The following is a 56,643-nucleotide window of genomic DNA, read 5'->3' as shown; positions in this document are numbered from 1 at the left end:
CACACGCGGGCAGTCCTTGAACGATGAACATCCACCGCCAGCCCGCCAGTCCCACGACACCGTCCATATGGAGCAGTCCCGCGGACAGCGGACCACCGACGAGCGACGACAGCGGCGTGGAGACGGTGAACCATGCGAGCACGCGAGTGCGATAGCTAGCCGGAAACCAGACCGCGAGAAAAAAGATCACACCCGGAAAGAAGCCGGCCTCACCGATACCGAGCAGCAGCCGGATCACGTAGAAGCTCTTTGGCCCCACGGCGAGCGCGGTTGCCGCTGCGAAAAAGCCCCACGTGATCATGATGCGGGCAAGCCAGCGTCGCGCGCCGAAGCGGTATAGCGCCAGGTTGCTCGGAACCTCGAACACACAGTACCCGGCGAACATGATGCCCGCACCCCAGCCGAATTGGGTGGCGCTCAAGCCTAGATCGTGATTCATCGTCAACGCCGCGAAACCGACGCTGGTGCGATCAAGATAATTGAAGAAATACGCAAGCGCGAGTAGCGGAATGAACCGCCACGCGGCTTTTCTAACCGCAGACTGCTCGACGGTGGAACCCACCACGCTGTCTGTCGTGGTGTTCGATGAAATGGATGTCATGTCTCGTCTCCAGACGAATCAAGGCGCGCAGAAGGCTCAGTGGCCTCTGCGGCTCGGTGATTCTTTGTGGGTGTTGCAACGTCAGGCGCTGGCGAGTTCGTTCGCCGATGGGTTCGACGCATCGCCAGGCTGAGCGTCCTGACACTTGACGATCCCGGCCTCGGTCAACTGCCTGAGATCCTCCGGCGTGTATCCGAGACCCGTCAGCAGCGCCTGGGTATCCTGACCCAGCGAAGGCGGCGCCGCACGCAGGTGCAGGCGCTCACCGCCAAGCGTCAAGGGCAGCAGCGCAGTCCGCGTCGCAATAGCCTGCCCTGCGCCGCTTGCGTCGGGCGGCAAAGTCACCTCGGCGAGTCCGCCGGTAGCGAGCAGGTGCGGATCATCGAACAGATCCTGCGGTTTCGTGATCGGCGCATACGGCAGTCCGCAGCGCTCGAAGATTGCGCTGATCTCGGCAGCCGAGAACGCTTCCATATGTTTTCGAAGCTGCGGCAACAACCATTCACGGGCCTGCACACGCTGATTGTTGGAAGCGATCCGCTCATCAGCCTTGAGTTCTGCAAGCCCGAAAGCGTCGCAAAACAGGTGCCATTGCGTATCCGAGACAACCGCGAGGAAGATCTGCTCGCCGTTTTTGACCGAGAACACGTCATAGACCGCCCATGCTGAAATGCGGCTCGGCATCGGTGCCGCGGCCTTACCGGTCACCGCGTACTGCATCATGTGCTGGGCGACGAGAAATACATTGTTCTCGAACAGCGCGCTCTGTACTTCCTGACCACGCCCCGTGCGTACGCGTTGAGCCAGCGCTGCCATCGCACCGATCGCGCCGAACATTCCACCCATGATGTCGTTGACACTCGTCCCTGCTCGCAACGGTCTGCCGTCGGGTCCGGTCATATAAGCGAGGCCGCCCATCATCTGCACGACCTCGTCGAGCGCGGTGCGATGATCGTACGGGCCGGGCAGAAAGCCCTTATGCGACACGTAGACAAGACGCGGATTGAGCCTGGACAGCGCGGCGTAACCGAGGCCGAGCTTATCCATCGTGCCGCTCTTGAAATTTTCGCTGAAAACGTCTGCACCACCAAGAAGCTTGTGCACGATTTCGACGCCGCGCGGATCTTTTACGTCGACCGCGATACTCTTCTTGTTGCGGTTGAACGTGCTGAAGAAGCCCGCGCCGGAACCGCGCAAAACACGTGTGCTGTCGCCGGATATAGGCTCGACCTTGATCACTTCCGCGCCCAGGTCCGCCAGCACCATGCCGCATGTCGGCCCCATCACCATGTGCGTCATCTCGACGACGCGTACGCCGCCATACGGCAGATTCTGGTTTGCTTGCACGTCGCTCATTGCGCTACTCCAATCAGGCAGCCTTCCGGTTGCGGCGCGCTGGGCGCGCGGCCATCCGCATACGCGAATCCCTTTGGAAGACCCGCGTCCTGCACGTGTCCATATAACGCTTCGCCAGGCAGTGCCTCCGCGAGAATGGCGCGCGCGGCAATGAGCCTGTCGATGTCCACACCGGTGTCGTAGCCCATCGCTTCGAGCAGAAACGCCAGATCCTCGGTCACGATGTTGCCGGTCGCGCCTGGCGCATAAGGACAGCCGCCCAGGCCGGCCTGACTCGAATCAATTGTCGTCACACCGACCTCGAGCGCGGCGACGACGTTCGCTAAACCCTGTCCGCGCGTGTTATGGAAATGTGCGCCGCCAGCCTTCCCGCCGAATTCCGATTGCAACCGACGGAACAGCCGGCGAACCTGTGCCGGATTCGCATAGCCGCTGGTATCGGAGAGGCCAATTTCGTCGACGCCGCTCTCGGCCATTGCCTGGCACATGCGCATCGTTTGATCGTCGCTCACGGTGCCCGCAATCGTGCAGCCGAAGGCAACGGAAACGCCTGCCTCGATTTGCACCCCCGGAAACTGTTCGTTGCGAAGCGCGACGATATTGCGGACTTCTTCGATCATCTGCTCGGTGGTTTTCCGGATATTGGCCAGCGAATGTTCGTTGGTCACCGAAACGGGAAGCGTCACCTTATGCACACCCGCTTCGAAGGCGCTCTGGCTTCCACGAAGATTTGGTGCGAGAACCGCGACGTGCAGATCCGGGATTGAGAGGGCATGCACCACGACTTCGCGGATGTCAGCCATCTGCGGCAGCAACTTCGCCGGCACGAACGATCCCACTTCGATTTCCTTGATTCCCGCGGCCGCGAGTGAGGAAATCCATCGCAGCTTCGCAGCAGTGGGCATGACGCTCTTGATGCTTTGTAGACCGTCGCGCGGCCCGACCTCGCTGATCAGCACCTTCGGACTTGAAGTGCTCATATTCGGCTCCTTAGTTCTGTCAGGCAGACCAATGTTTCGTTAGAAAGAACTATAGGCGCATCCGAACACCCGCGAAAGCGGGGTAAACCCACGGAAATAGAACTTGAGTTCTGTCAGATAGAACGATACGATGCCACTTATGATCAAGACGACCAAACACGCCGTGACCGCTGATGCCCTTTCAACGCCTGAGCCATCCGACACTGCCAATGACAGTTCCAGCGGCGTAGCTGTGCTCGACCGTGCGTTCGCCATCCTCAACGCGTTCGGGCCGACCGACGACCAGTTGACGCTTACCGAACTCTCGCGGCGCACGGGGTTGTACAAAAGCACGGCCTTGCGCCTGCTGGGCGCGCTGGAGCATGGAGGCTTCATCCGAAAAATGAGTGACGGGCAGTACGGCGTCGGCCACCAGCCACTACGGCTCGCCGCGCTCTATCAGCGATCCTTCCAGGTCGGTCCCGTGATCGAGCCGTTGCTTCAGCAATTGAGCCGCGACCTGGGGGAAACGGCGTCGTTCTATGTGCGGCAGGGCGATCATCGACTGGTGCTCTATCGTGTCGAGCCGACGAGGAGCGTGCGTGTGTCAATTCGCGTCGGCGAAGAGTTTCCGATCGACAAAGGTGCCTCCGGCAAGGTGCTGCTCGCTTTCACTGAGGCACAGGATCCTCGCTGGAGCGAAGTGCGGGACGCTCTTTGGGCGGCGTCTTTTGGTGAACGCGATCCCGAAACCGCTTCGACGTCCGTCCCCGTGTTCGACTCGACTGGCGAGTTGGTGGGTGCGCTCACGCTGTCGGGACCGAAAGAGAGATTTGGTACTCCTTCGACCATCGACGCGGCCGTTGCGGCCTTACTTGACAGTGCAAAACGCGCGACCGTTGCGCTCGGCGGCAAGGGTGGTCGATACGATGCCAGCATCGCGGAATTTGCTAATAGAAGCTGAAGTGGGGACGCTCACGGCGGTCGCTCGTGAATGGTCGACCGCTCGCATTGAATTGCCGAACTGCCATGTCAAGCCCGGCGCGATTTCGGGGACGATGGTACTGGTACTGCGACCCGCGCCCACAAGTGCTCGTCCAGATTCCCGGCCGACCGGTCAGGCCTAGTGGCACGAAACGGGACGCTACCTGCGCGCTCGTTCGCCGCCAGGCGGCGGAGTAACTGTTTGCGGCCTCGGGTCGAAAGGCCGCGAACGCTACCAAAGCTGACGGTCAGGCAGGCAGAGCTAAGGTCTGTTTCTGGCCGGCGGACTAAACCGCTCGCGCGGTAGCCCGATCCAGGCCGCCCTGTACGAACGCGCGGTCAAGGACCTGGCTGCGGCGCTCGATGGTACCGAGGGCATTGAACGCAAGAGGACCGTATTAAGCTACCTGATGCGGTTCAAGCAGATCTGCAACCATCCGTCCCAGTGGCTTGGCGACGCGGCGTGGCAGCCGGAAGCCAGCGGCAAATTTGCGCGGCTGCGCGAACTGGTCGACGTGATCGCAGCGAAACAGGAAAAGGTGAAGGCTCTCACACTTGCGGGATTGAGGGCGTGAGTCGGGGCAGGCCGCCCAGCATTGAGTGCGCCTAGCGGTCGTCGCGAATCGCGACACTGCAGCCTGGGTGCAACACCACGTCGAGACGCACGATGGCGACAATCGTACATAGCGCCACGAGACGGGCTGCGATTGCGCCTCATCGCAACCCCTTCGTCACGCTAGCGTGGAGCCTGATTGTTATATGCATTCGTTAGTGCAACGTGAATGCTGAACATCCCGTTCGTGAGGCGGGAATCGCCTGGCCGTTTCGGGAGCAAAGCCAGCAATCCCTTCATCGCATACAGCATGATTAGCGTGCCGGCGAGGTCGCCCACAAACATGCTGAACAGGCTTTCGGAGAAATGCTCCGTCGCACCGGTCAACGCAAACCAGAGGTGATGTAACAGCGGATTCGCGACCGAATACGCGACGGCGAGCACAAGAAGCCGGGTCGGCGTGAGATTCGTCAACGATGCGCGCAAGCCGTAATACTCTCTCGCGAACCTGTAGACCAGATACGGAGCCGCTGACCCAAGTATCGCGCCAGCGATCGCTCTCACAGGGTCATGCGGGAACCAGTAAAGAAAATCCGTTAACAGACCAGCAAGCAGCAAGCCAAGGAAACCGTCGGCACCAACCAGTAGCGTGCTCAAAAGCCGTATGCCGGAAGGAAGGAATATCCAGTTGATGCCCCGTACAAACGACGTATGCGCAAACACCTCCTGATTGATCCAGAGTGACGCCACAAACGCTATCAGGGTTGCCGCGATCGACCAGAAATGTATACGTAAGCTCAACATTACGATGAACTCCCTTTCCCTTCGGACTATGACTGGCCAATCATAGCGCCCGCGTGTGGTTCTGCGAAATGCATCTTCAACAGTCTATGCGCAAACTGAAGGTTAGTGCCCGGGTCGCTATGCTGACCGCTGCGAATCTCGCGACGCGTGAAGTCATCGCAACCAGAGACAACATCAGGGGAGTTGCGCGAGAGGAGGGGCATCATCGCGGATGGCATGGTTATCATCATGCCGGTGATTACGCAGTCCGCAGGGTTCTATCATGATGGTATTCGCGGCCACAGCATGCTGCGTGTCGTTGGAGGAAACAGGTACGCCGCGTGCTGTCATGCATGCGTAATGGCTTCGAATCTGGGGCACAAATGGAAATCGATACCATAGGATGGTTCCCATTGGACGACTATGCGCCGGCCCGTGAGGGCTGGTACGAAGTCAGGCTCACGACCGGAGATACGGCATTCTCCCGCTTTATCGACGGACATTGGACGGAGCAACCCGTGGTTCCGTTCACGCACTGGCGTGGTCTGAGTGCGGATCCGGGGGACTCGGCCGACAGCGAGCACATGGACGCGCAGGCTGCCGCCGCACAGGGCGTACGAGCGGTGTGGAACGCGTTTTTCCCCGTAGTGGGGGATACGCATCCACTCAAGAAATAGCTGCTGTCACTTGCCCATGCAGCAGAGCCGTCATTTGGGCGAAATCGATGCATGGCGCACGAACAGCCTGAATTTCCAGAGAATGATCCGATCTGGGCAGAAGCAGGGTGCTCGAAGCAAGCATCCGCGCGAGGAGACGCGCGCAGGGAAAGAAGAATCCTCAAGATCTTCCTCTATGGTGCGACGAACTGATCTTACCCCCGGGGGGGGTGAAGGGGAACCTTGAGCGTCATTCGTTGTAGACGCACCTTCTACTCGCATTACGAATTGCGTCGTTCACGTTGCCGAAACTCAGAAGGTGTCAGGGAGAATCGCCGCCGGAAGATCTTTGCGAGACGATCCCCGTTTGTCCAGCCGCAACTTTTCGCGATTCTGTCGATTGAGAAATCGGTCTCTGCCAGCATGCGCGAGGTCAGATCAAGTCGTGCCTGCAGCAGGTACTCGGAAGGCGTGACGCCTATCTCCTGCTTGAAGCATCGAAGGAAATTGCGCTCGCTCATAGCCGAGATGTTGACCGCGTCGCTTACAGATATCGGCCGATTGCAGTTCTCCTTAAGCCAGCGAGCGGATGCACGGACCTTCTCAATTGCAGTGTCAGCTCGCGCGTCAGCTATTAGAGGGGTAAGCGTTGCAAAACCATTTCCAGAGAGCTTGCGCGAGATGTCTCTCACTGCTTCCGGACCGAGATCCCATCCGATAAGCGCAAGAGCCGTCTTGGTCGGTTCATAGCGATTTCCCCGGCTGGTCGGAATTTTTGTGGGAGACGCATCAGAATCGAGTTGAAGCAGACCGCTGTGGTACGAGTCGGGACGGAGCTGCATCATGTCGGTCAGATCCGCCGCCTTTCCAATTCCGGAAACGATTTTCGTTGTCGGAATGGTGACCCGAAGCCATTGTCGAACACGCTCGTCGCGCGTCACTTCGGTCAAGTCGCTGCCGTCCGCGATAAACAGTGCATCAAAGCCCACACTTTTCGTCGTGTCGCATTCCTGTGTCCACACGTTGACAGAGGACGAGCACTCAACATCGCCACCCTGTGCGGAATATAGCTTGACGTCATAGAGTAATCCGCCATTGCATTGTTGCTTCGCGATTTCATTGGCGAGCTGAAAGATCTCAGGAACGACTCCGATCGAGAGTAGGGAAAAGCCTCTGTAGAGCAGCACGCCGATGCTTCTCGTGGCTCCGGATTTCGGCCCTCTCGCGCCAGAAACGACATTTCCCCTCTCAGCACCCCCGGCACCGATGTCGCCCATCTTCATCCCTCTACTGTTATCAGGTGCTTGAAATTGATATAACCTGTGACGATGACTTAATTTTCATCGCGATGCATCATACATGGGCTATTAAATTCGACGGATGCTTGGCCGATCAGACCAATATATTGGCGGTTTAAACCACATGCATTGCAACGGGTGCTATCTCGCTGGAATATCTACTGTCTGCACAACAGTGTGCCATGCGATGTGCATGACGAAACTGCATAGTTTTGGCGGAAACGGATAACGTATTGGCTGGTATGAATCACGTGCCTCGGTGGATTTCATGGCATAGTCAGAGAAGAATCGGAAAAGTTGGAATCGTAGAAGACCATCAGGAACACACAGAGAAAAAGGATGTCCTTTCGCCTTGGGAATACTGGCCTTCGTGACGTTAAAGTATTCGAGCCCCAGATTGAAGCCCGATCAACAGGCGCGTTCTTTAGAAGCTTTGATCAGGACTGGTTCAATGCGAACGTCTCCTACGGGTATCTTTTCACTCATGATGAGCAGGCTGTTTGCCCCCATAATGCGTTGATCGGACTGACCTACCAGGTTCAAAATCCGCGCGGCGTTGTTTTGAGAGTGCTCTCCGGCGAAATATACGCCGTGGCTCTCGATCTGCGTCGGACGTCAGTTGCTTTTGGGCGATGGACGGGCGAGTCCCTGTCAGCATCAAACTGTCGCCAGCTCTGGATACCGCCAGGATTCGCGCATGGGTACATCGTTCGATCAGACGTCGCGGAGGTGCTTTCAAAGGCATCCTCGGCGCGTCTGGCTGATTCGGAGCGCACGATTTGCTGGGATGACGCAGATCTCAACATCGATTGGCGTATTGCGGGATTGCCTGTCACAGACAGGAGGCAGCGCAATTGTGTTGACTTTAATGTTGCGGAGTACTTATAGCACAATGAGTCCGCAGCGCGTGACGACCGATCGGTACAAAGGCGTGTTTAAGATGCCAATTCCTGGACGGTGCGTTCCCGTTGGAAAGCGATCGTTAAGCGATCACTCATGACTACAAGCTCTACGATATGAGCCATTCAATCGATATCGCGAAAATAGCCAACCATGACTCGCGATCGGGTGCAGGCGCGTGTCCTGAAGCCGCACGCGACGCGCAGTTCGATAAATTCAGCGCTGTAGAGGTCTCTTGCGCGGCACTCTTTGAGCGTTGGTGTACGGAGCGTAATGTGATTCCACTTGCGTATCTGATGCACGTATGGCCGATCGCTAGACCAACAGACCTGGAGATTCGACAGGTCGGCGACTCGATGGCGGAACTCTTGCGCGGACACGCAAACGTTCTCGACGTCGAGGACAAGATGCTGATTAATATTACACTCTTGTCGGTTCAAGCTGTGTTAGATATTTAACGTCGGTCAGGTATTAGAGGCACGCATGGCAGGAGGCTTTGACTAGGCGCTATCACGCGTCTCTGGGCGGCATACCATACCAAATCTCGGACCCGATTGAAGCGTGTACGTAAGAAATGATGTTTGATCAACCCCTTTCCCCGAAAGTTGCTCGATACCGGGGAGACCGAACGCAATGGAAACTTCCGGCAAAAACTCTTCCTTCAGCTTCCGTATTCCCGAAAATGAATTCGACGGTTCAGTCTATGTGGCTCACTATTCGAGAGATCTCTACGTCTTGCTCTCTCGCATGGACTCGGAAGCGATGGTAGTCGCCTTCGAGATACCGAGAGTCAAACTGGCGAGGAGTCGTCGGTTGTCAAGTGAAGCACTTGTGAGAACCGCGATCGGACAGGGAATTAGGGGTGGGGTGTTTGAGTCGGCCGGTAGCTCATGGCGGGAGTTCGACCTGGACTCGCCAACATGGACTGGTGATCTCCTGGCAAGCGACCTTCCATAGCCGTCACGGCACTTCTAGACGAACGCGCCGTGCTGCACGGAATCACATCATTTGACTGCTCGAAGCACGCATCGCGTAGCACGGACCGCTGCTCAGCGCATGCAAGGGAGCGAGAGACGCTCCTACGGAGAGCGGCTTGTTCACGTGGACGTCCGCTCCGCATTCCGGACCTGAGTTAATTACACCGCACGCGGTCTGAGCCGAAGTGAGCAAGACGATAGGCCCGACGAATTCGCGTCGGGCGAGATATCGCAGTGTTTCATATCGTTTGCGGTCCGGTTCACTCCAATCAAGCAGGAAGAGGTCAATTGAAACGTCTTCAAGCAAGCGCCGCAGCCCTTCATCACTCCTCGTCCCGAAACATAGGTGCCCAACGGAAGAAAGTATTTGAAGGGTATGGTCAAGTTCGCCAATATCTGGCTCGAGGATTGCAATTATCATGGCAGACGTTGATAGTCGGTGCGACTTGTGGATTGTCGAAAGGGGGCATCTTGATGCGGCCCGCTGTACCGGCATAGTGCAGGATTGACCAGTCGCATCGGATCCATGGCGCCCAGGCAGCTTTCACCCGCAAGCACACGGAAACGCTCCGTCAGGCGCCCCCAATGGGACTCACAAAACGAGGGTCCCGATTTCAACCACAACGCATAGATAAGCGAAAATCCTCGAAACCGGTACGTCAATATCTACCTGATTTCCGCCACTCTCCTGGCATTCGCGAGTGTCTTCATTTCCGCAAACGACGGGGGAATCTCCCGTTTCGCGTTGCACGGCACAGACCGGCGCCGAACCGGCATTTATGCTGGCGGGCCCCATCTGCCGCAGTATTCCGGCAAAAGGGATGCTACCCAACCGTATGACCGCGTCTGGTCCGATACTCCGTCGGTGTCGTGGAGAGATGTTTGCGGAACAGTTTCGCGAGCCGTCCGCCAGTGCCAAGCCCGCATCGTCGCGCAATCTTGTCGACGGGTAGGTCGGTTTCGACCAGCAAGCGACAACTCATATTGATCCGCATATGGAGCAGGTAGTCCGAGGGAGTGATGCCCATTTCGATCTTGAAGCGACGCAAAAAATTGCGCTCGCTCATTGCGGCGACCTGTGCCGCGTCTTCTATCGTCACCTGGCGATCACCATTGGCTTCCAACCAATGTACGGATGCCTGGATGCGCAGGCTCACCCGGCCTGAGACATTCGTGCGGATCGCCGCGGTAGGACCGGTCCGCGGGTAACGCGGCATGACCTGGCTTGCCACCTCGCGTGCAAGATCGCTTCCGAGGTCCAGTTCGATCAGCAAGAGTGCCTCTCGCAGGGGGGCAGCGTTCGTGTCCGCGAACTCGTTTTCGATAAGACAGTCCCGAGCGTTTGTTCGGATCACGCAATCTAACGCGCTGCCAGCCCACTGGATTCCTGCCGCTTCCAGCAGCGCTCTGCCTTCCCCGATCGGAACGACAGCCTCGCAGCGCGAGCATTCAAGGCGCAGCCAACGTAACACGCGCTCATCGCGCAGCACGTGACGCAGCGCAACTCCGCCGGCAATGAACAGCGCGTGAAATTTTCCGGCATGATGCCGATCCTCAACTCTGTCCGTCCAGACAGACACGGAGGCTGAACTTTCGACACGCCCGCCGGTAATGGATAGCAGGGAAACATCGTATTCGGCATGTCCATTGCCGGCATAGTTCGCGTGTGCCAGCGCATTGGCTGACTGAAACAACTCAAGCACGGACGCCAGTCCGGAAAGCGAAAAGCCGCTACAGAGGAATGCTCCAATCTTCCTGGCTGTGCCCGGTTCGGGCGAGGCACAAAACTCCACGACGCGACTTCGTTGACCGCCACCTCCGCACTCCATCAGTACCCCGCTTTTCAATGGTCGTATTGGCTTACGTTGAGTCGAATACCCAAGCCAATGGAAAAAGAAGAAGAATCACCACACGTTCGTGAAGTGTCTGGCGGCATTCGCCGCATGCTGAACGCACTGCGCAGATTCAGAAATTATTTATGTATCTATTTTGAACTGAGATCGGATCATAAGCAATAAATATGCTATTCGCCACTATTGCTCGATATCTTTCGGGAAATGTGGCCCACCCAACAGTCAAGGTGTTGAAATACCTTATTGCGAGTGAAGCGCGAAAAGTATCCAGAATCGCAAATATCGCGGCAACTCATTCCGGCCGCATGCGAGTGCGCTCGCTGTGGTCATCTGTTACCGGCACGACCACTTACACTTGCCGATGCGGTGGCAAGGCAGTTACAGGCTCTCTGGCATAGCGCTGAAAGCCACCTGTATGAGCTCATCAAGGGAAGTGTCCACCCGGGGGCGAAGCCACGCACACGCTCGGCACGTCCGTGAGCGCATGACGGGCTTCGGGCAGACTACGGAAGATCAGCAACGCTGGCTGGGCAAACGGGAACGGCCTTACATCATCGTTGAGGGGGCGGGTGTCTCTGCGGGAGCGCGTTCCTACCATCGGCGCTCACATGACGTGAGTGCCTGCGGCGAAAACCGATGGGAAGCTGTCGTTGCTCAAGGTGTGCAGGCACGTGAGTGAGTCCACGCCGCGTACCGGTTTTTCGAGCACTAGGCTTGCACCACACTGCATGCCGGAGTTGATCACGGAATCAGGAGTATGCGGTGCAACGCACAACACGACGGGTACACCGGGCGCGCACTGCGAGAGGTGGGTAAGCGTCTCGTAGCGCACACCGTCGGGATCCGTCCAGTCGATAAGAAACAGATCGACCGACACATCGTCAAGCACCCGCCGCACGCCGTCATCGCTCCCCACTCCGAAACACAAATGCCCGGAGGCAGAAAGCATTTCGAGGGTTCTGTCTAACTCTTCGACATCGGATTCAAGGATTGCGATTTTCATAGGTCATTGGCACCCACAGGTGAAACGTAAGGCGGTGTTTCATCAACCGCCACACGGACCCGCTTGATGATGCCCTTCCGGAAGGACCGCGCGCAATTGAATACCAGGGAGTCTACGCGATCTCGACCGTAAAAAGTGTCAGAATTAATAATTCCTGGGAATTGTCCTGGGGCACTCCCGAAAACCCTAAATTTTTATCTCCGGATGCCGATAGCACACCGATGCCCGTTTGTCGTAACAAGCAGGGTTCGCTATTTCTCATAATCTGGGAATGTCCGGCACCGAGCATCGCGGACAATCGAGCACGCGGGAACCTATTGCCCCTGCACCGATATTCCATGGGGCGCTCCTCTCCGTATTGAAGAAGACTCATCTCAGGTTTGCCGCGTTGTTGGAGAGGGGCGGTTTATCTGATGTCGCATCGGCATCCTTACGAATGTGGGCTGCCGGCTGCTGCTTCGCCGATTGTTCAATCTCGCGCGGCGTCAGCCGCTCGCCTCGAGTTGGGCGCGTTGACAGAGGCCGTCATTCGGTGGCATTGCAAGGCAAAGTGCGGCCGGATTGGATCGGGTAGCACAGAAAGGACCGCATGCGCTGCGGCTTGCTCCGCAACTGCCGTTCGCGCCCGAGCATGGGTTGTGGACTGATTTCGTTCCGATTACACGCGCTCGAAGCATTAACGAGCACTTGCTCCACGCCGGAACACTCCGGACTGTTCGCCTTCGCTGCCCGGATAACTGCGAAAACCTTCCGTGGCGCTCCTGCGCAGCGTTGGATTCGAATGCTGACGTCCGCTGCAGGAAGCTTTGACACAGCCTTCTCGCGGCGCTCTTGCCGCAGCATGTCCAGCCTCACTGCCATTTCGTCCGCGGCGCCACCACACGTGCTGCTCGCCGTGCAGCGCCACGAACGCCTCTTCCAGGCGCTGCATGCTGCCTTGGCTCGCGCCGGGCAACCCCGGCGCACTGCGCGATGCCGGCACTGAGTTTCGTGTGCCAGCGGCGGGCCGTATCGCAGGCCATGGCTACCTCGCGCTCAAGCCGCAGTTGCTTGATGTCGCGCAAACCGACTTGAGCCAACGATACAAGTGCACCGCGTAGTCGATGATTCGTCTCTGGGGACACGTGGCCGTGATAGCGCGCCCTGTCTTTCTTATTCTCGCCAGCCCCGGACAATGTGATAAAGCCACGATCGCTGGCCGCACATTAATTTGGAAATATGCTAATAGCATATCGCGGACTGCCCGGCTAAAAGGATAGCAGCATTGCATAAAATGCAGAAAGCATGTGTGTGACGATCGAAATTAAATGGAAGGGCATCAGTTAGCATTCGACAGGTAAAAAATACTGAAAATCTCCTCAAGGCCAACGCGAAGTAATCGCTAACACACTGTATTTAAATGCTTTTGCGTGATCTCGAAAACTTTGGCTTTCTTGTCGATTAGTTCTAGTCCGACAAGACGTGTAACTATTTCGCCACCGATGGCGGGAAATGACTGTAAGTTAGGTACGATAGTGCCTTCGAGGAATTCGGCTAAATGAAAGCCGAAAATAGGTCTAATATCGGGGTGTGCGATGGTGAATTTCGTTAGTCACAGTATTGCTCGCGGTGGCCACTCAGGCGAAGTTCCAGTTCCGGGGTTGAGAAAGAGGATAATTTTTCTTCTCTTCTCAGGATTCCGCCTCTCCGAGGTTGCGACGGTCCTTGAGGTATTCCATGCAGCCAATCGCAACTCCTTATCCCACGATGCGAGGAGCGTCCATCCGCTCTACGACGTTCATCTAACGTCCCTCGAGGGCGGGCGACTCGAGAGCTCATCGGCGGTGTCTGTCTGGACCGAAAGTCTCGAACAAACGGATGAGGGTGATCCAATTGATGCCCTGTTCATCGCCGGACCCGGAAACAGTGCGCTGTCCGGCAACGAGACGACGTTGGAACGCATCCGGATTGTCAGCAGCCAGGCCGCCAACCTGATCCCCATGTCAGACTCGAAGGTGCTGCTGACAATCGCCGGGGTTTCAGCTCAGTCGGGCCAGTGGGCCGCCGGCAGAAACGCCGACGACGGTATCGCGCGCAGGCCCGCTCACGCCTATATCGAGCCATTCAACGGGCCAGTCCAGCGTGCGCTACAACTCATCAGGCAAGACCTTGGGGCGACTATTCCGAGGGCGATTACCGATATCACGGTGCCCGGTCGTCAAGAAATCGGATTGATGTCAGCAGCGCGTGAGCGCGCGTCAAACAGTGCGAGCGAACGCATACTCGAGTCTGCCCGATGGATCGAAGAAAACGGCGAAAGATCAGTCTCGATTGCAGAGGTCGCGCAAATCGCAGCGATGAGCGAGCGCAACTTTCTGCGCCGGTTCAAGATCGAAATCGGCATAACCCCTTCCGAGTACCTCATGTACTCCAGATTGGAGCTCTGCTGCCAGCTGCTGGTCGAAACCGACTTGCCGGTTGAAAAGATTGCCCGCCGCTGCGGATTGAGTGGTGGTGGCTCTCTCTCAAAGCTTTTCCGAAAGCACTTTTCACTGACGCCAACTGAATACCGAGAGAAAAAGAAACTGGCGTGACGCAGCGACTCGCTTTGCGGGCGGTGTTGGTATGCGTCGCTTTTTTTGACGGTTCGCTGCAGCTTGTTGAATTTCCGGCTCGTCTCCGAGACCGATGCGCGCCGGGAGTCCGGTGAGGATTTTCGCACAGGAAAAGGTGCGGTCGATCGTCGTTCAACCTCCTGATCGCTTCCGGTCATGCTCCATATCCGAATGCTCCACACGGTACTCGGTTGGCGTGAGTTGAAGATGTTCGCGAAAGAGTTTCGATAGTCTGCCCCCGCCGTTTATCCCGCTGCGTCGCGCAATCTTTTCGACCGGAAGACGGGTCTGCGCAAGAAGCCGACATGCCATGTCGAGGCGGACTTTCAGTAGATACTCCGAAGGCTTCATTCCTACCTCCTGCTTAAACCGCCGCAGGAAATTACGACTGCTCATAGCGGCGATTTGCGCTACCTCGTCCAGCGAGATATCCCGATTGCCATTCGCACAGATCCAATGTGCTGCATCCTGAATCGGTTGACTGAGTGTCGCTGCGATGCCGCGTCGGATGTCATCCGTCAAACCCGGGCTGAACTGTGGATCTATGGACTTCGCAATTTGCGTGGCAATAACATCGCCGTGTTCGCCTTTGATGACCGCGAGCGCAGCCGAAATCGCACTGTCGGCGGAAATCACCTGAGTCTGGCGATTCTTGCAGGGATGACTGTTCAGGCTTGCAAGCGCGATATCGTGTGTCAATCTTCCCATCTGTGCGAGGGCAACGCTGCTCTCGCCAATCGCGACGAGCAGATCGCAGTTCTCCTGCACGCGATGCAACCACCTCGAAAATTGATTGTCTCGCAGTAAGTCGCGGATTCCACTACCACCGGAAAGCATAATCGCGCGGAACGAGTCCGCGGCAACGAGGCTCTCAACGCTATCCGTCCAGACACATACCGAAGACGAACTGGTTATCCTGCCGCCCGCCGAAGAGAGGGGTCGTACGTCGTACCGGACAGCGTGTGTCTCATGCCTCATCATGGCCGCGTTCAAGGCACGGAAAGCTTCGACAATGATAGCCATATCGGCCAGTGCAAATCGATCGCATAAGACAAGACCGATTTGCCTTTGCTCCCCACCTTGGTATTTGCCCGGCTGCAACGTCCCGGAATTCCCGATCAAAGGCCCCATCTTCATCCCATTTTATTGAAAATCTTTATGACCGATCCGACCTTCGGCCTCACGACCGGATCATCCTACTTAGCGAAAATTATCGAAACGCGACTGTGGCGAGATCAGTCGCAGTTTTGTCTGTTTTCGACAATTCAATCGCTATCGTCCCGTGGTCTAACATACCGACCGATAGCTTCGACTATAACTGCGCAAGTCGAACGTGCAAGTGGCTGTAGCGATGCGGTCGCTGAGCGATATCCGACGTTTCAATCAGGAGAATGGCGGAATTGAAGAACGTTTTGGCGATGTGGGGGAAGTATTCCCGATGATATAGTCGCGCAGCATACAGAGACCATAAACTGGCCGGCTGTCCGACCTTTTCCTCTTCATAGACTGGATCGAGCCGGGAACGTATCGGAAGAGACCTTCTGCCAAACCCAAAGTCAGTCCAGGTGGACGGATTTTTATAGAGTCGTACATTCATAGGGTTGCAAGATGAAATACAAGATCGCTGCCGCAGCAGTTCTATCTGCTACTTTGACGACGGCAGCCCAGGCGCAAAGTAGCGTCACCCTGTATGGCCTAATCGACGCCGGCTTCACATATGTACGGGGCGGCGCCAATACGTGGCAGGTGAAGAGTGGAACGGTCAATGGCAGTCGCTGGGGGTTGCGTGGTTCGGAGGACCTTGGCGGTGGCCTGAAGGCAATCTTCACTCTGGAGAACGGCTTTAGTATCGCGAATGGTACTGCCGGGCAATCCGGGCGCATGTTCGGAAGACAAGCGTTTGTCGGTCTCGCGAGTGATCAGTATGGGGCAGTGACGATTGGCCGGCAGTACGATAGCGAGGTTGACTACCTCGCGCCTCTCTCAATCACAGGTAGCCAATACGGCGGCACGATCGCCGCGCATCCATTCGATAACGACAATCTGAACAACTCAGTCAGAGTCAATAATACGGTCAAATACACCAGCCTCAACTACGCAGGATTCAAATTTGGCGCTACCTATTCATTCTCGAACAGCACGCAGTTCGCGAACAATCGGGCCTATAGCTTTGGCGCGTCCTACGCGTGGAGTGGCCTTACCGTAGCCGCCGGCTACCTCCAGTTGAACAACGACATTACCTCGACCGTGTTCGGGAATAGCGGGCCGAGTTCCAGCGCAAGCGGCGCACAGACCGGTGAGTGGACCTTCCTTGCTGGTCGGCAACGTACCTTCGGTGGTGGGTTGAGCTACGCATTTGGTCCAGTTGTCGCCGGCTTGGTCTATACGCAAACCAACCTGTCAGATGCGCTCGGCGGCGGAATCTCCTCGGGCCAATCCGGTGCGTCCGGCGGCATAGCTTTCCGCGCTAATAGTGCGCGCTTCCAGAATTTTGAAGGTAACGTGCGTTACGCGTTGTCGCCGGCTATTAGCTTCGCCGGGGCGTACACCTATACGCGTACTGACCTTGGCGGTGGCGTGAATCCGATCTACAACACCGTATCAGCACAGGCAGACTATGCGCTGTCCAAACGCACCGATGTTTATCTGCAAGGAAACCTCCAGCACGTCAGCCGGAATTCCGGCCACGTGTCGGCATATCTGAACGGGCTGAGCGCGGACTCGAACACACAGAAGCAAGGCACGGTCACGATCGGCATGCGCCATCGGTTCTAGACCTCGCAGTTTCTTCGAAAGATCAAGGCGCCTCCCGGCGCCTTTTTTTGTGTCACTCTGCTTCTCACCTGTCCGTCCTCTTTTGTTCGCCCTGAGTGATTTGCTACCGGAAATGGGAAGTCGCGTCTTTGGATGAAAAGATAACGTAGTATCGCGAACCAAATTTATATGAATAGAATATATGCTGATATCGCAGATCAAGATTTACAGATGCGCATCAGACGGCCAATTCATTGGCGCGTTCAGACAGGGTTATTGCGCCATTCGAGAAAGAAGTTATGATGCGACGCAACGACGATGATTCACCCACGGATAATTTTGATCCGAAAGATGAGCTGTCGGATCGATTAAGATTGACGATCGCAAAGTGCGCACTTGCCGGTCTCAGTGTTCAAGGAATTTCTCACCTGGTCTCGAAGGTGTGCGGATTTATTGTGATCGGACCAGCACCTTCGAGCCGCGTGGCGGCGCGTGTTGTCGATAGCTCGCTTCAAATTGCATTTGGTGGTGCGAATAAGTGCAAGGCACCCAGGAAAGGCTTAACCGGTCTGGGAAGCGCTCCGATGCGTCAGTGATCGACAGGGGATCCATATGAGTACGCGGGTGAGCAGCGTGGCGGCTATCAAAGACTCCGCACTGATGTCTGTATCAGGCGGCGATGGAAGCAATGCGATGCGAGCGACCACAACCGACATCTTTTTGAATTATCGAAATCGTCCAGCGAGAAAGGCACAGCGGGAGGCACGAATTGAAGGACTGATGCGGGTATCCGCTAGAAATCTCGAATTGGCCTGTGGAAATCGAGTGTCAACAGCGGAAGCGGCACAGCGCGCGGCCAAGAGTGAGCGGACCTTCCTGAGGCGTTTCAAGCAAACATTAGGGGTGTCTCCACGGGAATTCTTGCGACGTGCTCGTCTTGAGAGGGCGCGCTCGCTGCTCGCACAAACGGACCTGTCAATAGAGAAAATTGCGCGTCAGGCGGGATTTGTCGGGCGAAATTGCATGGCGAACCTGTTTCGCCGTCACCTTGCGACCACTCCGACTGAATATCGCGCTGGGGTGCGCAGCACAACAGGCGGCTTGTTCAACTGCCCAACGCAAGCAGGTGCGGTAGAAACGACCCACGTACAACTTAAGTCTGAAGTGTGACCAGGTGGGGTGCCACACCTGACGCAGCAATCATGTGATGTACCTCCTTCCATGTCGTGTATGAATTGATCTGGTGATCTACGGATCGCTAGCGCTCGCTTGCGTTAGATTAGGATACCGAAATTATGAACTCGATATTCAGAAGAGCCGTAGATGTCGGATTGATCGTTCTCGGATCAGTTGTCCCGCTTTTCAACGGTACGCTGGAAGGACCTGAACACCACGTATTTGATGGCTCGCTTGTTGCGTTCGCTGCGGCGCTGGCGTTATCCGTATTTCCAGCTTGCGGCATCTACGACTCTGGCTCGAGATATTCGCCGCTCAACCTGTTCAGCCGAACGGTTCTCGCGTGGATCGTTGTTCAGGGAGCGACAACGTTGTTGCTGTATGTCTTGCACAAGGCGCAAATCCTGTCGAGTCTGTGGTTTGCATACTGGACGGTTACGAGCGGCATCGGGCTTCTCATTTTCCGCGCGCTTACGCTCGCGATCTATGGAAAGATCGAGCGCGTCGCACGCCGCCGCCCCGCTGTGGCAGATGGTAGGGATCCTGCTCATAAGAGACAGGGCACGGTTGGGGCGGTCGTAAACCGGGTGATAAAGCGTGGTGTGGACATCCTTGGTGCCGCGGCACTGCTGATTCTGCTTTCCCCCGCGCTGCTCGGACTCGCGTGGTTGGTCAGGCGTGACGGGGGAAGTGCAATATTCGGTCATGTGCGGGTTGGCAGAAACGGACGACGCTTTAAGTGCCTGAAGTTCCGCTCGATGATTCCGAACGCGGACCTGGTCCTTAAAGAACTTCTCGCGCGGGACGCCGATGCCCGTGCCGAATGGGACAGAGAATTCAAGCTCAAAAATGACATTCGAATCACGTCAATCGGCCACTTTCTCCGCAAGACCAGTCTCGACGAGTTGCCACAGCTGGTGAATGTCCTGAAGGGCGAGATGAGCCTGGTGGGTCCGCGACCAATCGTCGAAGCCGAACTCACCCGCTATGGGGCCGATGTTGGCTACTACCTGATGTCCAGCCCCGGAATGACCGGACTTTGGCAGGTCAGCGGGCGCAATGACACCGATTATGCGACGCGCGTGGCACTAGACGTTGCCTACGTCAAGAACTGGTCGATATGGCGCGATGTATCGATTCTCGCCAGAACATTCAGCGTCGTACTGCGTGGTTCGGGGGCGTACTGATGTCAACAGCTGACCACCGTTGGTCCGATCCTGGTTCCGTGCCAACCGGCGGAAGCTAGCGGGAGTGGTGCGTTTCTTCGCTCAGAGGCGTCGCGCTTTCGTCGGGGGGCGGGGCAGGTGCATTACAAGTCTGATCTCTGGTCCGCTCGCCGTATTCGCATTATCGGATCGCGAGCATGCCAGAACTTCAACACAACTTCAACACAACAGATACGAGTGGACGAGTGTACGAAAGACGAATGCGAAGTGTGTCGCAAGGGGCGTGCTATTCCCCTGATAAGCTCCGCCGGGGGCGGAGCGGTTTGACACTAATGGTTTTGTCGGTGGCGGCCGCGCTGTCCGCGTGCTCACTTTCGCCGGGTATGCGCATGGAGCAGCCGGCGACGCTTGCAGCTGCCAGTCAGATCGGACCTGACGGAAAGAATGAGCAGACGGCGGCCCTGGGTGTACCCGTTACGAATATCGACATTGCGTTGATCCAGAAGTTGAGGGACGCGCAGGCGACTTCCCCGGACGGCACCTCGGCCGTCTCGGTGGTCCCGCGCCCGTACACAATCGGTCGAGGCGATGTACTACAGATAACGGTTTGGGATCACCCTGAACTCGCGGTCGCGGCCGGCGCGCAACCGCAGGCGACAACGCGCGCGGCCGACGCGCCGCCGGGCTTCGTCGTTGACCAGGACGGGACGTTGCAGTTCCCTTATGCGGGCAGAGTACGCGTTGCCGGTTTGCAGCCGGAGCAGATACAGGTGCTGTTGACGCAGCGGCTCAGCAAGAGCTTCCAGGACCCACAGGTCAGTGTGCGGGTCGCGTCCTACCGTGCGAAGCAAATCTATATCGAAGGCGAAGTACATACGCCCGGCTCACAGCCGCTGAACGATATTCCCATGACGTTCTACGATGCTGTCAGCCGCGCAGGTGGGTTCGAGTCAACCGCTGATCAGAGTCGCGTCGTCCTGGTGCGCAACGGCGTATCGGAGCGCATAAACCTGACGGAAATGGCGGTTCGGGGGCAGAACCCCTCGCGCATCCTTCTTCAGGATGGGGACCTGCTCCGTGTGCTACCGCGCGAAGACAGCGGCGTATATGTCATGGGGGAGGTGAACAAGCCTGTTACGGCTTTGCCTATGCGCGACGGGCGGTTGACGCTCAGCGAGGCAATCCTTCAGGCCGGCAGTATCAATTCAAACACTGCGGATGCGGCACAGGTTTATGTGATTCGTGGTGGAGTAAAAAAGCAACCGGAAATTTTCCATCTGGACGCCGCGTCTCCGGTCGCCATGATTCTCGCCAATCAGTTTGAGCTGCATCCGAAGGACGTTGTGTATGTCGATGGCAATGGCCTGGTGCGCTTTAGCCGCGTGTTGAGCCTCCTGTTGCCAGCCATCAACGCTGGTCTGACCGCCGCGATCGTCACGAAATAATGAACTCAATCCTGGTTGTTTGTGAAGGGAATCTCTGTCGTAGCCCGATGGCTGCCGCAATGCTTGGTTCGCTTCTCAAGGGGCAACAGGTAGCCTCAGCAGGGCTGAACGCACTCGTCGGGATGCCCGCTGCGCAATACGCGTGTGATGTGATGCGCGAACGTGGCCACGATATCACTGGTCATCGTGCGACGCAGATTGCGCGCTCCCTGTGTTCCTCGGCCGACGTAATTCTTGCAATGGATGGAGCGCAAAAACGTCAGATCGAAAGCCAGTTCTCCTTTACACGGGGCAGGGTGTTTCGCCTCGGTGAGTTTTTGGACATTGATGTCGAAGATCCATACCGCCGACCGAAATCGGAATTCGAGCGTTGCGCCGAACTGATTTCAGTCTGCCTGACTGAGTGGACGGCTCGCTTTAGTGCGCTGTGATCCGAGATATCCGGGGGGCAACCCCGTCGTACGTTAAAAAGACATGACTAATACTCCTGTGCCAACGCCGCAGACCGCAGACGATGGTGATCGAGACCTTTTTGTGGTGCTCGATACCCTGCTTGAGAACCGATGGCTCATCGCGACAATAACCGCGTGCTTCCTGGTGGCCGGTGTCGCGTATGCGCTTCTCGCAAAGCCAGTGTTTGAAGCGAGCATCATGGTCCAGGTCGAGGACAGTCCCGATACTTCCGCGGCGAAGAGTTTGCTCGGTGACATCTCATCGCTCTTCGACGTGAAATCCTCAGCTGCGGCAGAAACCCAGATCGTCGCTTCGCGCCTTGTAGTTTCGCGAACGGTCGATGCCTTGAAGCTCTATATCGATGCCCAACCGAAGCGCTTCCCTGTGATCGGGAGCTTTATCTCACGACACTATGACGGTCTTTCGCAGCCTGGCATCGCTGGCATTGGAGGCTTTGCCTGGGGAGGAGAGCGCATCGCAGTATCGCAGTTCGACGTCCCCCGGAAATACGAGCAGGACAGGTTCAAGTTGACCGTCCTCGACGCAAACCGGTACTCCCTGAGCGGAAGTGACCTCGACCAGGACTTCATCGGCCAGATCGGCCGCAAGGAAGTCATCACGACGCCGCGCGGCCCCATCGTGCTTCACGTCAATTTCATTGATGCGAACGCCGGCGCGGTATTCGTGCTGGTCCGAAATTCGAGGGAACGGACCATTGACGATATCCAGGACCGGCTGGATGTGCAGGAGAAGGTCAAGCAGTCGGATGTCGTCGTCGCGACGATCCAGGATACCGATCCGTTGTGGGTGAGTTCCACGATGAACGAGATCGGCCACCAGTACATCCGCCAGAATATCGAGCGGAAGTCTGCCGAGGCCGCGCAGTCACTTGACTTCCTGACGGGTCAACTTCCTGCCTTGAAGCAGCAGCTTGCTGATTCTGAGGCGAGGCTGACCAAATTCCGGAATGAGCGCGGTACGGTTGACCTCACCGAGGAAGCCAAAGTCGCGCTCGCGCAGTCTTCGGATGCGAAGACTCGTTTGCTGGAGCTCGAGCAAAAGCGCGCTGAACTTTTGACGCACTATACCGCGACCCATCCGAGCGTGATTGCCATCAACAGGGAGATCGCAGCGCTCGACGGATATGCGAGCTCGACTGAGCAGGAGATGCGTCGACTTCCCGATCTTCAGCAGGATTTTGTCCGGCTCATGCTCGACGTAAAGGTCAATACGGACCTTTACACGGCATTGCTGAACAATGTCCAGCAACTGCAACTTGTGCAGGCAGGCAAGGTCGGCAATGTCCGCCTCGTTGACGTCGCTGCGATTCCGGAGCTCCCTGTCAAGCCGAAAAAGCCACTCGTCGTAATCGCATCGCTCCTGTTGGGACTACTCGTGGGATGCGGAACGGCGATCGCCCGTTCGATGTTGTTTCACGGAATCACCGACCATAACGAGATAGAGCGCCGTCTCGGCCTCAGTGTGTACGCGACGTTGCCGTATAGCGAGCACCAGAACGATCCTGGCGACGGAAAGAGAATGCAGAGGCGGGGCAAGGCGACACTGTTGTCAGTTGACTTTCCTGGTGAACCCGCTGTCGAGTGCGTGCGCAGCCTGAGAACCGCAGTGCAGTTTGCAATGCTCGAGGCGAAGAACAATATCGTGCTGATTGCAGGCCCAACGCCAGGTGTAGGGAAGACCTTTATTTCGACAAATCTCGCGGCGGTCATTGCGAGCGGTGGCAAGCGCGTCCTGCTTATTGACGGCGACATTCGACGCGGTCGCGTGCACGATTACTTCGGCGTTGCGCGTGCCGGTGGGTTGACCGATCTGATCGCCGGTCAAGCGGGGCTCGACGATGTTGTCCACCGTAATGTCGTAGACGGGCTTGATTTCATTACAACCGGGACGATTCCGAAGAACCCGGCGGAACTGCTACTTAAGCGCCGGTTGTCGACTGTGCTCGACGATCTGTCGAAGCAGTATGACATCGTGATCATGGATACTGCACCGATTCTGGCGGCGCCTGAAGCGGGTATTCTCGGCGGTTTCGCTGGTATCACCTTTGTTGTGGCACGCGCGGGGCTGACGCGTCTCGGGGAGATCGCGGAGTCGACCAAGCGCTTCTCGCAGAACGGCGTCAAGGTCAGTGGCGTGATATTCAACGGCGTCAACCCCCGTCTCGGCCAGTATGGCTACAAGTATGGCGGCTATCGTTATGTGGCGTACCAGTACGGTACGGCTGCGGAAGAGTGACGCGTGCACGCCTCAACGCGCATCGAGTCCGGCCTGTCGCGTCGACTTTGCCGGTTCTCACCCCGGAGGTAATTTAATGGTCAACCCGAGGGACTCGCTCATATCGCTCCTGGGTGTCGTGTCCGGGCAAGCGGCATTGTTCGCATGCATCTTCCTGATTGGCCGCTGGGACGGCCCTGGCGCTCTGGGGGAGTTCAACTACCAGCTTGCACTTGCGACGTTCGGCGGGACGCTGCTAGGGCTAAGGTACGAGCTCGCGTGCGTCAGCGACAGTCCGCGCGAGTCCTTTGGCGCACTTGTCAACGTAATGGGTCTTGCGCTTGTATTGGCAACGCTGCTCGCAGGGGTCGTCGCTGTCGCTGGGCGCGCAGAATACTATGCGCTCGTGGGCTACGCATTCGCCGCGTTCGCGCAGATCGCCGCTGGCGCATTCCTGAACAGCATGCGGTGGTACGGCTGGATCACAGTCTCGAGGGTGGTCACAAATTGCGGCTTTCTCGCGTACCTGCTACTCGGTCAAGTCTGTACGGCTTGTGCAAAGGTTGGTCTCTTTGACGCGTACATGGTTTCGACGGCCAGCGTCGCGATTGTGATGGTAGCGGGGATCGCAGTGATCGGCAGCCGAAGCGGATACGCTTTCAAGCTGTCGCCCGGATTCTTTGCGGACAACAGGCGATTTGCTGCGTACATCCTGCCGTCGACGATCTGTGCGTCCGTGTTGACTTACGCGTTGGCAATTGTGATACCGCATTGGTATGGCGCGCACGTTGCTGGGTATTTCGCCCTCGCGTACCGGCTGGGCTTCTTCCCCGTCTCGCTGATTGGCCAGAGTATCGGAGGGGTCTTTAGGCGTGATGCTATCGGTGCGATCGCTCGCGAAGATGCACGAAGTGCGTTGCTTAACGTCTACCGCATCTACGCGCGCTCGCTGGTTGGAATAGCAGCCCTCTACGCAATTGGCGGCCTTGTGCTATTCGACCCGGTCGTGACATGGGTCTTTGGATCGAAGTGGTACGGTGCCGTTCGATTTTTCAATAGCCTCGTACCGCTATTCGCGCTGCAACTCGTCTACGTCCCGCTTTCCCAGATCTTCCTCGCGACCCGTGCGCAGCGGACCGACTTCATGTTTCAGCTCCTGTCTGGCATCTCCCTGTTGACTGCTCTATGTATTGCGAGATGGTTCGACCTGTCAGCAGAAGCAAGCGTATTCACATTTTCGCTTGCAGGTGCAGCACTAATGGCAGGCGGAATAGGAATTACGTATCGCGTGCTCAACGCGAATCTGGTGCGGTTGAGCCCCGCTGCCTAATCGAGAAAGGGAAACGGAGATTTACCGATGATTCTGATAGTCGTTGACTCTCTCGAGAGATACTACTTCGCCGCGAGGCTCGTGCATGCCGTTAGAGGTGAGTATGACTTCCTGTTCCTGACGAGTGAGCCAGTTGCGCATCTTCGCCTGAAGTGTGCGGGGTACCGTTCATACTACCTACGCAAGGTCAGAAACCCCACACTGGAAGTGGACGAATCCTGCACAGAATATCCTTACGATCGCTCGATTGAGGTGCTAAACGGGCAGGTGAGCCGGGAACGCGCACGCGTAGAATCCTGCGCGGTGGTGCGTCGTGTGTCGTCGCTCCTGACACGGTTTAGCGTGACCCAGTGTTTTATGTGGAACGGTCAGCAACTGGTCTGCAGGGCTGTTTCTCACGCGTGCCTGGTACATGGGGTTCCACAGAGGTTCCTTGAGATATCCAATCTCCCCGGCAAGCTCTTCGTGGATTCGTCGGGTGTCAATGCACTTTCCAGCATCTGTCGGGATCCGGCTGTGATTGATCGGCTCTCGTTGCCGGACGAGGAGACGCACCGGCGTTGGCTGATGCATTACGAAAGCGCCAAGTCTAGGCCGTTGCCCCAGGCTCGAACTTCGCTGAAGCGAAAGGTCGTCTCGGGAGTGAATTACGTTCTGAAGTTCGCGAGCTCGGGTGTTGGGCGTAAGCGTCTTGCAACCGTACGTGCACGAAATGGCGGTCGGAGACCAGTTGACATCAAGAACTACGTCGCCTCCGAGCTGTCGACGCAGCGCTACGTGTTTCTGCCTCTTCAGGTATCGGGCGATACACAGATCAAGCTGCACTCAGAGATCGATAACCTGGGGGCGATCCGGCATGCGTTGGAGTTCGCCGTTACGCAGGATGCTGCATTGCTGGTAAAACTTCATCCGGCCGAAAATGACGAGTCTGCGATCAGTGCAATAGAGGCTATGCGGGATAGGTGTCAGTTTACTCTGGTGTCGTCGCCGACGACTGATCTTATCAAGCATGCGCAGGCAGTCGTGACGATCAACTCGACGGTAGGACTCGAGGGATTGCTGTACGGAAAGCGCGTGATTTCACTGGGGCAATGCTTCTACAAGAACTTCGACCGGACGCGGCTGCTAAAATACATACATTCGTTCCTGATCGACGGAGTTGACTACTTCTCTTCGGGCGGGATTTCTCCGGAGGCCGCCCGCAAGGTATTTTCTATTGAGCATTGAAATGACAGTTACGCTCAGAAAAACACTTGATGCAGTCGTATTGGACTACGAAAGGAATCCGTATTTCAAGACGCGATTTGTGATGATCTTCTTCCGGATTGTCAATTATCTCGCCTGCAGAAGTATCGTGACGCTCATATGCGGGGCTCCCCTCATCGTTCTGTACATCTTCATTTGCGATTGGCTAATGGGAATCGAGATACCAGTTAAAACGAGGATTGGAAAAGGGCTCGCCTTGTTTCACGGAACTGGAATGGTGATCAACGGATACGTCGTCATCGGTGAATACTGCACGCTGCGCCACGGCGTCACACTCGGAAACACTATCCAGCGCGATGGCTCGATTAGCGGCGTGCCGAAGATTGGCGACCACGTGGAGTTCGGCGCCCACAGTGTCGTGGTTGGAGATGTGTTGGTTGGGGATCATGCGCGCATAGGTGCAGGGGCAGTGGTGCTTACTGACGTGCCGGCGCGCGCTGTCGCCGTTGGCGTGCCGGCGCGGATACTCAATACGGGGGATTGCATCCAGTGAGCGTATTTATCCTTCATCCAGGTAAAGCGAACTATCCCGAGATCGAGGCATATAGCGATTGCCTGACGCAACGAGGCATCCCAGTCGAGCACGGGGATCTGGGCGCGCTCAATCGCGTAGCGGAGGATCGTCGAGCAGTCCTTTGGTGCATCATGGGGCTCTATCGTGCGCTGCCGCCCGCTAAATTTGTGGTTCACGACTATCGGTCTCTTTCTGTCGGCCGGATGGCGTTCGTCAAAGACTGGATCAAACGCGCACTGAACGCCAGGCCGAATCTCCGCATTTTTCAGAATGTGCGGATGCGGGATGCTATGGGCTTCAGCGACGGTGTTCCATCCTTGCTGCTCCCTATGGGTGTTCCGGACTGGATCTTTGATGTCACCGACGACGATGCGACATCAATGCCGGCTGGAAAGTTTTGCTACATAGGCGAAATGAGCCGCGAACGCGGATTTCATAAGGTGCTGGGGGCATTCCGCGACGCTCGTCGCGATCCATCTGAAGCATTGATTCTGGTCGGGCGACCGGAGCCATCGATTCTTGATGAGTTTCGGGCCGTCCCGGGGATCGTGTTCACGGGTCGCGTGCCGCAGCAGGATGCACTGCGTATCGTCCGACGCTCCGACCACGCGATCTGCTATTTCCCCTATCACCGGCCGCATTGTTTCCAGACGCCGACGAAGCTTCTCGAGTACGCCGCGCTCGGAAAATCAATCATCTGCAACGACGCTCCGTCGAATGTGCTCGCTGCGCGCGAACTCGATATTCGGTGCCATGTAACCGGACCGCGGATATTCGATGAACTGTTTTCAGGCGCTCCGATAGCTCTGCAGCGGAACGACCCGAGAAAAATCGTATCGCTCGAATGGAGTCGGGTTATTGAGCGCTCTGGGGTGCTTGAACGCATCGGCGCGGCTACAGGACAAGCGCCCCTGATGACGCATCAACGGGAGAGGGTCAACGAGGGAGGGCAAACGCGATGAGGATCGTACATATTCTGGAGTCGACTGCAACCGGCACATTGTCGATGGTTTGTTTGATCGCGAACGGGCTTGCGCGCGAGGGCCACAAGGTCGATGTGATTTATTCAATCCGTCCCGATACCCCCGCAGCGTTACCTGGCTTGTTCGCCAGGAATGTCAGATTGCACCATGTGCAGATGAAGGATGTCTCGCTTATGCGCTCTGTCCCGGCGCTGCGCTCGAAGTTGATCGGCCTGAATCCGGACATCGTGCATCTGCATTCGTCCTTTGCCGGATTTCTTGGGCGTATCTCCACACTCCTCGCACTGCGTCGGACGGCGTTCTTCTATAGTCCTCACTGCATCTCGTTCATGCGGCGCGACATCTCAACTCCGAAGCGGTTGCTATTTGTGGGTCTCGAGCGCGTCGCCGCACTGCGACGTTGCGTATACGTCGCTTGTTCGGAGAGCGAGCAGCAAGTTGTGCGTCGTTGGTTGCGGCAGCCCGTGAGGCTTGTCGAGAATGCGGTAAAGGCGCATGCGGCGAAACCAGGTGAGAACGAAGAGCAGAAAGATAGCGTTGGTTTTTGTGTCGTGACGGTCGGCGGCGTGCGGCCCCAGAAGAATCCGGGCCTGTTCGCGGAGATTGCCCGGCGGCTTGACCGTCCTCACGCCCGCTTCGTGTGGATTGGGGACGGGGACGACGCCCTGAAGCAGGAGCTACGTGCTGCCGGGGTGATCATAACGGGGTGGCTCTCCCGCCGTGACGTACGGTCGTGGCTTGAACGTGCCGATGCGTATCTGTCGACCTCGTCATGGGAAGGTATGCCGGTTTCAGTCGTCGAGGCAATGATGGCGGGAAGCGCCGCGATTGTGTCTGATTGCGCAGGGAATGTCGATGTCGTTCGGCATCTCGAAACGGGTGCCATTTTCTCGAGCGCCGCGGAAGGAGCGGAATTGCTTGGACGGGTTATTGATGATCCGGAGTTCCGTGCGGGCCTCGCGTCGCGCGCGCGCATCGAGGCAAAAGACCGGTTCACGGAGAAGCGATTCTTTCAACAGCTCGCGCCCGTATATGAGGACGAGTTGAAGCGCCGGCAGCGATCAAGGCACCACAACGTCGACCGCACAATTTTGCGGCAGCACACATCGTAATTCCTCGGGGGAAACGTAAATGAGCGTATCGATCAGCGCCAACGTTGAAGTCGGAAATCAGTTGCCGTTTGTGTTATTTGGCGGCCTGAATGTTCTGGAGAGTCTTGAGTTCACACTTGAAGCTTGCGAAGTTTTCGTCGATGTCACCAGGAAGCTTGGCGTTCCCCTCGTCTTCAAGGCTTCTTTCGACAAGGCAAACCGTTCGTCAATCCACTCATACCGCGGCGTCGGAATGGAAGAAGGACTTTCCATTCTGGCGATCGTCAAAGACCGCTTCGGGGTGCAAGTCATAACCGACGTACACGAAGTGGCGCAGGCTGAAGCGGTTGCTGACGTCGTTGATGTGCTTCAGGTACCGGCGTTTCTCGCTCGTCAGACCGATCTCGTGGTCTCGATCGCAAAAACTGGGCGCGTCATCAACGTGAAGAAGCCGCAGTTCATGAGCCCCGCTCAGGTCAAGCACGTGGTGGAGAAGTGCCGCGAGGCTGGTAACGACAAAGTCATGCTGTGTGAACGTGGCGTGGCGTTTGGCTATGACAATCTGGTCGTGGACATGCTGGGCTTTCGCCAGATGCGGGAGGTGTCGGGAGACTGCCCGGTAATATTCGATGTTACCCATAGCCTCCAATGCCGCGATCCGCACGGCGAGGCGTCTGGCGGGCGGCGCAGCCAGGTTCTCGACCTGGCGCGCGCCGGCATCGCACTTGGCATTGCCGGCCTGTTCCTCGAAGCCCATCCTGATCCCGATCGTGCGCGCTGTGACGGGCCGAGCGCGTTGCCATTGAACCTGCTCGAGCCGTTTCTTGCACAGGTGAAGGCCATCGATGATCTTGTAAAGCGGTTTGAGCCGCTCGACATCCGATGAGTGCCGTCGTCTACTCCGGTGGAATATCAGTCGTCGTGTTCGACGTCGATGGTGTCCTGACTGACGGTCGTCTCCATGTAAGCGCTGACGGCGAACGCGTAAAGAGCTTTCACGCACACGACGGGGTCGCGGTCGCGTTGTTGCGTGCGCATGGGATCCGTTCCGCGATCCTGTCTGGTAAGCACAGCGAGGCGCTCACCTGGCGCGTGACGCAACTGCGTGTGGACGCTGTGGTCACCGGGTGTCACGACAAGCGTACAGGATTCGAATCGATCAAGCAGCAACTCCGCGTCGACGACATGCAGACTGCGTATGTCGGAGACGATGTGAATGATCTCTGCGTGATCGAGCGCGTGGGTGTGTCGTATGCGCCTGCAGACGCGCATGCACTGGTTCGCTCGCGTGTCAGCCACGTGACGTCACGTGCGGGCGGTGAAGGAGTCGCTCGCGAGGTGGCCGATCATATTCTTACGTGTGGAGGGCTGTCGCTGGAGGACGCGTATCGGCCGCTCTTTCAACTCTGGAGTCGTCATGATGTCACCCAGTGAACGCCGAGCCCTGCGGATCGTGATCCCCTCGCGCTTCGGGTCTACGCGTTTGCCGGGAAAACCTCTTATCGATCTGGGCGGTGAGCCGATGATCGTGCGCGTGTACTCGCGGGTTCGTCGTGCTCTTCCGGAAACTGAGGTTGTGGTAGCGGTTGATGATGAGCGCATCGCTGACGAGTTGAGGAGACGACAGATTGCGTTTGCGATGACTGACTCCGGACATCAGTCTGGTACCGACCGCGTAGCGGAAGTTGCCAGGGCCTCCGGATGGCGACCGGACGACATCGTCATCAATGTGCAGGGTGATGAGCCGCTGGTGCCAGTCGCTCTGCTGCAGGAGTTTGCTGTGTTCTGTGAACGCGTTCCCCGCTTTGAGGTGGCGACGGTCGCTTGCCCTGTCAAGGACGCTATCCAAATTGATGACCCGAATGTTGTGAAGCTGGTCGTCGACAGGGAGGGGCGCGCTCTGTATTTTTCCCGGGCACCGATTCCGCTTTGCCGGGACGGTCGGCCCGCGGCCGTGGAGGGCGTCTTCCGGCGTCACGTCGGAATATACGGGTATCAGAATGCCGCGCTGCAACGGCTGGCGACTAATGAGCCGTGTGAACTCGAATCGCTCGAAAAGCTGGAGCAGCTACGTGCATTGTGGCTGGGACTGCAGATTCACGTCATGCATTGGCCTGCGATGCCGCCTCACGGCGTAGATACGCCCGAAGACGTTGAGCGAATTCTTACTATGTTGAAACGGCAAGGTCATGAATCAATTGAACTATATTGAGTCCGCCCGTGAAGTGCTGGACATCGAGGCGCGTGCGCTTTCAGCACTGGCAGGTCGACTTGACGAAGGCTTCTCGGTCGCGGTCGAGACCATCCTGGCATCCAGCGGGCGCGTGGTGGTTTGTGGGATGGGCAAATCGGGGATCATCGGTCGGAAGATAGCGGCGACATTCGCCAGCACCGGCACACCAAGCTTCTACATGCACCCAGGAGAGGCCTATCACGGCGATCTGGGAATGGTCGTGCCGGCAGATACGTTCTTTGCGATCTCGAACTCGGGCGAAACTGACGAGGTGATCAAGCTGATTCCATTCTTGCAAAACAATGGAAACCGGCTGATTGCACTGACCGGTAATCGAGCGTCAACGCTTGCGAGCGCGGCACACATTCACCTTGACATCGGCGTAGATGCAGAGGCCTGCCCTTTCCAGCTGGCCCCCACGGCATCGACAACTGCAACGCTCGCCATGGGCGACGCGTTGGCGATCACACTGATGAGAGTCCGGGGGTTTCAACCGGAAAACTTTGCGCGTTTTCATCCGGGTGGATCGCTCGGTCGGCGGTTGCTCCGCACAGTAAGTGACGAGATGACCCATAGGGATCTGCCTTTCGTCAGCCACGGCACACCGGCGATCGACGTACTGCAAGCTATGACACGTGGACGTCTTGGGCTCGCGATTGTGCGGCTCGATACCGGCTGGGGCGTCGTGACCGACGGAGACGTGCGTCGTGCCATCGAGCGGCACGGCAACGAGGTTTTGCGAACCACTGCGGTGAACATGATGTCTGTTGAGCCAGCAATGGTCTCTCCAGAGACGCGGGTTGAGGATGCGCTGCTGGTGATGGAGCAGAAGAAGATCAACGCGCTGCTTGTGTTCGATGGAGCCGATGTCGTCGGGGTGTTCAAGAAGTGAGAGAGAGGCGCGAGCGCGTGGCGTTCCCCTTTTCAGACGGGAACGCCACGCGAGACATGATTCATTTGTCGGAGGATATATGAGCGGTTTGTCATTGAGTGGCTTCTCCCGGCTATCGGAAGAGAACTCCGGATTTATCCACTCGTGCCGTGGTCTGGCAGCACTCATGGTGGTGGCAACGCATATCGAGCAGGTGTTTGTCGCACCGTACTGGTCCGGTATTCACGCGTATTCGCTCATCCTCGGCCAGGCCTCTGTCATGTTGTTCTTTGTATTGAGCGGATTCCTGATCTGCAAGTCAATAACATCCAGGATATCCGAGGGCGATTATCGCGTTCTCGACTATGCCGCTGCCCGTGCCTGGCGTATCGTTCCGCCTCTGGTGCTTTCGCTCCTCCTGATACTGGCCCTAAGCCTTCTGAGTCCGGCGGTATTCAGTTCCGGGTCAAGCCATTTCTCGCCGGAAAGATACCTCGTTGCCGATGGCTTTCAGATCGTCCCGGAAGAACTATTGGGAGCAGCCTTGTTTCTGAACGGTTTTGTCACGCATACGCCACGTGTGAACGGACCGCTATGGAGCTTGTCGTTTGAGGTGTGGCTGTATGCGATCGCAGGTGCGGCGGTGGCCTTCAGGCGGGTGCCCGGATATTGGCCGGTGGTGCTTGCGTTCATTACCCTGCTTGGCTTTCGGGACATGAAGTTCGTTGCGTATGGTGCAGTTTGGGCTGCCGGATTCCTGCTTTGCGTGCACCACAATTCCGGCACGAAATCGCGAAAACTACGATGGCTCGTTTGTGCCGGCGTAGTCCTTTTCGGTGGGGCGTCGATCGAGTTCGCAGGCTGCTTTGTTCAGAGCTTTAACGCAGTTGGAGGGCAGGCGGGAGCAAACTGGCACTACATCGTAGCTTTCAACTTCTTCATAGGCTTACTATTTACTTGCGTGATAGCGTTGGTCCTGGATCGGCGATCGCCATCAAACGAGCTCCTTTCGAAGAGTGCAGAATTTTCTTACACGCTTTATATCATTCATTTTCCAATCCTGCTTTTTGTGTTTGGCGTGACCCAAGCGGTGCTTAGAGGGTCACCGACAAGCCGGATTCTGATTGGGATCGGGACGTTCGCTTTGGTGGTCTGCATCGCACGCGTCACGTCGACTCTGGTCGAGAACAAGGCGAGATTGAAGCAGGTTCTGTCTCGCGGGTTCGCGCTGAGGTGAAGGCTGCAGGGCGGCAGCCAGTTTGCACTGCACTGGATGAAAGATCTGACGAGGCAATCCGCGACCAGTCAAAACGGTCGGATCACCAGCAGGGGAAGTAAGCAACCGATTGTCAGGAGGCGATTGAGGTGGGCGCGAACCCCGGCCCCCTGTCCCGTAGCGGTTCCCGAAGTTCGGGTCATTGTTTTCGACGGCAAGCGAGCTCGATGCAGATCCACCGGGTGGCAGTGACCCTCTAAGGGTGCTTCAGCAGGCGACTGGCGGCTTTCCGTTCCGATGGGGCGGATGCGGTGCGTAATATCGACGATGTTCCAGAGACGCAGCAGTTCACATTCTTCGTGAGCGGCGCACGTGGCGCCAGTCCCTAAGTGATGGGGCAGGCGACAAGGCTTGAGGGAAGGCGTTCTGTGATGTGAATTCCGGAGCGCCCTTCGGCAGGGATAACGTGCAGGTTAGATGGCATGCGCTGCAGCGGCGGTACGGCGCTAGCCAGGCTTGCGCCGAAATGGGAGTCATCGGCACGCACGAGGTCTATGTGGTTCATGTCGCACATGCCTCTGCGGCGCAGAAAGCGGTATCACCTGGTGAAGATTGGTGCTTTTTCGCCCGCATGGCAGAAGACGGTGCGCCCTGCGATCGCCGGCAGGACGTCCGCAGCAGGCCGCCTTCTGTGAGACTCCGGTGCGAACCGCGGCGGAAGACCATCTGATATCGAGGTGTGGTCCAGTCAGCGACGACCGGAAGCGCCGGCCGTGGGCTTCAAAATCGTAGGTGATAGCGTTGATCTGGGGCGGCAAGGCGCGGCGCTTAAGTGCGACAACTGGCGTCGTCCGCGTTTATAGCGACAGAGAATTGCAGTTAATGCGCGTCACGGCGAAAACCGGGGAACCTCGCAAACATGATGTAGTTGGAATTATGTTGACTTTGCGCACCGCCTTCGGGATCGTCGAAGGACGTGCGTATCACCGCAATGATATCGTCACCGCTAAATTCCCAATCCACGTATTGAAAGCCGTGTCGCTTCACGTCAGGATGCCGCATGACGACAGAGGAAACAGACCAGTTGTGCAGGTCGGGGGACGAAATCAATGCAAGGGTATTGCGAACGCGTTCGAGGCTTTCATGTCCGTCGTTCGCGAGTACTGCGTTTGTCAAAGACCAGTACCGTTGTGAAGTTGGGTCAAACCGAACGGTGAACTTCTTGCCTCCACCAGGCATGTCGACGAAGTCGCGCGTTGGGTCGAAACTCAGCGTCCTCTCATCGGACCCGACGTGGACGATCGCTGCTTTCTCAACCCCGTTCCGGGTATTGACGCGGAGCAGGATTCCTGGCGGTCCGTTCTTGAGAAGCACTACACTGCCTTCTTCCCACGAAATGAACTTTCCACGCAGCCATGCAGGGTTAGAGGCTTGATGTTTTGATACGGTCCAGTTCTGCGTATCCAGGAGGTTCGAGTGTTGCGGGGCGGACATGACGAGTGAGCGCAAATCTCCGCCTTCGACCACGTCGTAGGCGCGCCAGACGCGACCCTCGCTCACCACGACAGGAACTGCACCCGTGATGTAACGCCCCGGCAGATTGAATCGTCCCGTAGACGCGTCGGTTGCATCAGTCCATGTAACGCCGCGGTCCACGGATCTGCGAATGGTGGGTGTGCCCATTGCCCGATCAGTTCCCATCAAATATAACGCATTGTCCAGGACGAACAGCGATGACCAGTACTGGCCGGAGACCGTGCTCTCTTTGGTCCAGTTCTGACCTTTGTCGCGCGACGCCATGACGGTCACGTAATCTTCCGTCGAACCCGGCCCAAACGTGTCGTAGGAAGCGATATAGGTGCCATCGGGTAGAACCGCCAATGCCGGGGATCCAAGGAATACGTGCGTGAATGCAGCACTATGGGCGACTACTCGACCAGGGGGACCGACATTCGTTGGCCCTTTTGCGGAGGCGGCCACCCCGCACGCGCAAAGGACACTGACGAGCATGAGCGAATGCCTGCAACTGAGGCGAGCAAGGTGCCTGCCTGCCTGGCGACTCCGATCTGGCAGGCTCGATTTACGCGTGCTCATAGCTCGAGTGGGCGTCACTGGCATGATTGACATTTAGATACTGGAATTCGCCGCAATGGCACGAGTGCCAGGGCGCTGGGTCGAGAGGCGCCGGTTCGGGGTCGAAGGCGCGGTGCTTTGCTCAGCCAGGACGACGAAGAGCAGCAGCGTCATCCAAAGCATCCCATAGAGCACGTGATACTTGAAGAGCATGATTGGCAACAGGTAAGCGAGATACCGCCACTTGTTGCGATTGCGGAACATCACCCCAATCGTACCAAAGAACAAAGCGGACCCGACAACGCCTACACTGAATAGAACGTAGACGTAGAAGGAACTGTCTCGTGCCTGATATCCACGCATGTGTGTTTTGCCGACGTTATTCCGGTCGTCCCAGAATAGACCGCTTCCGAAGGCACCCGCAGTGAGATCACGATCCTGGAGTTCGGTCAGAATTAGCGTCCGGCTGCCCACGGCGTCATAGTCGACCGACTGGTTAACACGTTGGTCGTAGACGTTGTACATGGCGGGCGCGCACAGTAACGCGGCCAAAATGACAAACAGCTTGAGACGCAGGTTCCCGCGTTCGAACATCACATGAACGAATCCAAGCACTGCACAGACTACCATCGACGCTACCGAGAAACTGATCAGCGCGGTGCCGAATGCTATGACCGAGGCGAGCGTAATCCGACGTTTCACCAGAAGTAAAAGAACGCCACACGGAATCACCGTCATTGCGTAGAAGGACGGTTCAGAGTAGAGGCCAAGCGCGCGGATGGAGATCAGACTGTCACTCAGTGCTTTCGTTGCATAGAGGGCGTCGGCGTCGGACTCGCGAATATAGCTATCAAAGTCCACGAACACGCCGGTGGCCAGATAGTACACGAGCTGGAAAAGGAAAAATGCACCATGAATATAGATCAGCGTCGTGCATGCTGACTCGATCGACTTGAGCGAAAGGACGCCGCTACTGAACATCCAGTAAAGCAGCACAATGTAAGTCTGAATCAGTACAAATTTGATGAAAAAGTTGAGATAGAAATCGCCGAATGCAGAAAAAATAAACGATATCGTGATACACCCGAGCCAGTATGTCAGCATCCCGCGGGCGTTGGCTCCTTTCTCAAGAAGGGTGGGCGTCCGGAGGAATAACAGGGCGCACGCGAAGAAATACGCTGCGAAGGTTGCTCGGACGCTGAATGCGTTCAGGGAGAAAAAGAATACACTTGCGGTGAACAGAAAGGTCGACATAAGGGCATTTCGGATCGGAAGCTGTACCTTGCATAGCAATTAACGTTCAGACGCGCCACGCAGGTCGCCAATCCGTCTGGCGCCGACGTTTCAATCGCAGTCCATGGATCGGTCTCCTGGTGGCTTCAGGAGACTTGTTCCGTGGGCGCCCGCAGAGGATAAATGGACGCTGGCGCGTCGCGCTGCCCTCGTCCGATCCAGTCAAGCTTATGTCGGCTAACGACTGGCAGTTGGCAAGCTGCCGAGGGGATTTTGTAGCTTTTTTGAGGTGACAGAGACGCCACGCATCCGGTCCAGTATTCACCCTCCTCCATCGAGGGAAGGTTCATCGCGCGGGGACAAGTGTCACTCGACCGACTACGCCCAGTGTTCGCAAAGCCACGGTGAATACATGTCGATCGCCCCCTGGATTGGTGCGTGATGTCCGTACGCGACTGCCGAGACGGCAAACAGCGAGGCGGCAGCAATCGGACGCAGGCGTGGCGGAACGATAGGAGCGCCGCTCCATCGAATCAGAAGTATTGTCACGAGCATGCCAAGCGTCCATCCGGAGACCACTTCTGAAACTGTATGAGCCTCATCGAAAACGCGCGAAATCCCGATAGCCGTCGCGAACACGATGCCTGGCCAGATGGCAGCGCCAGGTTTGATGCGCGAGCCGTCGTTCAGGACAATCAGCCATGACATCGGCCAAATTGCAGAAGCCAGCATGGTGTGTCCGCTGATCATGCGGAAATCCAGCGAGCGAATCTGTATTCCGCATCCGGCGTACAAGATCTTTGTCACCCCAACGAGCAACATCGCTACCGAAAGGAGCGCAGCCCATGATATGGCAACGCGCGTGCCGGTCGGTGAACGCGCTAGCCACACGAAGCAGACAATGGCAAGCGGGATCGTCAACGCTGCGTCGCCCAGATTACTGATAGCGGACCACATGTTGTATTCCGAAAGAAGAAAGGTGTCCACTATATCAGGCGATGTTGGCTTGCTCCCAGTTCGCAACGTATCGAGCCATCGAATCGATGGGAGAGGCGATTCGCCGTCGACCCTCACATAAACGAGTTCGGAAGCCGGGTCGGTCGGAGCTGAGGTGGAACGTGTGATCCCTCGTGTGATCCCTTTAGCTGTCGCACGGCGTTCAGGTGTTTACGAAAGTGAGCCGAAGGTGTTGGGAGCGCACGGAATTCCCACCCATGTTGTGTCTCCGACGTTTGCTTTGAGCGATTTTTGGCGACTCAAACACTCAGGCCTACAGATTAGGTCATCCCTATCCGTCAAAATCGGAACGTATTCGGCCACTTGTACCACCTGGCTAAAGGACGACGTTATGCTTTCACCCGATATCAGCGCATTCATCATGGAGTTCGTATGCTTAAGGTCACGAAGGCCATTTTTCCGGTAGCTGGTCTCGGTACACGCTTCCTCCCTGCTACGAAGGCAAGCCCGAAGGAAATGCTGCCTGTTGTGGACAAGCCGTTGATCCAGTATGCAGTGGAAGAAGCTATTGCAGCGGGCATCACTGAAATGATTTTCGTGACCGGGCGTAGCAAACGGGCGATTGAAGACCATTTCGACAAATCGTACGAGATTGAGGTAGAACTGGAAGCGCGTGGCAAGAAGCAACTGCTGGAACTGGTCCGTGGTATCAAGCCCAGCCATGTCGATTGCTTTTACGTTCGCCAACCGGAAGCGCTCGGGCTCGGCCATGCTGTATTGTGCGCTGAGAAACTCGTGGGCGATAACCCGTTCGCGGTTATTCTCGCAGACGACCTGCTTCATGGTGAGCCGCCCGTGACCTCGCAGATGGTGGATCTGTTCAACCACTACCACAGTTCAGTGCTCGGAGTGGAGGAGATCCCGCGAGCAGACACGCGGTCATACGGAGTTGTCGACGGAAAGGCGTGGGAGGAGAATATCGTCAAACTCTCAGCGATTGTCGAAAAGCCCGCGCCCGAAGCGGCCCCATCGAACCTCGGTGTTGTCGGTCGCTACATACTCAAGCCGCGGATCTTCAAGCATTTGCGCGCACTGAAGCCAGGTGCCGGCGGCGAACTGCAACTCACAGATGCAATTGAGTCCTTGCTCAGCGACGAACAGGTCCTCGCCTACAAGTACCGGGGGAAGCGGTACGATTGTGGTAGCAAGCTCGGCTATCTGAAGGCCACGGTTGAGTTCGCGCTCAAGCACAGCGAGGTAGGCTCTGAGTTTGCTGAGTACCTTAACCTGCAATTGCGACGCGTTGAGCAGCGCGAAAATGAAACGTTGGATGCGCGCGAGAGCGTTGACGCTGTCTGAGGACGTCAGCGGCCGATGCTATCGGCTAACTGCTTGTTCGAGTGCATTCAGCTTTGAATCGGTACCCTGGGATAGTCTCCCGCTGTCCTGGTTTCGCCTGCCATGGTCTGGACATGGCAGGCTTTTTTCCCATCCTGAATCAGTCTTCGATAAATGCCTAGCTATAAAGAATTACTTGAACAGCTTGCAATGCTTGATCTCAAGATCGCGGATGCATTCAAGCGTGAGCGAGAGATTGTGATTCAGGAAATTCGGAGAAAGTTGGAGTTACATCAGCTTACAGTCGATGATGTCCGACGTAGATCCCGCCAGTTGATTGCGAAAATTCGTGACCCAAAGACGGTCGCGTGTGGTCTGGACGCGGTAGAAAGCCTTCATGGGTTGACGCTGCGCGCAGTGAGGAAAACTTACCCCCTACGCGGCAAGAATCCACGTTCTGACGTTCGAGCCGCCCCTGGGCAGGCAGAGCTGTCGTGAGACAACGTGAGTAGGAGGCTCACATCTGGCGCGGATACGCGAGAGGTCCTTGTAGCAACGGGCAGGGGTGGCAACTTTCGATTGTTTGAAGGCTCAATCTGTGCTTGAAGGGAACCGCGAGCGGAAGCGCGGCGCGCTAAATCTGAAGTCGTTCTCGCTGACATCGGCGCGAAGGTCAATGAATGTGGGTGTTCCTGGCGCCGCGACATCCTTGGACCTCATAGTGTGTCCACGAGCAGGATGTCGAAAAGTAAGCCACCGGCGAAGTCCCTGACCCAAGGACAGGAGCGACGTGGTCGGGAGAGACGGGGATCCGGCCTGGATTGCGGAGGCGAAGAATCGCGCGCGCTTCCTGACAAAGCGATGGCAATTACGATAGATCGGGGTTCGGTGAGCGCTCCGACCGGACTTGATCGGTCGCGCAATTCATGGAGGTCGATATTCGGAGAGGTCAAATCGGCGATCCGAACCAGTGGTATTGACGAGATCGCTCTGCAATTGAGGGGCGTCTCGATCATACTATCAGTATCGAGCGGTAGAAGCACCTAGTGTAGTAGCGTCGGTGCATCAATGACGGAGGATTCGTTCAGGAGGCTTTTCGCCCATTTGATCGAAGATGCAGACAGATTGGGTGCGTGTCTAACAACCGTTTCCAGTGCAGCAATATGCGCGCTCCAAGAGTCGTTTAGCTCTTCAGGCTCTGGATTTTGCGCAAAGAGGCATTTGACGGCCGCCATTATTGTACACAGCAGAATTCCACGGGATTCTTCGTCGATCGAGTGTGTGTCACGCTTTGAAGATGGATGTTCACCTTCGTCAAGTGCCTTTGTGCAGTTGAGCTGATCGAATTCTGACATAAGCGTGTCCAGCTCGGACTGGGCGGCTCTCCAGTACGCCTCGGACGAATCGCTATCCCGGGGAGGACGCGAAGATCGCCTCCGCGGAGCGCCGAAACGTTTTGGCAGAGGCGCTCCGATTTGTGCGGTTGGTAACTATCTTCACGATCTCGGAAAGTGCATGTATGTGTATATGGAGTCTAAGCTCAAGCGCCGCATTCTGAACTAGCAGTTGATGGACTTCTTTCTCCAGATTACGGATACTATCGACAAGTGAATCATATTGATCGTTATTCATATAGAGCGATAGTGTTAGAATTTACTGTTTTATAAATGATCGATATGGTTGTTGATTCATTGCGACATTTCGCATGGGTATCGATCTCGTTGCCGACGAAGTCGATTACATCAACGTTTTGCGGTGAAGATTGGTGTGCCTCAAAGTCGAGCGAACGGTTCGATGTTTTGTTCGTGAGCTATTAATGGGAACGCGACGGCAACTTCGCGGTTCTGGTCTCTCATGTCGGTGATCGACCAAGTGTGATGTGGATTCGACGGTGCCTGTTAAGGTGGATTCCGTGCGGTTAGATTGAAGGAGATCGAGAGTATTTATTGAACGACCGGATGACAGAAGGGGACGCTGACTGAGCAAACGGGAGGATTTTAACGTGCACCCATTTCTGGCCAGTTTGATTGCTGGCACGTTTGTGCTGGTCATTGCCACATTCAGGGTTACAGCCCGTCGGCGCCGCCAACGGCGACGCGACGAACTGATGCGCAACCTTGATCATCACGAGTGGTACCACGGTTCGCGACGACGGCGCCGGGGCGGGGCAACGCGCTAGCGCTGAGTCGTTCATGTGGGGCGAGTTTCCCGATCAGTTTCGCGGACCTGGCATAGGGGAGGTCGACGCGAAGGCGAGAGAGAGGGCGGCGCACTGAGCACACATGCAACTCCCGCCGGCATTGACTTTCGCAAGCCGATTGATTCGTGTGGTACCCAGTGACGCAACTGTGAACGCATGCACTGAAATGCTATGCATACCCGTACGGATTTTTCTCCTGCCAGCGCCAGTGATCGATGCACATGCGCTCGATGCCGTATTCTGCCTTCCAACCGATGAGTGATTGTGCCCTCGCGGGATTGGCATAACACTCGGCGATGTCGCCGGGACGGCGGTCTACGATTTCATACGGCACAGTACGTTCGCACGCCTGCTCGAAGGCCTTCACGACTTCGAGGACAGTGTAGCCGCGTCCGGTGCCCAGGTTCACGATGAAACCCTGGTCACGCGCAGCCAGCGCATCGAGCGCTTTTAGATGCCCGTTTGCCAGATCCACAACGTGGATGTAGTCCCGCACTCCTGCACCGTCTGGCGTCGGGTAGTCGCCACCGAACACGCGCAGTTTTGGCAGCTTGCCGACCGCCACCTGCGCGACAAACGGCATAAGGTTGTTCGGGATACCGGCGGGGTCTTCGCCAATCAGGCCGCTCTCGTGCGCGCCCACCGGATTGAAATAGCGCAACACCGCGATACGCCACGACGGATCTGAGATCGCGACGTCACGCAGGATCTGCTCGGCGATGAGCTTTGATTGTCCGTATGGGTTGGTTGCGGTGAGCTGGTAGGTTTCGTCGATGGGCGAGCGCTCCGGCGCGCCATACACCGTCGCCGAAGAACTGAACACGAACTGCTTGCAGCCGTATCTACGCATCACGTCCAGGACTGTGAGCAGACATTCCAGGTTGTTGCGATAGTACTCGATCGGTTTGGCCACAGATTCGCCGACGGCTTTGAGTGCCGCAAAGTGGATCACGCCAGTGATTTTATGTGTCTCGAAGATGCGCGTAAGCGCCCGTGCGTCGCGCACATCCTCTTCGTAGAAGGTGAGTTGTTTTCCTGTGATCTTCTGGACGCGCGCGAGCGATGCCCGGTGGCTATTGACGAGATTATCTACGACAACAACGTCGATGCCTGCCTCCAGTAGCGCCACGCAGGTGTGTGAGCCGATGTAGCCGGCGCCGCCAGTGATGAGGATTGTGCTTTTGGTGTTCGTCGCCGAGAAGGAGTTTGCTGGAGTCATCAGATATTTTCAGAGCTTCATACCGGTGGGATCGCGGATCTGTTCTGGCAGATTCACGGATCTGCGTCGCAGCGCCTGTACGGTGGCAAGGAGCCGCTGAAAAGCAACCAGCTGGCCACTCACTTGCAGAGATTGACAGGCTTCTAACCTACCACGTGCTGCAAGGTAAGTCGGGGCGATTGCCGTAAAGTGGAATGTTTTGTCGAGTTTGATCTACGTGACCATATCGGAAGAGGTTTGATCGGTTAAGCGTGAAAGCAAGCCGCCGGATTCGGCGTTTTCGTCGGCCTGAGAGGCGGGGCACGAGTGAGTTCTCAAATACACGACAAACGGCAAGAGACTCCCTCTGCTACGGATGTACAAACGTCGATCCTCGATTGGTCTCGGCTAGCTGGTTACCGTCCATCAGACGTTCAAGCGGAAAGTTCTTCGAACCGAGCACGCGGTGTCGAGGTTCAGCGCGAAGAGAGCTACATCTCGTCATTGAAGCAATGCCGTCAGAACGATTGGTGAGCGAAAAAAACCGCCAGGCATTAGCAGCCTGGCGGTGCGAGTCCGGGTTCGATCTAGTTCGGGGGGAACCGACCCGGTGGACCACATTAGGCTCTGGGCAGCGCGAGCCAAACGTGATTGGGAATTTAACAGACAGGTTTGCCTTTTCGATTTCAATGGCGTTCACATGCCAGATTTTGGCCGACTGGTCAGGTCCTCCGAGTTTGACCACGTATTTACTTTACGCGCGATGAGCATCCGTCATCTGTGAATGCTTGAGAATCGCGTGTCATTTCTTTCGATGCCCTTTGCCGGAAGATGTAAGTGCGATTAACGGGCCGGAAAACTGAAGATATCCAGCTCTGCACGATGAGCCCGCGGTCTAATTGTGTCGCACGGAACTGCGAACTTCGTTCCATTGACTATGTCCCGCCGAGGAAGTCGCCTTCACGCTGATCGCTGTTCCGATGACATGTGGCGAAGAATCTGAAGTATGTTCGCGGAGCCAACCCCGCCCCCTCGAAACCGCTGGCGAAATAGGAACAATAGTTAGCGAATATCACGCATAGGTAGCATCGCAGCAGGCGGGTTCGACACGCTCTTGAAGTGGTTTTGGCAACAATCGGTGACGCGCTTCTACTAGTACTGATCGGACAATACCGTCGACCTTTTCGCAAGAGACCGAATAGCGCGAGATGGCGTGGTAGTTTGAGTGCTCTCTCGCTGACGGGTATCGGCAACCGGTCACCACCCGTCAGCTCCCTTCCCGCACCGTCGCTGTTGACGGTGCGGTTTTTTTTAACTGAGCATAGTCTTCCGCCGTCCCGACGGCTATTAGCAACAAGGTATCCTTGGTGTTCTTCACTGGATCCGAAAGCGGCCAGCGGAGACCCGAGCGATTGCGACCTTTCGGCACAGCCAAAGGGCTATGGCAGCTTTGCAGAGTGGGCCTGCCATTCGCGCGACGTTTCGACCGACAAGTGATCGGCCAAAGCGGTCGTTGGTCCCCAAGCTGTCAACGGCTGGTATGGGCCCGTCAGCTGACGATGGTCGGTCGGTTGAATCCGCACACACCTGCGGCCCTTCGCACCGACGACGCCCCTTGCTCAATGCACAAAGTGCAACTGTAGTGAGGCCTGGTCTCCCGTCGCGCGGGACGCAGACGCCTTGTGCTACACGGCTGGTCGCGTGGGATCAAATAAACACTCGTCAACCGCCCTCATGAAGCTAAATGCCCGCTTGTCACTTGGGTAACTAAGGTTCGCTGCAAGCGATATGGCCGTTTGAATCCAGCCACGTTTGTCGGTTGTGTACGGAAGTCCAACGTCGATCAACATCGACTCTAGCTCTCCATAACGGTTGATGAAAAGCCCAGCGCTGGCGCATGCCCCGAAGATGGTCTCGAATGCGGCTTTACCGCCGTCATTGAACGCGTCAACTCCTCGTTCCTTGGCGTCCGTCCACGGTTTGCCGTCTTCGATAGCTTTGCGAATCATTGCGTCCGCTTTCTTTAGTGCCTTGTCGGTCGCAATATCGTCACCGTTGGCACTTATAGCGGCGAGGTCTCCTGCCGCTGACTCAATTGCTTTCAGGAGCGCCTGGGCTCTCTCTCCAACGGCCTTGCCGGTTACTGACTTTGCGAGCGTGCGCTGCGCTTCGATGAGTTGTGTATCTTGTACTTCGCCAAGATTGAGGGCACTAACTTGTTTAGAGAACTCATCCGCATTATTGAGGACATCAATATCGACGATTCCCGCCGTGCGTACACCCAAGTCCCGATACAGTGAGGCTATCCGTGGCACGGTCTGTTTATTATCCGCGCTAACGAAATGGATATTCGCGTTCGGATGCACTTTGCTGTAAATGGTCTCGTAGAACCGAGCGTCGGCATCTGCTTCTACGACAATCGCCGCAGCGGCGAATAGCCCGTCGATGACGCGATGCGATGCCAAGAGCGGGTCCTTGGTGACCTCCGCGAGGCGACCGGGCGCAAGCTGTTTGAAGAAGTTGGCATTCCCGATGCGGTCGATCCTGACCACCGAGACGTCGGTCTTAACTGATAGCACGCCTCGAAGCACGTCTGCACTGTGCGTAGCGAGCACGACCTGCTTGCTCGGACCGCTGTGCTCTGCGATCAGCCTTCCGAGGGCGAAGGCTTGTGGTGGATGTAGAAAAGCTTCCGGTTCATCAATCATGCACACCGGACGGTCCACCACTAGCAGAGCAGCTGCAATCCCGACGAAACTACGCAACCCATCGCCTTGACCGTCGAGCTTTTCCAATGCTTTGAGAATAGGGCGGGCATCACGCGGGTCCGCAGGGATGTCACCGAGTGTATCCACCACCCTCAGGCAAAGTTCCGTCGGTAGCGTGAAGTCGAGAGCGAGTTCGACACCGAACGTAGCTTTGACGATCTCGCGGAGTTCAACCTCTTTCTTGCTCTCTTTAAGATATAACTGCTGAAGCAGTGTCGACGGATCGTCTGCTCCCGCGTTGGGTCCCGTAACGACGAGTTGCAGGCGATTTTCAGTGAGCAAATGCGTTGTCAGCCTAGAGCCGATCACCTGGTTGATGGTGACCTTGTCTTGCTGTTCAATCCCGGCGCGCCAATTCTGCCAGACCATCTCAGCTGGCCCACCATAACTGGTATTTGACGAACCAGAAAGTGAAGGGGCCAGTGAATTGACGTTGAGTTGTCCGTTCGCCGTCCTGGAGCCTCGAAGAGCTGGATAGGCATTGAACACGGCATCGAGATCGAGAGGGTGCGAAGTGGTAGCGTCTTTTATGACCTTAGTATTCGCACCACGTTGGTCGGTACCTGTGACCTCCCACAGGTCTTTCAACGCGCGGCTCTTCCCGGAATTGTTAGGGCCGATGATCACTGTGAGATCCCCGAGGGGAACCTTGGTGCCGCCGTAGCTTTCGAATTCTTTCAACCGGTATACGTACACGAGTCCGCTCCATTCGCATTTTTATCTTTGGCGCGGTGTCCATTCTACCGGAGCGCTTTCGTACCCTTTATCGGCAGAAGATTCAGACCGGAAATCTGCTCACCTGTCTAGCGAAAAGCGTGTTGACGAAAGCCCAGCGGTGATGCGTTCCATGCCGCTCTCATTTGTGCGGCTGCGCGGGGGATAGGTTGATGTCGATCGGTCACAGAACCATTGTCGACAGGCAGCGGCGACGCTGCAATTACCTGAGATTATCAATCATCTGCTCGTTATGTCGCACGACGCTTCATCGCCGAGAGTAATCATTCACTCGACTCGGCACCCTGACATTCGAGGTTACGACGGCCCAAACGGCGGCAAAGCGTCTTTCAGCTGCCTCTCAGAGGCCGACACTCGAACGTCTGCAATGGCCGATATGCACGCATTCGATGGCGGGCGGCTTTTCGAGTGATCCGGCCGTTCGAGCGACCACCGCACGACTCAGGTGATCGCCAGCAATTGGGCCGGTTCGCACCTTACTGAACGAATAGGGGGTGCTCAACCTCCTATTCGCGTTCATCTCCGCGATCAAGTGCCGAAAATGCTTCACGCAGCAGCGCTTCCTGAGTTGCAAAGCGCTGTTTGTCGCGAGTCTTGAGCTTGCGCAGATTCTCGATCTTCCAGCGTATCGCCGGCATGTCCCGCAAATGCTCGTAGGGCATCAGTGCCCAGTCCGGATCGAGGCTCACAAGGGAGAGAAGAAATTCGCGGTGAGCCTGGCTCAGCGCGCGTGGCAGATCATGATGAAGCTGCGACTGAACTGCCTCGAGCTGGGCGAGACTAACCTCGTCCACCGTCATTCCAACAAAACCCGCCTCGTATTCGTGCGCCAGCGAATGGGGCTTCGCAAAGAGCACTTCGTGAACGGGGCGGTTGTGGCCCGCGAGGTAGCCAACGAACGCGACAACGAAATCGTCGCGCAGACCGTACGTGTCGTACATGTGCTGCACGTCGAAGATGTCGCGGGGATGCTGGCGGTCCAGCGCCGCGACGAGCTTGCTTCCATACAGCTCCGCGTCGGCGAGCGTTGGCGCCTCGAAGTCGACGCGGAACATGTCCCGTGCACGCGGTACGACTGCGCGCGTGACGGTCGGCGTGAGCGTGCCACGGAAGACGTAGTTCACTTCGACCTTGACCTGCGTGTCGGCGGACGCGACGCTCAGCTTCACGTCGTCGCCCCGGCTCTTGCCGCTGGTGCCGGCGACAGTGACGTGATAGCCCTGGCGCTCAATCGCCTGCTTTGCGCGCGCGAGCTCGGTGTTAATGATCGACAGCGCTTCGGCACGATCCGGGCCGTGTGAGCGCATGATCACGTCGATATCGACAGACAGGCGCGGGAGGTCCTGCACGAACATGTTGATCGCGGTTCCGCCCTTCATGGCGAAATGCGGCGTGTCGAAAACGTCGGGTGCGACCGCCAGCATGAGGCGGACGGTGTCGAGATACTGGTCGTTCATCTGGTCACGGCTGGTCGGGAATGAGTGTGTCACGCTTTGAGGTTCAATGCAGGCGCACCCTTGCGGCTGCTGGTCCAGCGCTTCCCGGTACCCAGCCTGTCGACGTGGCGCTGCAGATCCTTACCCCAGGCAAAGCCGCTGGCATCTCCAAGATCTCGCACCAGCTTGACGACCTTCACCCTCGTGCAATGGGAGAGGAGGGTATCGAGCACCTTCGGGCGCAGGTTGCGCAGTGAGGATGCGATATTGAATGCCTCTTCGAGGGACTGTCCTTTCGCGAGGCGTTTGCCGACATCGCTCGCGAGCTCGAGCAGCGCCCGCTCGGGCTCGGCAACGAGGATCGCGGGATCGCGGTTCGGCAGTGGCGAGATCGCGAACCCTTCCGGAAGATTGCCATTGAACAGGCGGGTGGTCTGTAGCGTGTGGGGCATGTGCTCGCTGACCCACTCAGGCATGACATAGGGGCGTTCGGCCCAGAGCACAACGCGCTCACGAAGATTCAAGTTATGGCGCACACCCTGCCAGTCGAGCGCCGTCTTGCCGCCGACATGCAGGCCAGTGACGTGGCGGCTAAGGTACGCGAGGATGCCGTCGCGTACCGGTGTGTCACCTGCGAGGAGATAGGCCCCTTTGGAAAGACGCTGCAGCCAGCCGGCGTTCACCAGATAGGTGGTCTGCTGGGCGCTGACGCCGCAGTCGCGGAGCATCTGGGGATCGAGCGGCTGTCCGCGGGGGACGCTTTCCATGAGCCGCTGGAGCGATTTGCTGGCCATGTATAAGAGACATGATTTTTTCGTAACAACACGAAGAAATCAGCAATTAAGAAAAGTAAATCATGCAATCCGTGGACGCGGACCACTGGTGTCGACGTCCCGCGCTTCCGGCTAGTGTATTCGATCCGGGCACATGATGCATGATTTATTCTGATTTTCATCGGGTAAATTTGTATTTTATAAGAAAAAACAATGCATTGACGAGGTGGGCCTGCTTAAGGGGCGCGTCAGTGACAGGGAGCACAGGGTAGTGACTAATTGCAACTAACCGCCTATCTATTCCATGGCTGGCCAGCGCCTCCGGCGACAGCGCTGCCCGGTAAGTGACATCCGCGGGTGGATCAACTGATTGCGCGTGCCCATCTGCCCCAGTTCGAGTGGGGCCGAATGCGATGGGCTTGCGCGTTCGGCGGCTGAGAATAGTCTTCTGTAATCCGGCTTCGGCGGCGTGTGATGGTCGGCATCCGCCGGTTCACTGGGCAACGGTGGCAGACGTTTTCCACGGGACTGGGGCGCTCCTCCTAGGTTCCCTTGGCGAGCGATCTGTAGTGTCAAAAGTAGCGAGACTCTATCCGCCGGTCCGTCTTGCAAGGTGGGCACCGGCCTTCTAAGCCGAGGGTCGGGGGTTCGAGTCCCTCCTGTCGCGCCAATAGAATCAAGTACTTAGCCAGGTTTTGATAGCCGGGCTTTTTGCTTTCTGGCGTCCTTGTAGGCGCTGTGTAGGTTTTTGTTGGTCGGCGTCGCGGTTTTGCTGGGCTTAGGGCGCTGGAAGTAAAGCGGGCCGTATGACAAAAGTCGGAGGCCGCAAGGATCTGCGGTTGTTGCAAGAACACCACTACTACTAGGAAATCCCCGAGCAGATTGCGACACGGCTATAAGCGTGGTTTTCTCGGGCTATCCACGCGAAAAGAAAAAGGGGCCGTAGCCCTTTCCTTCTTTCTCCAGATTCTCAGTCCTCGAACTGCTTTTTCGGCAATTCGGTCGAGCCTAAGAGGCCGTCGCGGTACATGGCGACAACGGTCTTCAAAGTAAGTTTGGTCTTGCTAAGATCGACCATAGGCAAAGCCGTGCCCAGCTTTGGGGCAAGCGTGTCCACGCCCTTCAAGCTTTCGAAATAGCTCGCCTTTTTGGTGCTGGCGCCGCCGCTGGAAGTGGCGAAGTCGGGCAAAGACGGGCTAAAGTGCATCGCATCAAAGCGGTTGCCAAACGTTGATATCCTTCGCGTCATATATTGTTCTCCGTGCAGAAGGCCTCCAGTGCTGCAACGGAAGCACTAGAAGCGGTGCAATCGAAGTCCATAAACCAGCCGTTGCCGCAGACCTTCCACCATTCTTTCCCATGTTTTTCTTTTAGCACATGTTGGACCGTCAAACAATGCGAAAGGTCCAATGGCCGACACGGGAAAAAGGGTGCCAATTCCGCGGCACTAGTATATGGTTCCGGAACGCCTTGATCGTCCACCATGCTTTGGCCGAAAGGCATGTCAAAGCCATAGCGCGCCCATGCGTAGTAGCCAACCCAGTAATCGTTAGGCCAGAATCGCCCGCCTGCCGCAAGCATCTGAATCTTGGTGATCCCTCGCCGCATCGCAAATCTGACAACCTTCGCGAGAAAGATTGCACCCATTCGAGGCGGCGCCTTATCGTTGAACTTGACGTCCTTTATGTAAATCGCATGGCTTCCATTGTCGTCGACGATGCCAAGGACGTTGTAGTCCCCATTGTCTATCCAAACGGGGTGTTGCACTGCGAAATATAGGCCAGGCGGCGGTTTATCGGCCCCTTGGTTGCCCCAGTTCTTCACGTAAATAGCTTCGACGTAGCTGCGGGTTGGCGCGCCGGCGAAGTCGCGGATGTCATCTTCATTCTGGAAGAGACTGGGATACCCGACAAGGGTGTCCAGCGCGCTCTGATCCAAGCTAGACGTATTGTCGAAGTTGTTCTGTTCGAATTGTGACTTCGCGGCGTTGGACGGAATTACGACCGGCATGGCGTCTTTGGTTTTTGTTGAATGTTGGGGCGTAATGGTAATCCAAAAACCCACGTCCCCAGCACTATAAAGGCCGCGATACTGTACGGAGCCCCACAAATTTCGAGCGCCAACGGTAACGACGAAACATCCGAAACCACTCTCGCTAGGCTCGTGCCTTGTCTACCATTTCGATCGGAATCAGGCCACACCTATTCAGCCTGAACTGGCCGAACTTCAGCATCTTGCTCACCGTATATCGACTTACGCCCAGCATTTCGGCAGCCTGTCCGATATTGACGTGTGTGGGCCGCGGGTGGGTCTCTGCGTAGAGCTGAACAGCCCGGGCGGCGATTCGCACAACGTCGCTTTCCGCGATCGTGGCCTCATTAGAGTGCTGGCTTTCACTTCGTGACATGCGTGCCGCTTGAGCAGCGTCAAGCGTTACCGTACCTTCGAATTTGCACTGCATGTCGCCCCTCCTGTAGTAGTGTTACGCCGAGGGTACTCTCCAGACTGGACTTCACATATAGAGGGGTGTCGATGAACGACGATCTGACAAACGCCGAACTCACTTGGATGAAGAGCATGGCTACCGGATCAGCGGCATTCATCCCTGCTGAGATAGCAAAGCGGCTCATCGAGTTGGGCTATGCGACGCAGTTGCTTGGTGGTCCGGGCATCACTCAAAAGGGGCATCTGAGGCTGCTGAAAGGTCGATAAGCGTTCTGCGGGAGTCTCAATAGGTCTCGTCATTTGCTACCGCCTGAGAGGCGAAACGCCGCAACTGCCAATCCCTGATTTGTACCAATGCGTCGGCCCACTCGCTGGGCGTTAGTGACCGCCAACGTGCCTCGGGCTGCGGCCATACACGCTTGACGCGGAACCCGTCGATGTCATGCCATGCCATGCCGGACTTGCGGGATTCGCCTGAGAAGAGGGCGTGTACAGTGAGACGAATGCCGGCAGATTGGCCATCCTCGCAAGCTCGCGGATCACGCCCGTAGGCTTTTCCTGTCCGATGTCTCGCGCAACCTCAACCAGCGCCAGTGGCAGCTTGTTGTCATAGCCGTACTCGACGAACAGCACGCTATCGAGATCAGCCATCGTCATGGAGTGAGCTTGCCGACGACCAAGATAGCGACTAAGCGACCGCGGCCGGTGCCAGACACCGTACGCGCGGTCGCGGATCAGGAATTGGTCTTCTTGCATGATGAATAGCCCTTGGCGGCTAGATCGTCCCGAAGTGGTGCTCGAAGTAGCCCAAGCTTCCGGGATCGTTCGCTAGTGTTTCCGAGCAGATCTCCAGGTCGCGCGCTGCCGAGCGCAGCAAGTCGCGCATAATAACGAACGGCGAAACCGCGTCTGCCTGCGCTCTCCCAATCTGCTCCTCGCACAGGTCGTACATCGCCGCCATCGAGTGAAACAAAGTCTCGAGTCTCGCCGCCACGTCCTTGACGTCCTCCGGCGAAGCGGCAGGGCGACGGGTTAGGGTGTCTTGCTCAGCCATGTGTGCCTCCACCTACAGTGATGTGTGAAACGATCGCGTGAGCCGACGTCGCCATCGTCGCCAGGCTCGCGAAGAACGCGGATCTGATCTCGCTCGTGAATGCGCCCACGTCGCCGTCCTCGCAAAGCATCAGCGATGCTCGGGGGGCGCCGAGCAGGTAGTGCAGACGCTCGACGTCCCCCGTGGTGAGGTCAGCGTGAAATGCTGCGCACGGATCTGCCTGAAGTACTGCGCTCACGCCGCCTCCCTTTCTGCGCGACACGCCGACAGCGCACGTTGAGCCGTCTCGACTTCCTTTTCGATGGCTCCGAGCCCAATCTCTACCAACGTTCGATAGTCTTCAATGTCTTCTGGAGACGTATCAACGAAGGTGTTGTTGTGAAGCCATTGCAGCGCGCGGACAATCAGAGTGGCTCTTTCCGCGCTTGCCTCGCCTTCGAACGGATTCGGTATCGACCACGCTTCTGCTTGGGCGGCCTTGATCGCTTCATCGATACCGGCGTTGAACTCGCCTGACACCTTACTGACCAGGTCGCTAAACTCATCGTCGGACTGACCCGCCGCGTTGGGCATATTCTTGTCCGTCCAATGTCTCAGTAGATCGGGATAAGCCGCCGAGACAGCATCCTCATCACCGAAGATCGCACGACCGCCGACACGAGCGCGCGCAAGCGCTTCATGCGTCGGCAACCCAGCCAGATTGACGCGCCTATCCATTGATGTTCCCCTCATCGTCAGTACGTTTGAAGCCGAGCGCCAATGCACGTCTCCTCCAACGCTCTCGAAGTGACCACTCTGCTTGGCCGCTGATCTCGGAAATTTGCTCAATGGTCTTGAGCGTATCGGACGCGTGGAGTAGCAGTTGCTCGAGCCCGAACGGCTGAAATCCCCCCGAGCGCTGGCCCCCGTTGTTCACCTCATGGCCGATTAGCGCCGCAACATTGCCAAGTGTCTCGCTGAGATTGCCTGCCATCATCTTCGTCTCTTCCGACGCTCTCGCAATCCATTCGAGTTCGGCATCTGGCAAAGAGCTGATTTCCAGGTCCATCTGATCCCAGAAGTACCTGAGCAATCCCGCTGTGTCGGCTGGATACCTTGGCCCCTCACTTTCTTCGTTTTTCGCGAGTTGGACCGTGAACGCTTTTGCAGCGTTATGCATGGCAAGTCTCCGTGGTGGTTTTGTTGACCTCGCGATCGCTCTTGAACTCGTTCCAGACGGCGAGATCCATGGGGCGCAAATAGCCTTCATCGGCAGAGAACTCGAGAGCGGTGGTGATGCGTTGCAGGCCATACTCGTCAAGCTGGTCCGCGGCCATCAGCGCCTCTCTGAGCGAAACAAAGTGATCACGGCCGTTCGAATCGATCAGGCTCACGCAGATGGGAGAGTCGTTGCACAGGCCAATGTCGTCGCCTCTCCATTTCAGGGGGCCGCGAAGGCCGGAGGAAAATTCGCGATAGCGTTCAGTCACGATGCCGGTGACGACCACCTCTTCATCGGTTAGGCAAAAGCCGGAGAACTCCGGGGCCATGTACTTATACAAGCATTTTCCGTCTCGAATCGTGAGCCGCATCAGGTATTCCGACCCCTCTCGCGAGACGATGACGAAATCACCATCCTTGGCGTCCAGCCCAGAATCGACGATCAGCTTGTCATGTACGAAAAACGAGTCACGCGGATTCGCTGGGTCATACATGCTGTCAGATGTAACGCGTAGCGCGCGCGTCGTCGTCGCGATCTCGACTGAGGTCATAAAGCTCTCCTAACAGTTGGCATGGGAAGTACGGCGGGCTTATGGCTGCCGCGTCAGTCATCCTGCGCTTCGGTCAATGACAACTCCATGTCATCCGTCTCGAGCGGATAGAGCTGCCCGTCTTTCACCAGACCAAGATTCGTGAGTGTCGGCATGTCGCTGCGAGCGTCCACGCACCAGAGCGGCGAGCCCAACACCTCGACCTTCCAGTCGTAGCAGATATCCGCGGCGCGACTCTTGATCCGAACCATGCGGGTGCCGAAACGCGTCGACAGGATCGCGAGATTACCGGCGTGGCAGCGCAGGCTCCCTGCGCGGGAAGTTTGGCTGACCGTCTTGACCTGACAGCCAAGGAGGCCAGACAAGGGGCGGGCCGGGCTACGTTGTGCAGTGAGGGTGGCTTCCATCGCGATCTCCTTGAAATCGGCGTTGAGGAGCGTTGACTGAAATGTAGCACCGTGCTTTATTGATTGAAAGCACCGTGCTGCATTAAGATTGGCCATGGCCCGAGACGAACCCCAAATCAACTTACGTGTCCCCGCTGCTCTCAAGGAGCGGCTAGAAGGGGCGTCGGCCCAAAGCAAGCGATCGCTTACAGCCGAGATAGTGGCGCGGCTAGAGGAAAGCTTCAGTTCGGAGAAGGGGGCATCCAGTTCGATCGACGAGCGGACTCTGGACCTGTTCGCGGAGAGGGTCGGGCAGGTGCTGGATGAACGAGAAAAGAAACGGAAGGGACGCCCGTGAGTTCCTTGCATAGGGCAGACTGGCTTGCCTTGGCTTCGCCAATTGTCACGCTCGTAGTAATCGCTACCGGTTACTACGGCGCTTACTGGCAGGAGAGAGGCAAGGCACGCGCTACATCTGAGAGTGTCGACAAGCTAACCAGGGCGGTCGAAGACATCAAAACCGAAAACGCGTTATTGCTTGAAGAACTCAGGTCGCGGAATCAAATGCGATTGGCTGCTGTCGACAAGCGGCTCCAGGCGCATCAGGAAGCCTTCAAGCTCTGGCGTAGGCTGTACAAGCACGTCCACTCGAAAGAGGTGGACGCTGTCATCCAAGAGTGCCAGACGTGGTGGGAGGACAATTGTCTGTATCTCGACAAGGCGGCTCGCGACGCTTTCGCCAACGCGTACTGGGCCGCAGGCCTTCACGAAACGCTAATGGAATCTCCGCTGCGTGACGAGTCCACAATCGGAGATATCACACGGAATTGGGCTCTGGTTGAGATGGCTGGCGATGCCATTGTCAGAGGTGCCGAACTCCCTGGATTGACGGACGTGGAACGAAGCGAAGTACGTGAAGCCGCGCAATCGAACAGCCGATAGTAGCGCGAATCGCAGCAATCGCATCGGAGGCCAAATATGCGGCTCGTGATCGCTGGTGACGGACCCGCGGACGGCAACTTCCAGCAACTCACAGAGCGGCTTACTGGGCAGACTAAAGCGCTTCGCGCAGACTCAACGTAAGCGATCCATTATCGACGTCTACCCAACAGTACTCTGAGCGGGGAGCATAGGTGTCCACCTACCGTTGAAGGTGGACGCCTATGGCCGACAAAGACTCAGAGTTAAAAGTAGTTCGCAAGAGTGCCGACGGCCGTCGGCGCTACGACGAGAAGAGCAAGCGGGTACTGATCGAGGCGGCGTTGCAGCCGGGCGTATCCGTGGCCCGGTTGGCGCAGGAGCACGGAGTCAATGCCAACCTGTTGCGCAAGTGGATCACGAAGTTCTTGATGGAGCGCGAGCAAGGCATCTTGCCAATACAGCACGCCGGTGATGACACCGCCTCGCCGGATGAGGTTGATGGCGTGGCCATCAACCAGTCGGATTCGCGTGAGCTCGTCGCCACCGCTGCTGCACTTGCCGCGTTCGTGCCGGTCGTTTCGATACCGACTGCGCCGGTGCCGACACCGCCGCCTTCGTCCATGGCGCTCACGCTGCATGTGCGACTGGCCAACGGTGTCGAGCTCGAGATGGGCAAAGCCATCGCGACCATCGACGAACTGACCACCCTGGTCCAGATTCTGGGGAGGATGCCGTGTTCCGGTTCGACGAAAACCTGAAGGTGTACTTGCATCGCGATCCTGTCGATTTCCGCTACGGCATGAACAGCCTCTCGATTCTCGTCGAGCAGGCCATGCATCTGAACCCGATGGATTCCTCTCTTTATATCTTCGGAAACCGCCGTCGTGACAGGGTCAAGATTATCGGCTGGGATGGAAGTGGTTTCTGGTTGATGACAAAACGCCTTGAAACAAGCCATTTTATCTGACCCGACAGGAAGACCGAAGTCGTGGCATTAACGTCGGCGTCGCTGCACGCGCTGCTCGATGGCGATGACATCACTGCGATCCGCCGACATCCACGGGAGGAATATCTGCGCGTGAGCTGAACATGGGCAGGGCATGCGTGGTCTAATCTGGCATGCCCGCCCAGATCACGATCTCTGCCGAGGAACTCAATGCGTTACTCGCCATGCGCGAGGCGTATGCCACCCTTGAGCGCGAGCACGAAGAAACCCGCAGCATGCTGCGTCTGGTGAGCGCGGAGCGCGACCTGGCCGAGGAACGGCTGCGTGCCTACCGGCGTGAGCTGTTTGGTGCAAAGAGCGAAGTACGGGACTCGGAACAGTTCGGGCTGTTCAACGAAGCTGAGGCGCTTGGCGCGAATGCGGCACCCGCCCAGGAAGATACACTCGAAACGAAGGTCGGTGCGCACGCAAAAAGCGCGGCCACCGCAAGCCGCTTGACCCCAGTCTGCCCCGCGAGATCCGGCGGCACGAGCTCCCGGAAGCCGAGCGTTTCTGCAGCAACGACGGCCATGCACTGGTCGAGTTCGGCGTGGAAATCAGCGAACAACTCGACGTGATTCCCGAGCAGTTGCGCGTGATCCAGCACCAGCGCGTCAAGTATGCCTGCCCGTGCTGTGATCTGGGTATCAAGGTCACGCCGGCGCTGCCGCGCATCATCCCACGAGGACTACTGACCGAATCAGCGCTTGCCTGGATCGCGACGGGAAAATTCCAGTTTGGCATGCCGTTGTATCGCCAGGCTGGCCTGCTTCGCCGCTTCGGCGGCGATATCTCGTCAAACACGATCGCTGCCAGCATGGTCAAGGTCGGCCTCGCAACGCAGCCCGTGATCAACCTGATGCGCGACGCGCTGCTTGAGGCAACGGTGATCCTCACAGACGAGACGACCTTCCAGGTGCTCAAGGAGAAAGGGCGCAAGCCACAGACGAAGAGTTACCTGTGGTGTCAGATGACAGGCACGGGAATCCCGATCTGTTGCTATGCCTATACGCCGGGTCGTGGGGCAAAGCTGGCCGACAAGCTGTTCGCCGGCGTGCAGGAAGGCGCTGCGCTGATGACCGATGTATATGAGCGCCTCCCGTTTGCACAAGCATCGGTGTTCAGATTCGACAGAATGGG

56 protein-coding genes and 2 pseudogenes (1 of these 58 only partly in view) are annotated in these 56,643 nt (G+C 57.0%); 32 read left to right on the top strand and 26 right to left on the bottom strand.

All coding sequences use genetic code 11. The features are described from left to right. The 3 genes from ACOJB8_RS36485 to ACOJB8_RS36475 form a co-directional block, all read right to left on the bottom strand. Positions 1–601, bottom strand: partial view of an MFS transporter gene (locus tag ACOJB8_RS36485; protein ID WP_475017021.1) — the beginning only. The gene continues 713 nt to the left of window position 1, outside the view; 601 of the gene's 1,314 nt are visible here — the first part of the coding sequence; its start codon is at positions 599–601; the stop codon falls past the left edge of the window. 81 nt (positions 602–682) lie between these two features. Further along, a complete protein-coding gene (locus ACOJB8_RS36480) occupies positions 683–1,957 on the bottom strand; it encodes a CaiB/BaiF CoA transferase family protein (RefSeq protein ID WP_069268402.1) in 1,275 nt (424 codons plus the stop codon). Then, positions 1,954–2,937, bottom strand: a complete 984-nt coding sequence (locus tag ACOJB8_RS36475) for a hydroxymethylglutaryl-CoA lyase (RefSeq protein WP_475017019.1) — start codon at positions 2,935–2,937, stop codon at positions 1,954–1,956. The genes ACOJB8_RS36480 and ACOJB8_RS36475 overlap by 4 nt, the downstream gene beginning before the upstream one ends. Before the next feature lie 139 nt (positions 2,938–3,076). Between ACOJB8_RS36475 and ACOJB8_RS36470 the strand changes: the two genes are divergently transcribed. Next, positions 3,077–3,880, top strand: coding sequence for an IclR family transcriptional regulator (locus ACOJB8_RS36470; protein ID WP_475017017.1), 804 nt, complete (start codon positions 3,077–3,079; stop codon positions 3,878–3,880). Positions 3,881–4,205: 325 nt separating this feature from the next. Continuing rightward, positions 4,206–4,454: pseudogene (locus tag ACOJB8_RS36465) on the top strand (ATP-dependent helicase); the annotation flags it as partial. 182 nt (positions 4,455–4,636) lie between these two features. On the opposite strand, the gene ACOJB8_RS36460 reads toward ACOJB8_RS36465, so the two are convergent. Continuing rightward, entirely contained in the window at positions 4,637–5,257 is a 621-nt protein-coding gene (locus ACOJB8_RS36460; protein ID WP_368607086.1) for a hypothetical protein, read from the bottom strand. A gap of 362 nt (positions 5,258–5,619) precedes the next feature. Here ACOJB8_RS36460 and ACOJB8_RS36455 point away from each other — a divergent pair, with 362 nt between their 5' ends. After that, positions 5,620–5,913: a hypothetical protein gene (locus ACOJB8_RS36455; RefSeq protein WP_069268912.1), complete on the top strand. Its 294-nt coding sequence runs from the start codon at positions 5,620–5,622 to the stop codon at positions 5,911–5,913. A 260-nt stretch (positions 5,914–6,173) separates the two neighbouring features. On the opposite strand, the gene ACOJB8_RS36450 is transcribed toward ACOJB8_RS36455, so the two are convergent. Beyond that, the gene (locus ACOJB8_RS36450; RefSeq protein WP_475017015.1) at positions 6,174–7,175 is read right to left on the bottom strand and encodes a GlxA family transcriptional regulator; all 1,002 of its coding nucleotides are present in this window, start codon (positions 7,173–7,175) and stop codon (positions 6,174–6,176) included. A 354-nt stretch (positions 7,176–7,529) separates the two neighbouring features. Between ACOJB8_RS36450 and ACOJB8_RS36445 the strand changes: the two genes are divergently transcribed. Further along, a complete protein-coding gene (locus tag ACOJB8_RS36445) occupies positions 7,530–8,078 on the top strand; it encodes a dTDP-4-dehydrorhamnose 3,5-epimerase family protein (RefSeq protein ID WP_475017013.1) in 549 nt (182 codons plus the stop codon). Positions 8,079–8,206: 128 nt separating this feature from the next. Further along, the gene (locus ACOJB8_RS36440; protein WP_342922190.1) at positions 8,207–8,548 is read left to right on the top strand and encodes a hypothetical protein; all 342 of its coding nucleotides are present in this window, start codon (positions 8,207–8,209) and stop codon (positions 8,546–8,548) included. 1,343 nt (positions 8,549–9,891) lie between these two features. Here the strand turns inward: ACOJB8_RS36440 and ACOJB8_RS36435 are convergent. Beyond that, complete coding sequence (locus ACOJB8_RS36435; RefSeq protein ID WP_342949650.1) at positions 9,892–10,770, bottom strand: helix-turn-helix domain-containing protein; 879 nt, start codon at positions 10,768–10,770, stop codon at positions 9,892–9,894. 754 nt (positions 10,771–11,524) lie between these two features. Continuing rightward, on the bottom strand, positions 11,525–11,923 hold the full coding sequence (locus ACOJB8_RS36430; RefSeq protein ID WP_069268914.1) for a DNA-binding transcriptional response regulator: 399 nt from the start codon (positions 11,921–11,923) through the stop codon (positions 11,525–11,527). 929 nt (positions 11,924–12,852) lie between these two features. On the opposite strand from ACOJB8_RS36430, the gene ACOJB8_RS36425 reads away from it, so the two are divergent. After that, on the top strand, positions 12,853–13,023 hold the full coding sequence (locus ACOJB8_RS36425) for a hypothetical protein (protein WP_176733004.1): 171 nt from the start codon (positions 12,853–12,855) through the stop codon (positions 13,021–13,023). Positions 13,024–13,746: 723 nt separating this feature from the next. Further along, positions 13,747–14,496 carry a helix-turn-helix domain-containing protein gene (locus ACOJB8_RS36420; RefSeq protein WP_342949652.1) on the top strand — a complete coding sequence of 250 codons (750 nt, stop codon included), beginning with the start codon at positions 13,747–13,749 and terminating at the stop codon, positions 14,494–14,496. Between the two features lie 153 nt (positions 14,497–14,649). On the opposite strand, the gene ACOJB8_RS36415 is transcribed toward ACOJB8_RS36420, so the two are convergent. Next, positions 14,650–15,654 (bottom strand): GlxA family transcriptional regulator, encoded by a 1,005-nt coding sequence (locus ACOJB8_RS36415; RefSeq protein WP_475017009.1) that lies wholly within the window; start codon positions 15,652–15,654, stop codon positions 14,650–14,652. Positions 15,655–16,125: 471 nt separating this feature from the next. Here ACOJB8_RS36415 and ACOJB8_RS36410 point away from each other — a divergent pair, with 471 nt between their 5' ends. The 17 genes from ACOJB8_RS36410 (at position 16,126) to ACOJB8_RS36330 (ending at position 33,271) form a co-directional block, all read left to right on the top strand. After that, complete coding sequence (locus ACOJB8_RS36410) at positions 16,126–17,292, top strand: porin (RefSeq protein ID WP_475017007.1); 1,167 nt, start codon at positions 16,126–16,128, stop codon at positions 17,290–17,292. A 278-nt stretch (positions 17,293–17,570) separates the two neighbouring features. After that, the gene (locus ACOJB8_RS36405; protein ID WP_342949655.1) at positions 17,571–17,867 is read left to right on the top strand and encodes a hypothetical protein; all 297 of its coding nucleotides are present in this window, start codon (positions 17,571–17,573) and stop codon (positions 17,865–17,867) included. 16 nt (positions 17,868–17,883) lie between these two features. Next, positions 17,884–18,441 carry a helix-turn-helix domain-containing protein gene (locus ACOJB8_RS36400; protein WP_475017005.1) on the top strand — a complete coding sequence of 186 codons (558 nt, stop codon included), beginning with the start codon at positions 17,884–17,886 and terminating at the stop codon, positions 18,439–18,441. 125 nt (positions 18,442–18,566) lie between these two features. Further along, positions 18,567–19,634, top strand: coding sequence for a sugar transferase (locus ACOJB8_RS36395; protein ID WP_368607010.1), 1,068 nt, complete (start codon positions 18,567–18,569; stop codon positions 19,632–19,634). A 239-nt stretch (positions 19,635–19,873) separates the two neighbouring features. Continuing rightward, positions 19,874–21,058, top strand: coding sequence for a polysaccharide biosynthesis/export family protein (locus ACOJB8_RS36390; protein ID WP_406953936.1), 1,185 nt, complete (start codon positions 19,874–19,876; stop codon positions 21,056–21,058). Next, complete coding sequence (locus ACOJB8_RS36385) at positions 21,055–21,489, top strand: low molecular weight protein-tyrosine-phosphatase (protein ID WP_342922299.1); 435 nt, start codon at positions 21,055–21,057, stop codon at positions 21,487–21,489. Before ACOJB8_RS36390 ends, ACOJB8_RS36385 begins: the two co-directional genes overlap by 4 nt. 43 nt (positions 21,490–21,532) lie before the next feature. After that, positions 21,533–23,767: a polysaccharide biosynthesis tyrosine autokinase gene (locus ACOJB8_RS36380; RefSeq protein WP_368607009.1), complete on the top strand. Its 2,235-nt coding sequence runs from the start codon at positions 21,533–21,535 to the stop codon at positions 23,765–23,767. Between the two features lie 76 nt (positions 23,768–23,843). Further along, positions 23,844–25,076 carry an oligosaccharide flippase family protein gene (locus ACOJB8_RS36375; protein ID WP_368607008.1) on the top strand — a complete coding sequence of 411 codons (1,233 nt, stop codon included), beginning with the start codon at positions 23,844–23,846 and terminating at the stop codon, positions 25,074–25,076. Between the two features lie 27 nt (positions 25,077–25,103). Further along, complete coding sequence (locus ACOJB8_RS36370; RefSeq protein ID WP_368607007.1) at positions 25,104–26,303, top strand: capsular polysaccharide export protein, LipB/KpsS family; 1,200 nt, start codon at positions 25,104–25,106, stop codon at positions 26,301–26,303. A gap of 1 nt (position 26,304) precedes the next feature. Next, the gene (locus ACOJB8_RS36365) at positions 26,305–26,835 is read left to right on the top strand and encodes a serine O-acetyltransferase (protein ID WP_368607006.1); all 531 of its coding nucleotides are present in this window, start codon (positions 26,305–26,307) and stop codon (positions 26,833–26,835) included. Continuing rightward, positions 26,832–27,818 carry a glycosyltransferase gene (locus ACOJB8_RS36360; RefSeq protein ID WP_342922202.1) on the top strand — a complete coding sequence of 329 codons (987 nt, stop codon included), beginning with the start codon at positions 26,832–26,834 and terminating at the stop codon, positions 27,816–27,818. The genes ACOJB8_RS36365 and ACOJB8_RS36360 overlap by 4 nt, the downstream gene beginning before the upstream one ends. After that, the gene (locus tag ACOJB8_RS36355; protein WP_342922203.1) at positions 27,815–28,951 is read left to right on the top strand and encodes a glycosyltransferase; all 1,137 of its coding nucleotides are present in this window, start codon (positions 27,815–27,817) and stop codon (positions 28,949–28,951) included. The genes ACOJB8_RS36360 and ACOJB8_RS36355 overlap by 4 nt, the downstream gene beginning before the upstream one ends. 19 nt (positions 28,952–28,970) lie before the next feature. Next, entirely contained in the window at positions 28,971–29,816 is an 846-nt protein-coding gene (gene kdsA / locus ACOJB8_RS36350; protein ID WP_342949661.1) for a 3-deoxy-8-phosphooctulonate synthase, read from the top strand. Next, positions 29,813–30,364 carry a KdsC family phosphatase gene (locus ACOJB8_RS36345; RefSeq protein WP_368607004.1) on the top strand — a complete coding sequence of 184 codons (552 nt, stop codon included), beginning with the start codon at positions 29,813–29,815 and terminating at the stop codon, positions 30,362–30,364. Before kdsA ends, ACOJB8_RS36345 begins: the two co-directional genes overlap by 4 nt. Further along, positions 30,348–31,142, top strand: a complete 795-nt coding sequence (kdsB, locus tag ACOJB8_RS36340) for a 3-deoxy-manno-octulosonate cytidylyltransferase (RefSeq protein WP_475017000.1) — start codon at positions 30,348–30,350, stop codon at positions 31,140–31,142. The genes ACOJB8_RS36345 and kdsB overlap by 17 nt, the downstream gene beginning before the upstream one ends. Next, positions 31,120–32,055, top strand: coding sequence for a KpsF/GutQ family sugar-phosphate isomerase (locus ACOJB8_RS36335; protein ID WP_475016998.1), 936 nt, complete (start codon positions 31,120–31,122; stop codon positions 32,053–32,055). The genes kdsB and ACOJB8_RS36335 overlap by 23 nt, the downstream gene beginning before the upstream one ends. Before the next feature lie 79 nt (positions 32,056–32,134). Continuing rightward, positions 32,135–33,271, top strand: a complete 1,137-nt coding sequence (locus ACOJB8_RS36330; protein WP_475016996.1) for an acyltransferase family protein — start codon at positions 32,135–32,137, stop codon at positions 33,269–33,271. Between the two features lie 858 nt (positions 33,272–34,129). On the opposite strand, the gene ACOJB8_RS36325 is transcribed toward ACOJB8_RS36330, so the two are convergent. The 3 genes from ACOJB8_RS36325 to ACOJB8_RS36315 all read right to left on the bottom strand — a co-directional run bounded on the left by ACOJB8_RS36325 (position 34,130) and on the right by ACOJB8_RS36315 (position 37,513). Then, positions 34,130–35,260 (bottom strand): sialidase family protein, encoded by a 1,131-nt coding sequence (locus tag ACOJB8_RS36325; protein ID WP_475016994.1) that lies wholly within the window; start codon positions 35,258–35,260, stop codon positions 34,130–34,132. Positions 35,261–35,377: 117 nt separating this feature from the next. Continuing rightward, positions 35,378–36,577, bottom strand: coding sequence for a hypothetical protein (locus ACOJB8_RS36320; RefSeq protein WP_475016992.1), 1,200 nt, complete (start codon positions 36,575–36,577; stop codon positions 35,378–35,380). A 357-nt stretch (positions 36,578–36,934) separates the two neighbouring features. Then, positions 36,935–37,513 (bottom strand): phosphatase PAP2 family protein, encoded by a 579-nt coding sequence (locus tag ACOJB8_RS36315; RefSeq protein ID WP_342949790.1) that lies wholly within the window; start codon positions 37,511–37,513, stop codon positions 36,935–36,937. Between the two features lie 432 nt (positions 37,514–37,945). On the opposite strand from ACOJB8_RS36315, the gene galU reads away from it, so the two are divergent. Both galU and ACOJB8_RS36305 read left to right on the top strand, forming a co-directional pair. Continuing rightward, the gene (gene galU, locus ACOJB8_RS36310; RefSeq protein ID WP_475016990.1) at positions 37,946–38,872 is read left to right on the top strand and encodes a UTP--glucose-1-phosphate uridylyltransferase GalU; all 927 of its coding nucleotides are present in this window, start codon (positions 37,946–37,948) and stop codon (positions 38,870–38,872) included. A gap of 153 nt (positions 38,873–39,025) precedes the next feature. After that, entirely contained in the window at positions 39,026–39,349 is a 324-nt protein-coding gene (locus ACOJB8_RS36305) for a hypothetical protein (RefSeq protein ID WP_475016988.1), read from the top strand. A gap of 545 nt (positions 39,350–39,894) precedes the next feature. Here the strand turns inward: ACOJB8_RS36305 and ACOJB8_RS36300 are convergent. The 8 genes from ACOJB8_RS36300 to ACOJB8_RS36265 form a co-directional block, all read right to left on the bottom strand. After that, a complete protein-coding gene (locus ACOJB8_RS36300) occupies positions 39,895–40,206 on the bottom strand; it encodes a hypothetical protein (RefSeq protein WP_475016986.1) in 312 nt (103 codons plus the stop codon). A gap of 1,014 nt (positions 40,207–41,220) precedes the next feature. Beyond that, positions 41,221–42,270, bottom strand: a complete 1,050-nt coding sequence (gene galE / locus ACOJB8_RS36295) for a UDP-glucose 4-epimerase GalE (RefSeq protein WP_475016984.1) — start codon at positions 42,268–42,270, stop codon at positions 41,221–41,223. Between the two features lie 1,664 nt (positions 42,271–43,934). Continuing rightward, entirely contained in the window at positions 43,935–45,713 is a 1,779-nt protein-coding gene (locus ACOJB8_RS36290) for an ATP-dependent nuclease (RefSeq protein WP_475016982.1), read from the bottom strand. 545 nt (positions 45,714–46,258) lie between these two features. Next, positions 46,259–47,209: a nucleotidyl transferase AbiEii/AbiGii toxin family protein gene (locus ACOJB8_RS36285; RefSeq protein ID WP_475016980.1), complete on the bottom strand. Its 951-nt coding sequence runs from the start codon at positions 47,207–47,209 to the stop codon at positions 46,259–46,261. A 29-nt stretch (positions 47,210–47,238) separates the two neighbouring features. After that, complete coding sequence (locus ACOJB8_RS36280; protein WP_342949677.1) at positions 47,239–47,982, bottom strand: type IV toxin-antitoxin system AbiEi family antitoxin domain-containing protein; 744 nt, start codon at positions 47,980–47,982, stop codon at positions 47,239–47,241. A 949-nt stretch (positions 47,983–48,931) separates the two neighbouring features. Next, on the bottom strand, positions 48,932–49,210 hold the full coding sequence (locus tag ACOJB8_RS36275) for a hypothetical protein (RefSeq protein ID WP_475016978.1): 279 nt from the start codon (positions 49,208–49,210) through the stop codon (positions 48,932–48,934). Next, positions 49,207–49,971: a hypothetical protein gene (locus ACOJB8_RS36270; RefSeq protein ID WP_475016976.1), complete on the bottom strand. Its 765-nt coding sequence runs from the start codon at positions 49,969–49,971 to the stop codon at positions 49,207–49,209. Before ACOJB8_RS36270 ends, ACOJB8_RS36275 begins: the two co-directional genes overlap by 4 nt. Positions 49,972–50,116: 145 nt before the next feature. Beyond that, the gene (locus ACOJB8_RS36265; protein WP_475016974.1) at positions 50,117–50,422 is read right to left on the bottom strand and encodes a helix-turn-helix domain-containing protein; all 306 of its coding nucleotides are present in this window, start codon (positions 50,420–50,422) and stop codon (positions 50,117–50,119) included. 71 nt (positions 50,423–50,493) lie between these two features. On the opposite strand from ACOJB8_RS36265, the gene ACOJB8_RS36260 reads away from it, so the two are divergent. Next, positions 50,494–50,673, top strand: coding sequence for a hypothetical protein (locus ACOJB8_RS36260; RefSeq protein ID WP_475016972.1), 180 nt, complete (start codon positions 50,494–50,496; stop codon positions 50,671–50,673). 111 nt (positions 50,674–50,784) lie between these two features. Here ACOJB8_RS36260 and ACOJB8_RS36255 read toward each other — a convergent pair whose 3' ends face one another. Genes ACOJB8_RS36255 through ACOJB8_RS36225 form a run of 7 tightly spaced genes read right to left on the bottom strand, consistent with a single transcriptional unit; the run spans position 50,785 to position 53,618 of the window. Further along, positions 50,785–51,162, bottom strand: a complete 378-nt coding sequence (locus ACOJB8_RS36255) for a hypothetical protein (protein WP_475016971.1) — start codon at positions 51,160–51,162, stop codon at positions 50,785–50,787. A 19-nt stretch (positions 51,163–51,181) separates the two neighbouring features. Continuing rightward, positions 51,182–51,460 (bottom strand): hypothetical protein, encoded by a 279-nt coding sequence (locus ACOJB8_RS36250; RefSeq protein WP_475016969.1) that lies wholly within the window; start codon positions 51,458–51,460, stop codon positions 51,182–51,184. Further along, positions 51,453–51,698, bottom strand: a complete 246-nt coding sequence (locus ACOJB8_RS36245) for a hypothetical protein (protein ID WP_475016967.1) — start codon at positions 51,696–51,698, stop codon at positions 51,453–51,455. The genes ACOJB8_RS36250 and ACOJB8_RS36245 overlap by 8 nt, the downstream gene beginning before the upstream one ends. Further along, entirely contained in the window at positions 51,695–52,177 is a 483-nt protein-coding gene (locus ACOJB8_RS36240) for a hypothetical protein (RefSeq protein WP_475016966.1), read from the bottom strand. Before ACOJB8_RS36240 ends, ACOJB8_RS36245 begins: the two co-directional genes overlap by 4 nt. After that, positions 52,170–52,619, bottom strand: coding sequence for a hypothetical protein (locus tag ACOJB8_RS36235; protein WP_475016964.1), 450 nt, complete (start codon positions 52,617–52,619; stop codon positions 52,170–52,172). The genes ACOJB8_RS36240 and ACOJB8_RS36235 overlap by 8 nt, the downstream gene beginning before the upstream one ends. Then, positions 52,612–53,211 (bottom strand): LexA family protein, encoded by a 600-nt coding sequence (locus ACOJB8_RS36230; protein WP_475016963.1) that lies wholly within the window; start codon positions 53,209–53,211, stop codon positions 52,612–52,614. The genes ACOJB8_RS36235 and ACOJB8_RS36230 overlap by 8 nt, the downstream gene beginning before the upstream one ends. A gap of 53 nt (positions 53,212–53,264) precedes the next feature. Next, entirely contained in the window at positions 53,265–53,618 is a 354-nt protein-coding gene (locus ACOJB8_RS36225; protein ID WP_475016961.1) for a hypothetical protein, read from the bottom strand. Positions 53,619–53,712: 94 nt separating this feature from the next. On the opposite strand from ACOJB8_RS36225, the gene ACOJB8_RS36220 reads away from it, so the two are divergent. From ACOJB8_RS36220 to ACOJB8_RS36200, 5 genes and pseudogenes are all read left to right on the top strand, one after another. Then, positions 53,713–53,955 carry an Arc family DNA-binding protein gene (locus ACOJB8_RS36220; RefSeq protein WP_475016959.1) on the top strand — a complete coding sequence of 81 codons (243 nt, stop codon included), beginning with the start codon at positions 53,713–53,715 and terminating at the stop codon, positions 53,953–53,955. After that, the gene (locus tag ACOJB8_RS36215; RefSeq protein WP_475016957.1) at positions 53,952–54,539 is read left to right on the top strand and encodes a hypothetical protein; all 588 of its coding nucleotides are present in this window, start codon (positions 53,952–53,954) and stop codon (positions 54,537–54,539) included. The genes ACOJB8_RS36220 and ACOJB8_RS36215 overlap by 4 nt, the downstream gene beginning before the upstream one ends. Before the next feature lie 221 nt (positions 54,540–54,760). Next, positions 54,761–55,276, top strand: coding sequence for a transposase (locus ACOJB8_RS36210; RefSeq protein WP_069269016.1), 516 nt, complete (start codon positions 54,761–54,763; stop codon positions 55,274–55,276). After that, positions 55,252–55,485: an IS66 family insertion sequence element accessory protein TnpB gene (gene tnpB, locus ACOJB8_RS36205; RefSeq protein WP_475016955.1), complete on the top strand. Its 234-nt coding sequence runs from the start codon at positions 55,252–55,254 to the stop codon at positions 55,483–55,485. Before ACOJB8_RS36210 ends, tnpB begins: the two co-directional genes overlap by 25 nt. A 152-nt stretch (positions 55,486–55,637) precedes the next feature. After that, positions 55,638–56,643 (top strand): annotated as a pseudogene (locus ACOJB8_RS36200) (transposase); the annotation flags it as partial.

Source organism: Paraburkholderia sp. BR10141 (genome assembly GCF_056155635.1).
Note: the sequence above shows the minus strand (reverse complement) of the source record. Positions and strands in the feature narration are given on the sequence as shown.

Bases quoted from the DNA above. Each gene is read 5' to 3' on its own strand.
- ACOJB8_RS36480 (WP_069268402.1), bottom strand. From the start codon at position 1,957: ATGAGCGACGTGCAAGCAAACCAGAATCTGCCGTATGGCGGCGTACGC.
- ACOJB8_RS36475 (WP_475017019.1), bottom strand. From the start codon at position 2,937: ATGAGCACTTCAAGTCCGAAGGTGCTGATCAGCGAGGTCGGGCCGCGC.
- ACOJB8_RS36470 (WP_475017017.1), top strand. From the start codon at position 3,077: ATGATCAAGACGACCAAACACGCCGTGACCGCTGATGCCCTTTCAACG.
- ACOJB8_RS36460 (WP_368607086.1), bottom strand. From the start codon at position 5,257: ATGTTGAGCTTACGTATACATTTCTGGTCGATCGCGGCAACCCTGATA.
- ACOJB8_RS36455 (WP_069268912.1), top strand. From the start codon at position 5,620: ATGGAAATCGATACCATAGGATGGTTCCCATTGGACGACTATGCGCCG.
- ACOJB8_RS36450 (WP_475017015.1), bottom strand. From the start codon at position 7,175: ATGAAGATGGGCGACATCGGTGCCGGGGGTGCTGAGAGGGGAAATGTC.
- ACOJB8_RS36445 (WP_475017013.1), top strand. From the start codon at position 7,530: ATGTCCTTTCGCCTTGGGAATACTGGCCTTCGTGACGTTAAAGTATTC.
- ACOJB8_RS36440 (WP_342922190.1), top strand. From the start codon at position 8,207: ATGAGCCATTCAATCGATATCGCGAAAATAGCCAACCATGACTCGCGA.
- ACOJB8_RS36430 (WP_069268914.1), bottom strand. From the start codon at position 11,923: ATGAAAATCGCAATCCTTGAATCCGATGTCGAAGAGTTAGACAGAACC.
- ACOJB8_RS36425 (WP_176733004.1), top strand. From the start codon at position 12,853: ATGCTGCCTTGGCTCGCGCCGGGCAACCCCGGCGCACTGCGCGATGCC.
- ACOJB8_RS36415 (WP_475017009.1), bottom strand. From the start codon at position 15,654: ATGAAGATGGGGCCTTTGATCGGGAATTCCGGGACGTTGCAGCCGGGC.
- ACOJB8_RS36410 (WP_475017007.1), top strand. From the start codon at position 16,126: ATGAAATACAAGATCGCTGCCGCAGCAGTTCTATCTGCTACTTTGACG.
- ACOJB8_RS36405 (WP_342949655.1), top strand. From the start codon at position 17,571: ATGATGCGACGCAACGACGATGATTCACCCACGGATAATTTTGATCCG.
- ACOJB8_RS36400 (WP_475017005.1), top strand. From the start codon at position 17,884: ATGAGTACGCGGGTGAGCAGCGTGGCGGCTATCAAAGACTCCGCACTG.
- ACOJB8_RS36395 (WP_368607010.1), top strand. From the start codon at position 18,567: ATGAACTCGATATTCAGAAGAGCCGTAGATGTCGGATTGATCGTTCTC.
- ACOJB8_RS36390 (WP_406953936.1), top strand. From the start codon at position 19,874: ATGCGAAGTGTGTCGCAAGGGGCGTGCTATTCCCCTGATAAGCTCCGC.
- ACOJB8_RS36380 (WP_368607009.1), top strand. From the start codon at position 21,533: ATGACTAATACTCCTGTGCCAACGCCGCAGACCGCAGACGATGGTGAT.
- ACOJB8_RS36375 (WP_368607008.1), top strand. From the start codon at position 23,844: ATGGTCAACCCGAGGGACTCGCTCATATCGCTCCTGGGTGTCGTGTCC.
- ACOJB8_RS36370 (WP_368607007.1), top strand. From the start codon at position 25,104: ATGATTCTGATAGTCGTTGACTCTCTCGAGAGATACTACTTCGCCGCG.
- ACOJB8_RS36365 (WP_368607006.1), top strand. From the start codon at position 26,305: ATGACAGTTACGCTCAGAAAAACACTTGATGCAGTCGTATTGGACTAC.
- ACOJB8_RS36355 (WP_342922203.1), top strand. From the start codon at position 27,815: ATGAGGATCGTACATATTCTGGAGTCGACTGCAACCGGCACATTGTCG.
- kdsA (WP_342949661.1), top strand. From the start codon at position 28,971: ATGAGCGTATCGATCAGCGCCAACGTTGAAGTCGGAAATCAGTTGCCG.
- ACOJB8_RS36345 (WP_368607004.1), top strand. From the start codon at position 29,813: ATGAGTGCCGTCGTCTACTCCGGTGGAATATCAGTCGTCGTGTTCGAC.
- kdsB (WP_475017000.1), top strand. From the start codon at position 30,348: ATGATGTCACCCAGTGAACGCCGAGCCCTGCGGATCGTGATCCCCTCG.
- ACOJB8_RS36335 (WP_475016998.1), top strand. From the start codon at position 31,120: ATGAATCAATTGAACTATATTGAGTCCGCCCGTGAAGTGCTGGACATC.
- ACOJB8_RS36330 (WP_475016996.1), top strand. From the start codon at position 32,135: ATGAGCGGTTTGTCATTGAGTGGCTTCTCCCGGCTATCGGAAGAGAAC.
- ACOJB8_RS36325 (WP_475016994.1), bottom strand. From the start codon at position 35,260: ATGCTCGTCAGTGTCCTTTGCGCGTGCGGGGTGGCCGCCTCCGCAAAA.
- ACOJB8_RS36320 (WP_475016992.1), bottom strand. From the start codon at position 36,577: ATGTCGACCTTTCTGTTCACCGCAAGTGTATTCTTTTTCTCCCTGAAC.
- ACOJB8_RS36315 (WP_342949790.1), bottom strand. From the start codon at position 37,513: ATGTGGTCCGCTATCAGTAATCTGGGCGACGCAGCGTTGACGATCCCG.
- galU (WP_475016990.1), top strand. From the start codon at position 37,946: ATGCTTAAGGTCACGAAGGCCATTTTTCCGGTAGCTGGTCTCGGTACA.
- ACOJB8_RS36305 (WP_475016988.1), top strand. From the start codon at position 39,026: ATGCCTAGCTATAAAGAATTACTTGAACAGCTTGCAATGCTTGATCTC.
- ACOJB8_RS36300 (WP_475016986.1), bottom strand. From the start codon at position 40,206: ATGTCAGAATTCGATCAGCTCAACTGCACAAAGGCACTTGACGAAGGT.
- galE (WP_475016984.1), bottom strand. From the start codon at position 42,270: ATGACTCCAGCAAACTCCTTCTCGGCGACGAACACCAAAAGCACAATC.
- ACOJB8_RS36285 (WP_475016980.1), bottom strand. From the start codon at position 47,209: ATGAACGACCAGTATCTCGACACCGTCCGCCTCATGCTGGCGGTCGCA.
- ACOJB8_RS36280 (WP_342949677.1), bottom strand. From the start codon at position 47,982: ATGGCCAGCAAATCGCTCCAGCGGCTCATGGAAAGCGTCCCCCGCGGA.
- ACOJB8_RS36275 (WP_475016978.1), bottom strand. From the start codon at position 49,210: ATGACGCGAAGGATATCAACGTTTGGCAACCGCTTTGATGCGATGCAC.
- ACOJB8_RS36270 (WP_475016976.1), bottom strand. From the start codon at position 49,971: ATGCCGGTCGTAATTCCGTCCAACGCCGCGAAGTCACAATTCGAACAG.
- ACOJB8_RS36265 (WP_475016974.1), bottom strand. From the start codon at position 50,422: ATGCAGTGCAAATTCGAAGGTACGGTAACGCTTGACGCTGCTCAAGCG.
- ACOJB8_RS36260 (WP_475016972.1), top strand. From the start codon at position 50,494: ATGAACGACGATCTGACAAACGCCGAACTCACTTGGATGAAGAGCATG.
- ACOJB8_RS36255 (WP_475016971.1), bottom strand. From the start codon at position 51,162: ATGCAAGAAGACCAATTCCTGATCCGCGACCGCGCGTACGGTGTCTGG.
- ACOJB8_RS36250 (WP_475016969.1), bottom strand. From the start codon at position 51,460: ATGGCTGAGCAAGACACCCTAACCCGTCGCCCTGCCGCTTCGCCGGAG.
- ACOJB8_RS36240 (WP_475016966.1), bottom strand. From the start codon at position 52,177: ATGGATAGGCGCGTCAATCTGGCTGGGTTGCCGACGCATGAAGCGCTT.
- ACOJB8_RS36235 (WP_475016964.1), bottom strand. From the start codon at position 52,619: ATGCATAACGCTGCAAAAGCGTTCACGGTCCAACTCGCGAAAAACGAA.
- ACOJB8_RS36230 (WP_475016963.1), bottom strand. From the start codon at position 53,211: ATGACCTCAGTCGAGATCGCGACGACGACGCGCGCGCTACGCGTTACA.
- ACOJB8_RS36225 (WP_475016961.1), bottom strand. From the start codon at position 53,618: ATGGAAGCCACCCTCACTGCACAACGTAGCCCGGCCCGCCCCTTGTCT.
- ACOJB8_RS36220 (WP_475016959.1), top strand. From the start codon at position 53,713: ATGGCCCGAGACGAACCCCAAATCAACTTACGTGTCCCCGCTGCTCTC.
- ACOJB8_RS36210 (WP_069269016.1), top strand. From the start codon at position 54,761: ATGGCCGACAAAGACTCAGAGTTAAAAGTAGTTCGCAAGAGTGCCGAC.